Origin of the sequence: uncultured Fluviicola sp. (genome assembly GCF_902168135.1) — a bacterium.
Classification (GTDB): Bacteria; Bacteroidota; Bacteroidia; order Flavobacteriales_D; family Crocinitomicaceae; genus Fluviicola.
This window is the reverse complement of record NZ_CABHOL010000008.1, coordinates 1-57,671: the sequence shown is the minus strand read 5'-3', so window position 1 is coordinate 57,671 and position 57,671 is coordinate 1. Positions and strand designations below refer to the sequence as shown.

55 protein-coding genes, 1 tRNA gene and 1 pseudogene are annotated in these 57,671 nt (G+C 40.9%); 30 read left to right on the top strand and 27 right to left on the bottom strand.

Annotated features, from left to right (window positions below; all coding sequences use genetic code 11):
* Nucleotides 1–216: 216 nt before the first annotated feature.
* From QZT69_RS01370 to QZT69_RS01355, 4 genes are read right to left on the bottom strand one after another with little or no spacing between them, the layout of a single operon-like run.
* On the bottom strand, nt 217–867 hold the full coding sequence (locus QZT69_RS01370) for a response regulator transcription factor (RefSeq protein WP_294669799.1): 651 nt from the start codon (nt 865–867) through the stop codon (nt 217–219).
* Nucleotides 867–1,616, bottom strand: a complete 750-nt coding sequence (locus tag QZT69_RS01365; protein WP_294669796.1) for an ATP-binding protein — start codon at nt 1,614–1,616, stop codon at nt 867–869. The genes QZT69_RS01370 and QZT69_RS01365 overlap by 1 nt, the downstream gene beginning before the upstream one ends.
* Nucleotides 1,617–1,642: 26 nt before the next feature.
* Nucleotides 1,643–2,287: a hypothetical protein gene (locus tag QZT69_RS01360; RefSeq protein ID WP_294669794.1), complete on the bottom strand. Its 645-nt coding sequence runs from the start codon at nt 2,285–2,287 to the stop codon at nt 1,643–1,645.
* A gap of 13 nt (nt 2,288–2,300) precedes the next feature.
* The gene (locus QZT69_RS01355) at nt 2,301–2,804 is read right to left on the bottom strand and encodes a hypothetical protein (RefSeq protein WP_294669792.1); all 504 of its coding nucleotides are present in this window, start codon (nt 2,802–2,804) and stop codon (nt 2,301–2,303) included.
* A gap of 308 nt (nt 2,805–3,112) precedes the next feature.
* Between QZT69_RS01355 and QZT69_RS01350 the strand changes: the two genes are divergently transcribed.
* Both QZT69_RS01350 and QZT69_RS01345 read left to right on the top strand, forming a co-directional pair.
* A complete protein-coding gene (locus QZT69_RS01350) occupies nt 3,113–3,664 on the top strand; it encodes an AidA/PixA family protein (protein ID WP_294669790.1) in 552 nt (183 codons plus the stop codon).
* Nucleotides 3,665–3,818: 154 nt separating this feature from the next.
* Nucleotides 3,819–5,096 carry a hypothetical protein gene (locus QZT69_RS01345; protein ID WP_294669788.1) on the top strand — a complete coding sequence of 426 codons (1,278 nt, stop codon included), beginning with the start codon at nt 3,819–3,821 and terminating at the stop codon, nt 5,094–5,096.
* A 123-nt stretch (nt 5,097–5,219) separates the two neighbouring features.
* On the opposite strand, the gene QZT69_RS01340 is transcribed toward QZT69_RS01345, so the two are convergent.
* The 3 genes from QZT69_RS01340 to QZT69_RS01330 all read right to left on the bottom strand — a co-directional run bounded on the left by QZT69_RS01340 (nt 5,220) and on the right by QZT69_RS01330 (nt 7,093).
* Nucleotides 5,220–5,660 carry a hypothetical protein gene (locus QZT69_RS01340; protein ID WP_294669786.1) on the bottom strand — a complete coding sequence of 147 codons (441 nt, stop codon included), beginning with the start codon at nt 5,658–5,660 and terminating at the stop codon, nt 5,220–5,222.
* 50 nt (nt 5,661–5,710) lie between these two features.
* The gene (locus QZT69_RS01335) at nt 5,711–6,613 is read right to left on the bottom strand and encodes a CPBP family intramembrane glutamic endopeptidase (protein ID WP_294669784.1); all 903 of its coding nucleotides are present in this window, start codon (nt 6,611–6,613) and stop codon (nt 5,711–5,713) included.
* A gap of 407 nt (nt 6,614–7,020) precedes the next feature.
* Nucleotides 7,021–7,093, bottom strand: a tRNA-Lys gene (locus QZT69_RS01330).
* 596 nt (nt 7,094–7,689) lie between these two features.
* Between QZT69_RS01330 and QZT69_RS01325 the strand changes: the two genes are divergently transcribed.
* The 8 genes from QZT69_RS01325 to QZT69_RS01290 all read left to right on the top strand — a co-directional run bounded on the left by QZT69_RS01325 (nt 7,690) and on the right by QZT69_RS01290 (nt 16,078).
* On the top strand, nt 7,690–8,316 hold the full coding sequence (locus QZT69_RS01325) for a class I SAM-dependent methyltransferase (protein WP_294669782.1): 627 nt from the start codon (nt 7,690–7,692) through the stop codon (nt 8,314–8,316).
* Nucleotides 8,317–8,794: 478 nt separating this feature from the next.
* Nucleotides 8,795–9,214, top strand: coding sequence for a hypothetical protein (locus QZT69_RS01320; protein ID WP_294669780.1), 420 nt, complete (start codon nt 8,795–8,797; stop codon nt 9,212–9,214).
* Nucleotides 9,215–9,220: 6 nt separating this feature from the next.
* Complete coding sequence (locus tag QZT69_RS01315) at nt 9,221–10,984, top strand: tetratricopeptide repeat-containing sensor histidine kinase (protein ID WP_294669779.1); 1,764 nt, start codon at nt 9,221–9,223, stop codon at nt 10,982–10,984.
* A complete protein-coding gene (locus tag QZT69_RS01310; protein WP_294669778.1) occupies nt 10,971–11,717 on the top strand; it encodes a LytTR family DNA-binding domain-containing protein in 747 nt (248 codons plus the stop codon). The genes QZT69_RS01315 and QZT69_RS01310 overlap by 14 nt, the downstream gene beginning before the upstream one ends.
* Before the next feature lie 213 nt (nt 11,718–11,930).
* Entirely contained in the window at nt 11,931–12,353 is a 423-nt protein-coding gene (locus QZT69_RS01305) for a hypothetical protein (RefSeq protein ID WP_294669777.1), read from the top strand.
* A gap of 432 nt (nt 12,354–12,785) precedes the next feature.
* Nucleotides 12,786–14,780, top strand: a complete 1,995-nt coding sequence (locus tag QZT69_RS01300; protein ID WP_294669776.1) for a tetratricopeptide repeat-containing sensor histidine kinase — start codon at nt 12,786–12,788, stop codon at nt 14,778–14,780.
* Complete coding sequence (locus QZT69_RS01295; protein WP_294669775.1) at nt 14,777–15,397, top strand: response regulator transcription factor; 621 nt, start codon at nt 14,777–14,779, stop codon at nt 15,395–15,397. Before QZT69_RS01300 ends, QZT69_RS01295 begins: the two co-directional genes overlap by 4 nt.
* 291 nt (nt 15,398–15,688) lie before the next feature.
* Entirely contained in the window at nt 15,689–16,078 is a 390-nt protein-coding gene (locus QZT69_RS01290; protein ID WP_294669774.1) for a hypothetical protein, read from the top strand.
* Nucleotides 16,079–16,151: 73 nt separating this feature from the next.
* Here QZT69_RS01290 and QZT69_RS01285 read toward each other — a convergent pair whose 3' ends face one another.
* Nucleotides 16,152–18,326: a T9SS type A sorting domain-containing protein gene (locus QZT69_RS01285; RefSeq protein ID WP_294669773.1), complete on the bottom strand. Its 2,175-nt coding sequence runs from the start codon at nt 18,324–18,326 to the stop codon at nt 16,152–16,154.
* Between the two features lie 364 nt (nt 18,327–18,690).
* Between QZT69_RS01285 and QZT69_RS01280 the strand changes: the two genes are divergently transcribed.
* From QZT69_RS01280 to QZT69_RS01265, 4 genes are all read left to right on the top strand, one after another.
* Complete coding sequence (locus QZT69_RS01280; RefSeq protein ID WP_294669772.1) at nt 18,691–19,605, top strand: ABC transporter ATP-binding protein; 915 nt, start codon at nt 18,691–18,693, stop codon at nt 19,603–19,605.
* Entirely contained in the window at nt 19,605–20,447 is an 843-nt protein-coding gene (locus tag QZT69_RS01275) for an ABC transporter permease subunit (protein WP_294669771.1), read from the top strand. Before QZT69_RS01280 ends, QZT69_RS01275 begins: the two co-directional genes overlap by 1 nt.
* Nucleotides 20,447–21,172, top strand: a complete 726-nt coding sequence (locus tag QZT69_RS01270) for a hypothetical protein (RefSeq protein WP_294669770.1) — start codon at nt 20,447–20,449, stop codon at nt 21,170–21,172. The genes QZT69_RS01275 and QZT69_RS01270 overlap by 1 nt, the downstream gene beginning before the upstream one ends.
* Before the next feature lie 172 nt (nt 21,173–21,344).
* Nucleotides 21,345–21,983, top strand: a complete 639-nt coding sequence (locus tag QZT69_RS01265) for a hypothetical protein (RefSeq protein WP_294669769.1) — start codon at nt 21,345–21,347, stop codon at nt 21,981–21,983.
* A 54-nt stretch (nt 21,984–22,037) separates the two neighbouring features.
* Here QZT69_RS01265 and QZT69_RS01260 read toward each other — a convergent pair whose 3' ends face one another.
* Nucleotides 22,038–23,786 carry a VWA domain-containing protein gene (locus QZT69_RS01260; RefSeq protein WP_294669768.1) on the bottom strand — a complete coding sequence of 583 codons (1,749 nt, stop codon included), beginning with the start codon at nt 23,784–23,786 and terminating at the stop codon, nt 22,038–22,040.
* Between the two features lie 208 nt (nt 23,787–23,994).
* On the opposite strand from QZT69_RS01260, the gene QZT69_RS01255 reads away from it, so the two are divergent.
* The 6 genes from QZT69_RS01255 to QZT69_RS01230 all read left to right on the top strand — a co-directional run bounded on the left by QZT69_RS01255 (nt 23,995) and on the right by QZT69_RS01230 (nt 28,409).
* Nucleotides 23,995–24,666, top strand: coding sequence for a hemerythrin domain-containing protein (locus tag QZT69_RS01255; protein WP_294669767.1), 672 nt, complete (start codon nt 23,995–23,997; stop codon nt 24,664–24,666).
* Between the two features lie 191 nt (nt 24,667–24,857).
* Nucleotides 24,858–25,706, top strand: a complete 849-nt coding sequence (locus QZT69_RS01250; protein ID WP_294669766.1) for a thioredoxin fold domain-containing protein — start codon at nt 24,858–24,860, stop codon at nt 25,704–25,706.
* A gap of 108 nt (nt 25,707–25,814) precedes the next feature.
* Nucleotides 25,815–26,414, top strand: coding sequence for a hypothetical protein (locus QZT69_RS01245; protein ID WP_294669764.1), 600 nt, complete (start codon nt 25,815–25,817; stop codon nt 26,412–26,414).
* A gap of 313 nt (nt 26,415–26,727) precedes the next feature.
* Nucleotides 26,728–27,165, top strand: a complete 438-nt coding sequence (locus tag QZT69_RS01240; RefSeq protein ID WP_294669762.1) for a peptidase M23 — start codon at nt 26,728–26,730, stop codon at nt 27,163–27,165.
* 253 nt (nt 27,166–27,418) lie between these two features.
* Nucleotides 27,419–27,571 (top strand): lmo0937 family membrane protein, encoded by a 153-nt coding sequence (locus QZT69_RS01235; protein ID WP_294669761.1) that lies wholly within the window; start codon nt 27,419–27,421, stop codon nt 27,569–27,571.
* A gap of 280 nt (nt 27,572–27,851) precedes the next feature.
* Complete coding sequence (locus QZT69_RS01230) at nt 27,852–28,409, top strand: AraC family transcriptional regulator (protein ID WP_294669759.1); 558 nt, start codon at nt 27,852–27,854, stop codon at nt 28,407–28,409.
* A gap of 89 nt (nt 28,410–28,498) precedes the next feature.
* Here QZT69_RS01230 and QZT69_RS01225 read toward each other — a convergent pair whose 3' ends face one another.
* The 11 genes from QZT69_RS01225 to rplS form a co-directional block, all read right to left on the bottom strand.
* Complete coding sequence (locus QZT69_RS01225; protein WP_294669757.1) at nt 28,499–28,795, bottom strand: hypothetical protein; 297 nt, start codon at nt 28,793–28,795, stop codon at nt 28,499–28,501.
* A gap of 113 nt (nt 28,796–28,908) precedes the next feature.
* Entirely contained in the window at nt 28,909–30,270 is a 1,362-nt protein-coding gene (locus tag QZT69_RS01220) for an aldehyde dehydrogenase (protein ID WP_294669755.1), read from the bottom strand.
* Nucleotides 30,271–30,315: 45 nt separating this feature from the next.
* Nucleotides 30,316–30,684, bottom strand: coding sequence for an MlaD family protein (locus tag QZT69_RS01215; protein WP_294669753.1), 369 nt, complete (start codon nt 30,682–30,684; stop codon nt 30,316–30,318).
* Nucleotides 30,685–30,754: 70 nt separating this feature from the next.
* Nucleotides 30,755–31,234 carry an MlaD family protein gene (locus tag QZT69_RS01210; RefSeq protein ID WP_294669751.1) on the bottom strand — a complete coding sequence of 160 codons (480 nt, stop codon included), beginning with the start codon at nt 31,232–31,234 and terminating at the stop codon, nt 30,755–30,757.
* A gap of 31 nt (nt 31,235–31,265) precedes the next feature.
* Nucleotides 31,266–32,201 carry a carbon-nitrogen hydrolase family protein gene (locus QZT69_RS01205; protein ID WP_294669750.1) on the bottom strand — a complete coding sequence of 312 codons (936 nt, stop codon included), beginning with the start codon at nt 32,199–32,201 and terminating at the stop codon, nt 31,266–31,268.
* A complete protein-coding gene (locus QZT69_RS01200) occupies nt 32,192–32,809 on the bottom strand; it encodes a GNAT family N-acetyltransferase (protein ID WP_294669749.1) in 618 nt (205 codons plus the stop codon). Before QZT69_RS01200 ends, QZT69_RS01205 begins: the two co-directional genes overlap by 10 nt.
* Nucleotides 32,785–33,186: a ketosteroid isomerase-related protein gene (locus QZT69_RS01195; RefSeq protein ID WP_294669748.1), complete on the bottom strand. Its 402-nt coding sequence runs from the start codon at nt 33,184–33,186 to the stop codon at nt 32,785–32,787. The genes QZT69_RS01200 and QZT69_RS01195 overlap by 25 nt, the downstream gene beginning before the upstream one ends.
* Nucleotides 33,187–33,268: 82 nt before the next feature.
* Entirely contained in the window at nt 33,269–33,484 is a 216-nt protein-coding gene (locus QZT69_RS01190) for a Kazal-type serine protease inhibitor domain-containing protein (protein ID WP_294669747.1), read from the bottom strand.
* Nucleotides 33,485–33,495: 11 nt separating this feature from the next.
* Entirely contained in the window at nt 33,496–34,395 is a 900-nt protein-coding gene (locus QZT69_RS01185; RefSeq protein WP_294669745.1) for a M28 family peptidase, read from the bottom strand.
* Between the two features lie 158 nt (nt 34,396–34,553).
* Nucleotides 34,554–35,333 (bottom strand): hypothetical protein, encoded by a 780-nt coding sequence (locus QZT69_RS01180; protein ID WP_294669743.1) that lies wholly within the window; start codon nt 35,331–35,333, stop codon nt 34,554–34,556.
* A 128-nt stretch (nt 35,334–35,461) separates the two neighbouring features.
* On the bottom strand, nt 35,462–35,818 hold the full coding sequence (rplS, locus tag QZT69_RS01175) for a 50S ribosomal protein L19 (protein WP_294669741.1): 357 nt from the start codon (nt 35,816–35,818) through the stop codon (nt 35,462–35,464).
* Between the two features lie 185 nt (nt 35,819–36,003).
* Between rplS and QZT69_RS01170 the strand changes: the two genes are divergently transcribed.
* The 9 genes from QZT69_RS01170 (at nt 36,004) to QZT69_RS01130 (ending at nt 50,208) form a co-directional block, all read left to right on the top strand.
* A complete protein-coding gene (locus QZT69_RS01170) occupies nt 36,004–36,441 on the top strand; it encodes a RimK/LysX family protein (RefSeq protein ID WP_294669740.1) in 438 nt (145 codons plus the stop codon).
* A gap of 47 nt (nt 36,442–36,488) precedes the next feature.
* On the top strand, nt 36,489–37,367 hold the full coding sequence (rimK, locus tag QZT69_RS01165) for a 30S ribosomal protein S6--L-glutamate ligase (protein ID WP_294669739.1): 879 nt from the start codon (nt 36,489–36,491) through the stop codon (nt 37,365–37,367).
* Nucleotides 37,368–37,370: 3 nt separating this feature from the next.
* On the top strand, nt 37,371–38,348 hold the full coding sequence (locus tag QZT69_RS01160; protein ID WP_294669737.1) for a succinylglutamate desuccinylase/aspartoacylase family protein: 978 nt from the start codon (nt 37,371–37,373) through the stop codon (nt 38,346–38,348).
* Nucleotides 38,345–38,821 carry an RNA methyltransferase gene (locus tag QZT69_RS01155; RefSeq protein WP_294669735.1) on the top strand — a complete coding sequence of 159 codons (477 nt, stop codon included), beginning with the start codon at nt 38,345–38,347 and terminating at the stop codon, nt 38,819–38,821. Before QZT69_RS01160 ends, QZT69_RS01155 begins: the two co-directional genes overlap by 4 nt.
* A gap of 195 nt (nt 38,822–39,016) precedes the next feature.
* Nucleotides 39,017–42,439: a PKD domain-containing protein gene (locus QZT69_RS01150; RefSeq protein ID WP_294669733.1), complete on the top strand. Its 3,423-nt coding sequence runs from the start codon at nt 39,017–39,019 to the stop codon at nt 42,437–42,439.
* Nucleotide 42,440: 1 nt separating this feature from the next.
* Nucleotides 42,441–43,409 (top strand): PorP/SprF family type IX secretion system membrane protein, encoded by a 969-nt coding sequence (locus tag QZT69_RS01145; protein ID WP_294669731.1) that lies wholly within the window; start codon nt 42,441–42,443, stop codon nt 43,407–43,409.
* Between the two features lie 19 nt (nt 43,410–43,428).
* Nucleotides 43,429–47,115: a PKD domain-containing protein gene (locus QZT69_RS01140; RefSeq protein WP_294669729.1), complete on the top strand. Its 3,687-nt coding sequence runs from the start codon at nt 43,429–43,431 to the stop codon at nt 47,113–47,115.
* A gap of 3 nt (nt 47,116–47,118) precedes the next feature.
* Nucleotides 47,119–48,105 carry a PorP/SprF family type IX secretion system membrane protein gene (locus QZT69_RS01135; protein WP_294669727.1) on the top strand — a complete coding sequence of 329 codons (987 nt, stop codon included), beginning with the start codon at nt 47,119–47,121 and terminating at the stop codon, nt 48,103–48,105.
* 15 nt (nt 48,106–48,120) lie between these two features.
* The gene (locus tag QZT69_RS01130; protein WP_294669725.1) at nt 48,121–50,208 is read left to right on the top strand and encodes an OmpA family protein; all 2,088 of its coding nucleotides are present in this window, start codon (nt 48,121–48,123) and stop codon (nt 50,206–50,208) included.
* 72 nt (nt 50,209–50,280) lie between these two features.
* On the opposite strand, the gene QZT69_RS01125 is transcribed toward QZT69_RS01130, so the two are convergent.
* On the bottom strand, nt 50,281–50,595 hold the full coding sequence (locus tag QZT69_RS01125; protein WP_294669723.1) for a rhodanese-like domain-containing protein: 315 nt from the start codon (nt 50,593–50,595) through the stop codon (nt 50,281–50,283).
* Between the two features lie 117 nt (nt 50,596–50,712).
* Nucleotides 50,713–52,761: an OmpA family protein gene (locus tag QZT69_RS01120; protein ID WP_294669722.1), complete on the bottom strand. Its 2,049-nt coding sequence runs from the start codon at nt 52,759–52,761 to the stop codon at nt 50,713–50,715.
* A gap of 267 nt (nt 52,762–53,028) precedes the next feature.
* On the opposite strand from QZT69_RS01120, the gene QZT69_RS01115 reads away from it, so the two are divergent.
* Nucleotides 53,029–53,520, top strand: coding sequence for a hypothetical protein (locus tag QZT69_RS01115; protein ID WP_294669720.1), 492 nt, complete (start codon nt 53,029–53,031; stop codon nt 53,518–53,520).
* 83 nt (nt 53,521–53,603) lie between these two features.
* Here the strand turns inward: QZT69_RS01115 and QZT69_RS01110 are convergent, their stop codons facing one another.
* From QZT69_RS01110 to abc-f, 5 genes and pseudogenes are all read right to left on the bottom strand, one after another.
* Nucleotides 53,604–54,245 carry an O-methyltransferase gene (locus QZT69_RS01110; protein ID WP_294669718.1) on the bottom strand — a complete coding sequence of 214 codons (642 nt, stop codon included), beginning with the start codon at nt 54,243–54,245 and terminating at the stop codon, nt 53,604–53,606.
* 2 nt (nt 54,246–54,247) lie between these two features.
* Nucleotides 54,248–54,703 (bottom strand): DUF1569 domain-containing protein, encoded by a 456-nt coding sequence (locus QZT69_RS01105; RefSeq protein ID WP_294669716.1) that lies wholly within the window; start codon nt 54,701–54,703, stop codon nt 54,248–54,250.
* A gap of 3 nt (nt 54,704–54,706) precedes the next feature.
* On the bottom strand, nt 54,707–55,561 hold the full coding sequence (locus QZT69_RS01100; protein ID WP_294669714.1) for a hypothetical protein: 855 nt from the start codon (nt 55,559–55,561) through the stop codon (nt 54,707–54,709).
* A 62-nt stretch (nt 55,562–55,623) separates the two neighbouring features.
* Nucleotides 55,624–55,959, bottom strand: a pseudogene (locus QZT69_RS01095) (DUF6150 family protein).
* 80 nt (nt 55,960–56,039) lie between these two features.
* The gene (abc-f, locus tag QZT69_RS01090) at nt 56,040–57,626 is read right to left on the bottom strand and encodes a ribosomal protection-like ABC-F family protein (RefSeq protein ID WP_294669844.1); all 1,587 of its coding nucleotides are present in this window, start codon (nt 57,624–57,626) and stop codon (nt 56,040–56,042) included.
* Between the last annotated feature and the right edge of the window lie 45 nt (nt 57,627–57,671).

The following is a 57,671-nucleotide window of genomic DNA, read 5'->3' as shown; positions in this document are numbered from 1 at the left end:
TCACGGTTGAATGTTTTAGCAGTTCAACATCCGATTCTTTCGAAATTTCGTACCGTATTCCGTAAACAAATGTTAAAGCCTTTGTGGGAACTGGGATAGGGAAGGATAGCAGGGTGTGCCAAAAACGGAAGTTGTTTTCAAAATGAAAAAACGTGTTTTCATTTTGGGAAAGTATGGTTCTGTTTGGAAAACAGTATTCTCAGATCTCTTTAAGATTCAATGGATCCGGTAAATGTTATGCCGAATAGCAAACAATACCAATCCTGCGGTGTTTTTGCAGCCGATTTTAAGTAATAAATTATTTCGGTGACCATTAACGGTGCTTTCGCTAATGAATAATTTTTGGGAGATTTCCAGGCTCGTGTTTTCCTGGCAGATAAGTTCTAGCACTTCTCTTTCCCGGCGCGTAATATCCATTTCTCCAAGTACTACTTTTTGTTTTTTTCCATGCATAAAATGATGCATGGCCTTGATGGTTTGCTCGTTAAAATAATAGTCGTTTGCCACAACCGCCCGAATTGCTTTTTCCACCTCACTGAAGTCAGCATTCTTAGCCAGGTAAGCATTTGCCCCGGCTTCAACCATGGCTTGAATGTATCTTTCTTCTTCGTGTATGGTCAGTATGATATTCCGGATGTCCGGGTGTTTTTCCCGCATGATCTTCATGGTTTCTAATCCGTTTAATACCGGCATATTAATATCAATGAGGGCTGCGTGAATAGTTTCCGGGCAGGCATCGAGCTGTTGAAGCAGATCTTCGCCGTTGTTGCATTCCAATACAACCCTTAAATCAGTTACTGCATTTAACAATGATATAATTCCCTTACGGAAAAGTACCTGGTCTTCTGCTATAGCAATGTTAATCATCATTCTTTTGTTTGATTGGAAGGTAAACTTATTTCGCAATTGAATCCCTGGCCGGGAGAAGAATTAAAATGCACGTTTCCGTCAAGTGCGAGAACACGGCTTTCAATGTTTTTAATACCGATGCCTCTTTTTATTTTTTTGTCGGTTAAATCGACACCAATTCCGTTATCACTATAGTTCAGATGTAAAAGGGTTTTTGAACCGCGGCAACTGATTGATACGGATCCGGCCCTGGCATACTTTAAAGTATTGTTAAGCAATTCCTGGATGATCCGATAGGCGGCTAAGGCTACCATTGGATTCATTTCCTCAGGTACATCTTCGAATTCATAGTGAATTTCAATTCCGGATGCGTTTGAAACAGATTCCGTGTAATTGCTCAGGGTTTGGTCCAGACCGAGTAATTCCAGCTCAAAGGGGATAATGGCATGTGAAATACGCCTAACACTGTTTATGCCGGTTTGAATGAGCAGCTTACTTTGTTGAAGGGTTTCTTTATTTTTTTCAACTTCCGGATTTAATTGTTGAATGGAAAGAGAGAGCGTAGAAAAAATTCCGCCCAGTTCATCATGAACATCCCGCGCAATGCGTAAACGTTCTTCCTCAGCTGATTGGATATTACTGCTCAGTAATTCTTTCCGGTGTTCGGCCTCCATTCGAAACAACTCTTCCTGTTTTTTCAACAGGTTTTTCTGATAACGGATAAAAAATAAAATGGCTCCGCAGGCTATCAGAAAGAATGCAGCCATTGTTATAATTATGCCGTAATAAAAGTCTATTTCCTGCTGTTTTTCCAAAATCCGGTGAATATAAATAGATAAAGAACAATCAATAAAAGTGTATGCAGTGTCCAGATATTCATTAACAAAGGCTGTCCCAGGTAATTGATGTAATTACTGAAAGCGAACAAAATCAGAGACCCTGAGAAATAAATAAAGAAACCTGCATTTAGGTATTTCAAAGCGTTTTGTTCAGGGAAATCAACTTCACTTTCAATGGTCAGTGAACGTATAAACCAATGAACGGAACAGCCGATGAAGATAAAAGCCTCCAATGAGCGGGTGTAAATATTAAAGTTGTGGAGGTTTTCAAGGACAAAGGCATCCAAAACGGAGAACGAAAGGAACAAAATCATTACCAGGTAAAGCCAAAAACGTGGAAGAAACGGTTTGCTCTGGAAAGAATAATATGTGAACAATAATAGGAATTCAAGAAGGGTAAACACGTGCAGCAATGGCAGGTTATTGATGCTTTTTTTCCATAGCAATAAAGATACTGCCTGTGTTACCACCGACAGAACCAGGTACCAGGTAATTATTTTCAATTCCTTGCTTAAGTGATTGTATCGGACAACAGCCAGTACAAAAGGAGCGATAATAATCCAGGGACCATAATTAAATAAAAACGCTTTTAGCTCCATTCAACCTGAAATCCTAGTCTTTCTTGGTTGGACAGGTAGGGGGACAAGGATAACTGAAATCATAAATGGCTGAATAATCTACGATCTTGCCATGTACCTCTTCGGGGATTCTTTCCAACAGTTCACCGGGATTTGCCGCTATTGGATTGTCGGGGTTATCATTGCGTTCAAAATCAAGAAGCGGTTCGATCAATAAGCAAGGAAGCGGTTCTTGCTCTCCCTTTTCATTGATATAGTCCTTTATTCCAAGTCGGCAGGCAAATCCCGATATCGGATAGTTATCTTTTCCGGATTCATTTAGATTGTAAGTCTTTATGCGCTCTGTCAAATGAAGCAGGTCCTCTACCGAAAGGCTGAACGAATTAATTTCAAGCGGTCTATATCCCGGGGGGAATGAGCCTTCAAAATTTTTTGGAACGAGGATGTAATTTTCATTTTGCCAGCGATTAATTCTGGTATCGGCTTCAGGAACAGATATACGGAAATGTTCAGTTGAATCGTGGAGTTGTGGGTTCATAAAATGTGTTTTTAGTATTTGACATCAAATATAAATACTTGTGCTGAATTTATAAGTATAAATAAGTTCTCAAAATAATCATACCTCTAAATCTAAAAACCAGATAAAAATACCTGTTTTTTAAAACCGGTATTTCTGTGTAAAGAATTCCCATCATATTGCTCTTACTTTGTCTTGTTCAGTAAGTGTTGCAACCTTATAGCAGTGGAGCTGGACCACTCAAAAAACAGACTGTTCCTGTTCAGTCAACTCAAACAGGAGGCGGAACCCGAAAAGCCTTATGAGTAAGGAAATTTAAACTACCCATTATGGCACAAATTTTTGTCGCAATTACAGTCGACGCAATTACACTCGCACAAAGTAAACCGGGAGGTTCGTGGAATGCTCCAATTAGCTTGGGAAGCTATAGTTCTTCTGATGTTTACGTAGAAATGATGGCACAGGGAAGTGCTGTTGTAAATGACCAGGGCGGATCAGAATTAACCATTTCTGCTAATGTCGGGGATGAAATTGTCTTCACTATTTCAGCTCCCGGAGCAGGTCAAAATTATTACCCGGTACTTTACAACACAGCATTAAGTAATGCCAACGTAAGAAGTTTAGGTCCGAACACGGCGGAATGGACAAACTACTGCCTCCAATCCGGAGGATCAGGAAGTCAACCGCAATTTGCCAATAAAATTCCTTCCGGGTATCCGAATGCCGGTAACCCGAATACATTTATTTGTGCGCAATGGCTGTTCCAGGTTAACGGAGCAGGATCGACACAATACAACATGTCTTTTGCAGTATTAAATACCCAAACCGGAGCTGTTATTGGCTACTATCTTTGGGATCCGTTCATTAACGTTAATAACTAATTGACCGGAAATACACTGAAGAACCGGCTCTTGCTTTTTGTCAGGGCCGGTTTTACAATAAAACCACTTGAAATAAAAGCTGTTCCTGTTCGGTCAACTCAACAGGAGGCGTAACCCGAAAAGCCATACGAGTAGGACTAAAAAATGATAGCTTATGTCAGCAACTACACTTAATACAATTACTCTAAAAAATGGTACTTCCCTGGATACTTCTAAATATACCGTTTGGGTTGCCGGATTTATCCAGCAGTCAGACGCTTACATGTATCTGAATACGGACGGGAATTTTACAGCAACCACCGGCAATTATATCAATATCAATGATGGATTGACGGTCAATGTACCGGATGTAACAAACCTGGGCAACAACCGCCTGGTGTTCCTGGTTACGGAAATTACAACCACACCTGCGGCGCTTTCACCGACTACCGGATATACAGCCTATCCGTTTAATGCTGCTCCGGGAGTTTGTCCTCCGGGTCCTTACGACATTTTTGAATTTGGCCCCAATGCCCAGTACGATGTATCTGCGGTGGATTCTTTCGGTTTGAATCTTTCCTTTACGGTAGCGAACGATTCCCTGGTCTATGGAGCGATTCCGGCTGTTTCGCGTCCGGAGATTGCAGCAGCTTTTAATACGTTTACCGGTTCAGATCCGCTGGGAAGTGCATTCGCGCAATTATTGTATACCAGTCCGACAGGTACCGGTTATCCTGATTCGATCATGAGTCAGTTTTCTGCCATTGTTTCGCCCAAAGACTGGCTGGCAATTAACACTAGTGCCAGTGGACTAAGCGGTTATTGGACGAACACCATCAATGACTTTTTTACAAAGGGAAATCAACTCAATCTTTACCTGAACGCTGCCACAGTGGGTACCTATTCAGGGACTAGTGACGGAACAAAATTTACACTTAACGGACCAAACAAATTAACGATAATCATTCCGGCAAGTGATTTTGCCGGTGATCAGGGATTCATGCAGGCAGTACGGGGGATCAAAACAGGAGAAAATCAAAATGAATACGATGCTTTCAGCCAAATTGAAGCCGCCATTTTCCAGGCCATTTCACGCGGAGTGTTGTTGGACGGAGTTGTAGGCGAGGGGGGAAGTATTTCTGATGGTTATACCTCTGCGGCATGGACGAACATTCAAAACTGGTACACAAATCACAACAATGCTTACAACCAGAAACCGAGTGTTTATGATGCATACGCCAAGTTTTTCCACTGCGCAAAAAATCACGGAGGAATAATTATGGGACTTAACTCTGCTAAAACTCTGGGAATGGCTTATGGATTCAGCCTGGATGAAAACCCGAATGTAGGAAGCTGGTCGGGAGGAAATAATGTGCCATCCAAAACCAACTACTCTGTGGGATCAGGACAGGATGTAACACTTACCATCGGAAGGTGGATTCCGGCCTCGTAAACTCAGTTGGCTCACATGCTTTACAGCTATTAAAAACAGAAGAAGGCGAATTACGGAAGTAGTTCGCTTTTTTGTTAGCCCAAGAGCGCATTAGGCAGTCTCAATCGGATAGTTGAGTAATGATTATTGTTTTACCCCGGTCATCCCGCCATATTTTTCAGTGATCTTCGAAATTTCTTCCAGGGATCTGCTGATAAAAGATTGATCAGAATAGAATTCAAAGATTAATTCATTGGAGAAATCATTTTGCTCGGAAAATCTCCCTTTGATTGTCACGTGTCCTAGTTTATTGTAACTGATTGTGAATTCCAAAGTTCCTTCATACGAACTAAAAGCGACGGTTCCATCAATTTGCTGATTGGCAATGTTCAACTTTTCTGCAAATTCGTATAATTCCCCGGTACTCGAGTAAAAGCTCTCATTTACCCGAAAATTTCGGGACTTGATTTCCAGATTAACACGAGCATCGTATCCGCCCCAATGACCAGTTTCATCAGGAAATCCAAAAACCTCAAGATATGTCAGTCTGAGATAATCCGATTCCCCTTGTATGGTAAATGTCATCACATTGATTTTACAATTATTCAACTTGTTTTTTAGTTGTGTTATAGTGCTTAGTTCTTTATTTCCAACTCATTTTCTCTTGAGAAGTATTTATTGAAAAAGCCTTTTTTGTTCAAATAAATAATCAGTAATAAAAACCCGGATAGGATAAATACATTTGCGTAATTGTATGACCAATCAGGTATGTTGTATAGTTCAATATTGTAAATTGCTCCTAACTTCCAATTTGTTCCAAAAAATGAAAACTCTACCCAATTCACCCCGCTATGTATACCAATTGGCAACCAAATTGAATTTGAGTAGAAATACAAAAGTGAAAAAATGTATGAAAAAATAAAAAGGCTTAGAAAATATCCGGGACTAAAATCCCTAAGCACAAAATGTCCAAGGCTAAAGATTAATCCCATAACTGTAAATACTATATGCGGATTCATATAATTCTTTAGTTTTTTAATCGGATATGCTCTTGTACATAATTCTTCAATAAAGGAATTCCAAAAAATGAATCCGACCATGAAGTAGAAATAGTAAGCCAAATAAGTTAGAAAGGAAACATCCGTAGGAATGACTTTTACATACTTAACATTCTCAGCGCTTAAGATTAAAACACTATTTTTTAGAGAAACCAAAATCGCACCAACAATAAACCCAATCAAAAGTGTCCTCCAAATTTTACCTTGAAATCCTAATTCGGATAATTTTTTTTGATGTATATATTTTTGTGCAAACCATATTATTCCAATTGAACATAAACCGAACAAAAAAAAGAAAAATACGTTTCCAAAACTAACATCAAAATTTACTCCTGTATGCTCTCGGATATTAATCCCAAATAGTTCCGCAATCCTTATCAGAGGTACGATAATCGCAACTGAAAAGAATACCACAAGTATTACTGTTATTATTTTAATGAATAAATAATTCCTATATACAGTTCTAAATTTTTCTAACATTACTCTTGATTTTAGGTGTTCTCGCGATAGTCTTTGTTATATCATTCCAATACTACACAATTATTCTGAAAACAGGGAGTCTTTAAAAATTTTCACAAGAAATTTAGCTTGAAAGCCAGTTGGATTCGAACCGAGTTGGATCGGTGGAAAATTGAATAAAATCAATGGTTTGCGGGGAGATTAGGCTTATCCTCCCTCTTATTCCCCTCTGACGGAGTCTGACACTCGTCAGAGTCGTCTGACCTCCAAAGGGGGAAACAGAATCTTAGCTTCGAACACGGATCCACACTCAGTTCTCACACTCACTACTGAAAGAAAAAGCTCTGAAAAACAGAGCGAGTGTGAGAGTGAGTATTGAGGGCAAAAAGAAAAAGCGAACTACTTTCGTAATTCGCTTTTTCTTTTTGTGATCCCGCTGGGATTCGAACCCAGGACCCATACATTAAAAGTGTATTGCTCTACCAGCTGAGCTACGGAATCTTCTTATTTTTTCTTCATCACTCATTCGTGATTGCGGGTGCAAAGATAGATATCTTTTGTGTTTATGCAAGGGTTTTAAGCAAAAAAAACGCAAAAAAGTTCACCTTCCTTTCTAACACGCTGAATCTAAGGGGAGAAGTTGGATGATTTTTTTTGTGGTTAAATAGACTAATTGATCAAAAATGATTTTTTGGAACGCTAACCGAATTATCAACATTACTTAATCGTTACATAACAATCTTTACTCGGAACTTGATTACAAAATTTAAATTCGGCAGTGATTGTATCACCTTTTGTAAACCTCATTCTGGTTGGATTTGCCTGTCGATCTATTATTAATGAGTCCGAGTGAACAATGAACATTTATGATTCATAACCTATTAAATCAGGTATTTGTTTTGCCTCTTTTTTATATTCAGATTTACATCCAGCCATAGTTAGAGTCAATACCACTAAAAACTTTCCCCGCATTTTCATAAATCGAAATGTTCTATTTATCAAAGATCGTTTTTGGAACAAGATCTAAAAATTTCGTTCCTTCTTGTCATCCTGAAAAATGAATCCGTAATTTTAGATGCGCTTAAAAACCAAGGAAAATGTCAGATTTAAATAAAAAAGAGCATTGGGAAAATGTTTATTCAAATAAGCAGCTGCATGAAGTGAGCTGGTATCAACCGAAACCGGAAACGTCTTTGTATTTTATTGAAAAAGCCCATTTACCGAAAGATGCTAAGATCTTGGATGTGGGCGGCGGCGATAGTTTTTTGACCGATCACCTGCTGGACATGGGATATACCGACCTGACCGTAGTCGATATTTCGGAACATGCACTGGAGCGTGCACGGAAAAGACTGGGGGCGCGTGCCGATTCGGTGAAATGGATCGCAGCCGATGTCCTGGAAATGGAATTGGATGGAACCTATGATCTGTGGCACGATCGAGCGGTATTTCATTTTGTAACGAACGACAATGATATCAAACGATACATTTCCCAAATGGAACGGTATATCCGAAAAGAAGGTACTCTTGTTCTGGGAACATTTTCGGAAAGCGGTCCCTTAAAATGCAGCGGAATTGAGATCAAACAATATTCCGAAAGCACTTTGGATGAGGTCACGGGTGAGGCCTTTGAAAAAATAGAATGCCTGACGGTTGATCATCCGACTCCTTTTGATACAAAGCAGAATTTTGTGTTTTGCAGCTTTAGAAAATTAAAAGATTAATTGTTTTGAACATTTGAACATGTTGCGCCTTAAAAAAGAAAAAGCCACAATCTGATGGGAGACCATGGCTTTTCTTAACAAAGCAAGAGTTTGCTAGTATAAGTTGTAATCCGGAGGAATTTCGCCGAAGCGAACGCTATAAGTTCCTTCCTGAGTACAAAATTAAAAGTCTTTTATCCGTTGTGGCAGAAAAGATGCTCAATCAGACCGAAAATTGAGTGAACAGCATGAATTTACAGGTCAATGATTTTGTATAGAGACATTAAAAACGGATTTGTTTACTAAAATTTAGATGAATCGATTTTTCAATGGCTTTTAAACAAAAAAATCAACTATTTTTAAGGGATGTTAGATTGAGCCTTTGAATGTGAAGTGAGGAAAAATATTCCGTTATTTTCAGGCAAATAACTTTCTTCTTTGCCTAAAAAAGGGCATATTTGATAACAACAAACTTTTGTCTAACTAAAAAAAGCGTTTTATGGAAACAACCATTCAGACTTACATTGTCCAACCGGTAGCAGCACCGATGTTGCCCGTAGTACCCGCGACACTTGATGATGCCGTAGCTGTGGATGCAGCTTATTCAACTTCCTCGCAGGAATTAAATGTACTGGTAACCTTCAAGCTTCCCGGAAATGTGAATCCCAACCAGGTGACTGTTACTCAATACTACAATGCTTCGGATTCGAGCAAATTGTATTTTTACCTGACATACTATTGCGAATCTCCGGGGAATCTTAAAACATATACAGGCGGATTTAAAGCAAGCCCCTTCGATGCGGCAGGAAGCCCGATCGCTATGGGAGGTATTTTAACGGTTAAAACCATGATGGTGAATTCGTGCGGGCCTAAGTCTTCAAGAGGTATTAGTTCTCAAGTAAGGACCACCGAAGTTTAGAAGCCCATGTTCTTTTCGAATACAGTGATAAACCTGGTAAAAGTGTCTCTTTTCGGGACACTTTTTTTAGTTTCAGCAAATGTTTCTGCCAAGCGGAATAAAAGTAATCAGTTCCTGGATCAAAAGGCACTGTTATTGGCAGGTGAGAGGACCAATTTAAAAGAGTTCTCTAAAACAATTGCTTTTGTACAAGAGGAAAACTGGGATTCAGTTTTAGTAAATACGCAAAAATTATTGCAACGTACCGAAAACCAGAAATTACTCAACTTCATACATTATTACAGGGCAGAGGCATTCCACAAAAAAAATATTTTGAAATATGCTATGCGTGAATTCAACCTGGTTGGAAGTGAATTTGAGTTCTATACAATGGTTCGATTCAACAAGGCCGGAATTTTTCTCTCCTGGGAAAAGTATAACCACGCGTTAAACTTGTTCAAGAGCATTGATACAACGGATCAAAAAGGTATTCGAACTATCCCGATTGACGCATTATTCCATAATATTGGAACCTGTTATTTTCATCTGGGAGATTTTGAAAAAGCCGAAAAATACTTATTGATGGCTATTCAGAAAATTCTGGAAGCTAAGAATGATTCTGCATTGATGGTTTCGTACATGGAATTGGCTGCTGTTTATTATGAGCAATACCAGGACGAAAAGGCCATTGTTTACTTTGAAAAAGCATATTATCTTTCCCAAAAATACGGTTCATTCGAATCGAAACAAAAGACCTCCTTGAACATGGCGGTGGTAGAAGAAAACAGAAAGCGTTACGATAAGGCTTTGTTTTACCGGAAAGAATATGAAGATTGGAGGGATTCCCTCAATGACCAAAACAAAATTTACGAAGTTGCGCAGATCGAGAAAAAACTGGCTCTGACCCATGAGCAGCAACGGGTGAAATTACTGCAAACAGAAAATAAACTGAAGCAGGCACGCCTGAATACTTATTTATTTGCGGCTTTGTTTTTACTTCTTGTAATCATTTTTGGAACTTATTTCTACCGCCAAAGTGTCCTGCGTTCCAGGGTGATCCTTCGCCAAAAGCAGGAACTCGATCTTTTAAATGCAACGAAGGACCAGTTATTCTCCATTGTGAGCCATGATTTGAGGTCATCGGTACATGCACTCAGTGTCAGTAACTCCAAACTGAAAGACAAAGTTCAAAAGCAGGAATATGCCAGTTTGGAAAATCAGCTGGAAGAAAACAGTGTGATTGCAACCAACACCTACAACATGCTCGATAACTTGTTGAATTGGGCGCTTTTACAAACAAATGGCGGTTATTTCAAACAGGAAGAACACCGGTTAAGCATGCTGGTCGATCACGTAGCTTTTAACTTCAAAGGAGTTTTGAACCAAAAAGGGATCACTTTCGAAAATACGATTCCAAAATCGGTCAAAGTATTTGTAGATGCGGAATCGCTGAAGATCGTGCTGCGTAATTTTATGGATAACAGCATCAAATTCTCTGAATCCGGAGCAATGATCAGTGTGAGTGTACAGAGCGAGAATGAGGACGAAGTCTGTTTCCAATGGAAAGATACCGGGAAAGGAATGTCAGAAGAAACACGCCTGAAATTGCTCAGTGATTCGCCTCAATTGACCAAAAAAGACCACGAAAAAACCATCGGTTCAGGTTTGGGAATGAATTTATGTCGCGCAATGCTAGCAAAAAACGCTGGGAAATTAGATATTTGGAGTAGACAAAATGAGGGGACGGTTATGATCGTTACCTTAAAGAAATGTGCTGATGGAAAAAATTAAGGTCCTGATTGTTGAAGATACGGTAGCAGAAAGCGATAAATTGATAGATACATTGACTGAAAGTCAATTTGAAGTAGTAGGAGTGGCGCGCTCCCACCAGGAAGCCCTGCAGCTGTTCTACGCTAATAAAGTAGACATCGTGGTGATTGATATTTTCCTGAACGGTATTCCCGAAGGAATCACATTTGCCGAAACGCTCAACAATGTTCCCGAATCTTCCAGGCCATTTGTTTTTCTCACCAGTTCAACCGACCGAAGTATTTTTGAACGTGCGCGGCTTACCAAACCATACAGTTTCCTGCTAAAACCTTTCAATCCGCTGGAAGTACTTTATGCGCTGGAAATGGCCATTGAGAAGTTTTACGGACAACCCGATATCTTCCAGAGTGATGAAGAGGATACGGTGATCAGCTCCGAATTTTTGTTCATCAAGAAAAAGGACGCACTGAAAAAAGTCGCTGTTTCCGACATTATCAATATCGAAGTGGAAGAGCGTTATTGCTCCATTTTCGTAGGAACTGAGAAATTTGTGATCCAGATTTCACTGACCAAAGTAACGAATCTGCTGGATCCGTCTAAGTTTTACCGTGTACACCGCAATCACATCGTCAATGCGCATGAGATCGAAGAGATCCAGCCTTCTGACAGCTTGTTGGTAATGAGCAATAAACAGCATATCCCTATCAGCGATCACTACAAAGAAGTGCTGAACCAGTTTAAGATCATCAAGTAATTATCAATGATTAATTATCAATGGATCAAATCGGTTTTGATAATTAAATCATTCATCATTGATAATTGAAAAAATTCCATGCTTCATTTTAGGTTTTTCATGACATCGATTCCGGATTTCATGACATTCCAACGAAATCAAATCGGTAAGAATCCTATACTTGTTATAGTCAAAACGCAATAACAATGGGGTTGCAGACTAAAATGAAGAAAAATGGAATTATTACTTACAGATATAAGACTTTCACCACTTCCGGATGCTAAACTGGTTTTGGATGATATTAAAGACCTGGAGGCTTACCTGGAACTGTACTGGCATTTTTCCCGCGGAGAAATCTTGCCGTTCGATTTTCCTCAGAAGCATATGAATAGGTTTCCTGACAGGTCTTATAAACAACTGCTGATGACAGACATAGCCAATAAGATGAATACCATCAATACATACCTTGCTATTCAGAACGAATATTTGAAAAACTATTATGTATTGTACCTGCATTATGCGAACGGGATGGACATTCCTTCTGATTTCCCGGAAGAGATTATCGATCAGTTCCCAAGCAGAACTTATATCCATCAGTTAAAAGGGGCAATGACTGTATTACAGCAGGAAATTAATTCCGAGAGAGCAGCGATGTAAAAAAGATTACCACCGCTATTCACTGAAACACAAACTATAATAGCGCCTAAATGTTAGCTTTCACATGGGAGCAGAGGCAGTAGCGGCCTCTGCTTTTTTTAAGAGATTATTAAAAATTAAAATAACTACAAACGTCCTACCACTTACACTTGCGTAAAAGTTGCATCTTCATGAAAATCATATTGGAATGAAGGTGTAAAACAAAATCCTCCGTTCATTCAGCTGACGGAGGATTTTTCTCTTACGCTATAAGTAGAGTAGCTATTGGTTATTTCGAGTAAGAACTTTCCGGATCACCATTTTTTATAAAAAGATGACGGCACAAATGTCAGTTATTTCCATGGGTTAGGGACTAAGGGGAAACCCTCTATTTTGTGTAGGGCAATCGCGGATATCTTTCAAACTGGTATTTTTAACGTGAAATTTATCCGGATGATTAAAAAAGTAACAAAACTTTTGGGTGCCGCTTCACTGTTACTGCTTGTACTAAGTGCATGCAATGGACCCGATAGTACTGTTATTTATAAAGAAGAGGCAACCCAAAAACTGGACGATACCTGTTTTTGGCTGACCGGGCGGAAGCATTTTCACAATCCCGATTATTACCCTGTTTTCAATACCTATTACAAAAAGCAGATAAAACTTAAACGGTATGACAAAGCTGCTTGTGCACTAGGAGCATTGACAGAAGTAGAAATGTATTTTTCTTTTTTTAAGGAAAGTACACTGAAAGAAGTTAAAACCTTCAAAAAGTATTTTGAAGCAAAACTCCCGTGGGACCAAACACTTTTTGTGGAATCTTACCTTGGAAATTACCATGTCAACCAAAATGAATACCGGGATGCGATCCCATATTTCCTCAGTGTGGTAAAGAATAAGCCTTTTGATTACAATACCAGTGTCGAAGTTGCTCACGGTTACGGAGATTTGGCGTTTTGCTATTTTGCAATGGGGCAGCATGAAAAAGCCATGCAAAATGATTTAAAGGCACTGCAATGGTTTGAAAAAACAAATAATATTACCGGAAAAGGAGGTATTTATGACAACCTGGCACTCGTAAGTCTTTACACACGGAATTACAAAGATGCTGAAGCTTATTTTGATAAAGCAATGGTGTCTTTTAAAGAAGTAAATGACACCGTAAATATGTTCACTTCTTTGTACAATAAGATCATTCTTTACCAGGAAATGGGACATCCGAAAGAATACGAACTAATCAAATCCACTTATCTTCTTTTTAAGAAAAGCAAACTTATAGATGAATCGCTGGAGCTTTCCCTGTCTTCATTCTATATTCAGATCTTGTTGCGTGAAGGCCGGATATCGGAAGCTGAAAAGCTGCTGGATGACATGAAATTGATGGTTGAAAAATTGAAGTCAGCCACCGCCGATATCGAATACCTGATAGCATTAGCGGAGTATGAGATCGGATCTGGCAAGGGAATAACTGATATTCCGCTCATTGAAGAAGCATTGAAAGCCGCAGAAGAACAGGAAGATTATCAGAACCAGGTTGCTTTTGCTGAAGTATTGAAGAGTAATGCTGTCCTGGAAAAGAATTATAAGCAGGCCTATTTTTATTCTGAAAAACTAAAACATGCCGAGAATAAGATCAGTGATCATACAATCATTGCGAAGACCATGGAGCTGGACAAATTGTATGAAACCAAACGCAAAGAGAAGCAGATAGCACTTCAAAAAGAAACGATTTATAACGGGAAGATAACCATTGCTTTGCTGTTTTCTCTCCTGATGGTTCTGCTATTGGTCGTGTTCATTGTTTTTTCGCGCCAGAAACAAAATAAAATCAAAAAGGAGAATAAGCGTGCAAAGATTTACACCAAAAAATTACTGGATAAAACAGAAGAGGAGAGAAGGCGCATTGCCAGTGATCTACATGATAGCGTGAGCCACGAACTACTGAACCTGAAGCATTCAATTGTAGGGAATACGCCCAATTCCGGTGAAAAGATAGATTCAATTATCCGGGACATAAGAAGTATAAGCCGGAACCTGCATCCGGTGATGTTCGAAAAAGTGGGTTTATCAGCAAGTATTAACCAAATGCTCGACCGCGCGCAATCGATCAATCAGTTGATGGTAACTTCCGATATCGTTTACTGCGGATCTTTATCCGTATCGGATGAATTGCAGGTTTACCGGATTATCCAGGAAGCACTTTCCAATATTATCAAATATGCCGAGGCGGTTGCTGCAAAGATCATCATTCGCGAAAGCCAGGAAGATTTGATGATACAGATCAAAGACAATGGAAAAGGATTTAATGTGTCTGAAACACTTTCTAAAAAAGATGCTTTCGGACTTCACAATATCATTCAACGCAGTAAGGCCATCGGAGGTCATGCGAAAATACACTCCGACAAGAACGGGACCATCATCACTATTGACTTAAAGAAAACAACATGACAATCATCATTGCAGACGATCATCCGTTTACCCTTCAGGGAACTCAGAGTTTTGTGGAATCATACGGATACCAGGTTATTGCGACTTGTGCTAACGGTGTTTCGGCCCTGAATATGATCCAGCTCCGCATACCGGATATTGCTATTTTGGATATTAACATGCCCGCGCTTGACGGCCTGGACGTGGCCAAAAAAATACAGGAATTAAGATTGAAGACCAAAGTTATTCTCCTGACAATGCACAATGAGATGACTATTTACAACAAATCCAAAGAATACGGAGTATACGGTTATATCCTGAAAGAGCATGCACAGGTGGAGTTGAAAAACTGTTTGACTGAAGTCGCAAAGGGAAACCAATATGTGAGCAATTCTCTTCTGAATGACCTGGTAAGTGTACGTGAAACAGGAACCAGTGAATTGGATAAGCTCACTTTCTCGGAACGAAAGATCATTGAATTGATCGCTCAGCAAAAAACAAGCAGGCAGATTGCCGAAATGCTTTTCCTGTCAGAAAAAACCATTGAAGGGCATCGTTCCAATATCATTGAAAAACTGGGATTGCCCAAGGAAAAGAACGTCCTTTTGAAATGGGCATTGAAGAACGGTTTGGAGTAAGATCCGTGATGCATTTATTTTCAAATTGAAAAAACTTGTTTTCAATTTGAACATCTTTTCATATGATCTTCAAATACCGGGTATGCACTCGTCTTTCCGAAATAAGAAAATGTAAAGAAGGAAAAAGCTTTTAAAAACAAGGGGTTTTAAGCGGTTTTGACTTCTGATAGCTTTGTTTTTAAATCGATTTAGCATTCGTTGCCATTGGTTGGAATGTAACTTTTTTTGCTTGGTATAGTTGTTGTCTATATGCAATCACCAGGCTGGAACGGTTCATTAAAATTAAAGAGTATGGCACGTTTTATATCATTCAGTTTAGCAGTAGTTGTAGTTAGCAGCATGTTTGCTTTTGCTCAGAAATATGAGCCGGTTCCGATGTGTCTTTTCGTCCAGGAAACTGCTTTTGATCAATCTTTTTCCGGAGAGATTTCCGGATCGAATGATCAGTCGGCTTCCCTGACAATGAATATCCACAATACCTTCAATTCGAATTACCTGACACTTGAAATAATCGGTGGAACGGCAAAAGCACTTCCGTTTGAATTAGTGAATGCGCAGGGAGAAGAAATGTATTCGGGAACAATTAGTGGAACTCAATTGATCGAAACAGAATCGTGGCCTGTCGGAACCTATTATTTCCGATGTGGGTCGAAACGCGAAACTATTTATATCATGAGGTAATATACCAACCTTGAAGTAAGAGCAAAAAAGCCGGCTTGAATGTTCAAACCGGCTTTTTTAATGCGTTTTTATATTATTGAATGCTGATCGCGCGCTGCGTAACAACGTTTTCAGAAATCAATCGAACAAAATAAATTCCTGGCTGTACCTGGATGTCCATTCCCACAGTTGTTTCACCTTTAGCAACTGTTTTTTCGGTAATTTGTTTTCCTTGTGCATCGATAATCACCAATTGAGATTCTTCTGTTAAAGCGGCAAAATTAACCTGGAACGATCCGTTATTCGGTACAGGATAGATTTCCATGGAGGATTCTCCTAATTCTGAAATTCCGGCCGTACAGTCAACAACCGTTACCAAAATGCTGTCCGTAAGTGTACAATTGTAGTCATCTGTTACAGCTAATACTACTTCACCTGTGTTTTGTACCGGGTAAGAATTGAAGTTGTTGTTCACACCATTCCAGGTATAAGAAGTATAACCGTTTCCTCCTGGGATAATGTATAAACCGTCTTCCGAACAAACAGTTGTATCAGCCCCCAGGTCAAGTGTATTGAATGTAAGCGTCAGTTTACTCGGGCAGCCAAAGTTTGCGGAAGTAGCAGTTAATTGCATTTCCATGTCTGTTGCTTCGAAGTAAAGTAATGTTTCCTCATCACCTCCGAAAGTAGATGTACTACCTTCATAATGCGCATAAAAACGATTGTTCGACGGGTGAACAATAAAACTGGCCATATCTGAAAAATCGGTGATGGAAAGAATGCTTGTGTAGGTATCTGTTGTAAAGTTGTAATCTACAATTGAATCATCCTCATCCCGGAAATAAGCATGACGGTCTGTTCCGTCAAATCCCGACATTCCCCAGGAAGCCCAGTTCTCAGAACCATATACGTTCAGGGTGTGTTGGCCCATTGGCGTAACCAATCCGTTCAAAATAGAAATGTGGTAAAAATCATAATTTCCGTATGCAGTTCCAACAATCAATTCATTGTAGCCAGCAAGCATAACTCCCTGATCATTAGTTCCTAATGTAATAGGTTGAGAAAGCATGATTATCTCTGTTCCATAGCTTAAGTCTTCATTGAGTGAGCGTAAAGCATTCATGGTAAATTCATCCGTATTGTCAGAGTTTGGAGTAAATGGCGCTGTTGTATTGTAAAGTGTATACAATTTCAAAGATGCCAGATTCGTAAAGATTCCGTCACGTTTAGGCAGATCAATCCCGTTTTGTAGGTTCAGGTCGAATCGGGCTGTAGCATTATCTCCGACAATGTATACGTAGTTTGAAGTTACCGCTATTCCGCCGCGGTCATCTCCGTTAATTTGCTCGTGATCAATGGTTTGAAAATTGCTGGTGTCTATAGCCGTCAGTTCATATTGGTAAGGAACCGAAACGGTTGCAGTATACAGCTCTGTTGGGTTGGATGTGATGGGAGGTAGCATCATAATGTTTCCGGTTCCAAGTATGTTCAATAAGTTGACATCTGTGGCATACACCTTTACGTTGTTTCCGTTATCGAGTACTGTCCATGCGTTTTCACATACTACTTTCGATTCGTCCGCCGGATTTTCAAGCACAGTGAATTGGGCGTTGTCTTGTGTATAGCATCCGTTAGCTTCGGTAAGCGTATATGTGATGTTATAAATTCCGAAACCACCAGGTAATGTACTCAGATCAAGTGTATTGTTCGTAATTCCCATACCACTGAAAGTACCACCGGTTGGAGATCCAACCAAATTGAACGGGCCTTCGGAATGACAAAAAAGACTATCTGTTAATGAGAAACTTGCTTGTTGAGAAGGAACACCGGTTAAACAATAGTTGTATTCCAGCTCGACGCGTGCTCTGCTGGATGAACAATACGGATATACATTTCCTTGCTTTACCAGCTTGATGACAGCACTTCCGCCGTAAGAATTAATAGTTGAAAAAGGGATTGTAAGCTGCGCCGAGAAAGGAGCACAGGTGCCGGAATTATAGCTGAAAGTACCAAGAAGTACCAATCCGGGGCCAAATACGTTATATGAACCACCATCAAAATATGCTGAACCATCAATAGTCATGACCGCGTCTTGGTAAGCTCCTGCGGGTAATGTATTGAAGGTATAATACATCGTGTCATTGGAATAATTGATGGGGTTGTAATCGTCATTACTCGGTGTGCTCCCGTAACCTGAAAAGGTTTGGGAGTGTCCGGTGAAAGTGGTTAGCAAGCCGAGAAGCAAGCCGCTGAAGTAATTTTTTTTCATGTTTAGATTTTTGACGAAACTAGGCCTTTTGTAGACCGGAATTTCTCCGAGTAATTAAATCAGGGGTAACCCCTGTGCCTGAAAAGTGCTTTGAAATAGTGGCTTTCAGAGGGTTTTGAATGGTGATTTTCAAATGGTCCATTTGATTTTCAGCAAGTTACTGATTCCTGGTTTTTCGTTTAAAAGCCAGCTCAGGGTTTCCCCTTGATCGCAAAGATGGCGTCGGATTTGTTAAGATAATCGGAGAAAGAACAGTGTACCGCTATACAGATACCATTCACCGATTTTTAAAAAAATCAGGTTTAACGAATTCGGATAATGCGTAATTTTAAGTGTCTTTTTGACAACTAATCTGTATCGATTTATGGAACAGCAAACCATTATCAAAGTCCGGAATTTGTCCAAGAAATTCGGGTCCTTCGAAGCAGTCAAAAATGTTTCCTTTACGGTTCATAAAGGAGATGTCTTTGGCTTTTTAGGACCAAACGGAGCCGGCAAAAGTACCACCATCCGCTGTTTATTGTCACTCATTAGTCCGGACAACGGAAGCATCGAACTATTCGATAAGTCCCTGCAAAGAAATCGTTCGGAGATCCTGGCAAACATTGGAAGTATTATTGAAAAGCCGGATTTCTACAAATACCTCTCGGCACAAAAGAACCTGGAAATCTTTGCACGTATTTCCGGGGCCGATGTTTCAAAGAAGGAAATTCATGAAATGCTCGATTTTGTTGGGCTTGGAGATCGCGCGAAACACAAGGTAAAAGGATTTTCCCATGGTATGAAACAGCGTCTGGGCATAGCCCAAACTTTGCTGCACAAACCGGAGCTGATTATTTTGGATGAACCGACGACCGGATTGGACCCACAGGGAATTATTGAAATCCGGAACCTGATCCTGCGGCTGAAGAACGAACAGAACAAAACCATTTTGCTCTCTTCACACCAATTGTCAGAGATTGAATTGATCGCCAACCGCATGGTCATTATCAACCAGGGAAGATCCATCGTGGAAGGTTCAGTGGACGAATTATTGAACAGTGAAGAGACCATGGTACGCATTGAGATCGATTCGGTAGATTCGGCTCTCGAATTGGTCCGATCCAGGTTTAATCCTGCCGAAATAACCCGCACTTCTGCAAAGGAGCTGGAAGTATTGATTTCAAAAAAACGCATTCCGGATCTGACAAAAGAACTGGTATTAGCCGGGTTTACCATTCATGCCGTGGAGCCAAAACGCAAACTGGAAGATTATTTCATTAAAACCATTCAATCCTGATGCTTTTCAAAAATACGTACAACGAGTTCATTAAGATCGTATCAAAACCCCGGAGTTATCTGGGATTAGGAGCTTTAACGGTCTTGATCGGTTTAATCATCTTTGCCATGAAGGCGGATGGAGAATCCATGGTTTCTTTCGTGACGGCCAGTTTCGAACAAACACTTTCGTTCAACGGGAAATTGGTAAACGGAAACCTCATTGCCTTTATCATTTTGCAGATGCTGGTGGTCCACATTCCATTATTGATCGCTTTGGTAACGGGAGATCTCATTTCCGGGGAAGCAGCAATGGGAACAATCCGCATGCTGGCCAGCAAACCCATTTCACGGACTCAGATTGTCCTTTCCAAATTCATCGCCGGGGCCATTTATACGCTGGTTATTACACTTTGGCTGGGAATATTGTCCCTGCTGGTTTCTCACCTGGTATTCGGATCCGGGGATTTAATGGTGTTAAACAGCGACGGACTGGTCATTTTACCCGAAGCTGATATTTTATGGCGTTTCGGACTGGCATTTTGTGTGGCTTATTTGTCCTTGCTCACAGTTGCAACACTTTCGATCTGTTTATCGGCCTTTGCAGAGAATTCCATAGGCCCGATCGTTGCAACCATGGCAATTATCATCATTTTTACCATTATCGGGAGTTTGGATGTTACTGTTTTCGATACTATCAAACCGTATCTGTTTACGACACACATGGCTTCCTGGCGAAGTTTCTTCGAAGATCCCGTACCTTTTGATGACATTATCAATTCTATCGTCATTTTACTCACACATATTGTACTGCTTGTCGGAATTACCTTATTTAAGTTTAACAGAAAAGACATCACATCGTAATGAAAAAAGTCCAAAATCATCGAAAGCAATACTTCCTCTTGTTTGGTTTCCTGTTTGCAGCCTTCGGGGGGGGATTTGCACAAGAACCGGAAAAAGTCATTGATAAGATCAATGCGAAGATCACTTCCGTCAAAGATTATACGGTCAATGCGCACATAGATGCAGACATTCCGATGATCAAGATCATGCCTTCCAATGCCAAGATCTATTTCAAGCAGAAGGATAAAGTGAAAATCGAATCGAAAGGAATTACCATTTTGCCGAAGCAGGGTTTTACGGAATTGAATACATTTTTGTCCGATAAATCCAAATACTCGGCTGTGTTCGGTGATTCACTGAAAATCAATGGTACGGATACACGCCTTATTAATATCATTCCGAATGCAGCCTCCGGAGAAATCGTATTGGCGAAGATTTGGGTCGATCAAAAAAACTCGGTGATCATGCGTTCGCAGGTTACAACGCAAACAAATGGAACGGTAAAAACCGATTTTAAGTACGGATCGCAATTGAGATACGGCCTGCCCAGTGAATTGAAGTTCGAAATCGATGTGAAGAAATTCAAAATGCCTAAAAGCGTTGCTGCAGATATTAATAAAACTTCCACGGATCCAAAAAAGGCTAAGGAGAAAAAGCGTACAAAAGGAACGATTACGATTACTTTGAGCGATTACAAAGTCAATGGCGGATTGAGTGATGCTATTTTTAAGGATAAGAAAAAGTGATAACTTTTGATACAGAACAAGCGTCAGTGCAGTTCTAAAAAGGGGAATTATCAAGATGAAAAACGCTTGACGCCGCAGTCTGGCTTTTAAGGCTACCAGGATGTGTGAATTTCAAAATACTGCCTAAAATAAATAGTGCGCCGGCGCGTTGTAATGCATTAAATTAATCATTATGAACCGTTTCGCCTTTTTAATTGCTCTTTTTAGTACCCTTTCATACGGACAGGAAACCACTGATCGTTTAAGACCCGGAATTCAAATCTCTTCTGTTTTTTCAAGTAGCGAAGCCCATGGGATTAGTCCTGCTCTGACTTTGAATTCTCGCAGGTGGATGCTTTCTGCAGGCCCACGATTTGACTATAAGAGAATGTTTCGTGAAAAATCAACCTTCTATGTGCGCAATAAGCAGCTGATTATCGATGCATCATTCCGTTATTATTTCATGTCTGAAGCGAAGAGAACACGTCTTTTTGCACAGGCAGGAGCAGAGTACGGGTATTCACATATTGCTTATAACTATGATTACATCAGCGGAGAGATGCTTGCATACGGTCCGCAAATCGATTACAATTTCCGCGGAGAATGGGATAGAAAAACGCATTACCTAAGTGTTTACGGAGGTTTTGGGGTTGATGTACGAATCTGGAAACAACTCACTGCTTTTGTAAGTTGTGGCGCAGGAACTTCTTTTTCCCATACCGAATCTGTCCTTTATAATATCGATTCGGAGCAAGTGGAATATACTTCAAAACATAGGCCAAACGCTAAATTCAGCTGGATTGCTTCTACAGGTATTGGCTACCGTTTTTAAGGATAGTAGAGGCGAAAAATTTTTCAACCCTACTAGTTTACTGCATAATTTAAGTCATTCTGTAGCAATCTTCAACAAAGCTTCTTTCAGATCAATCTTGTTCGTGTCGTATAAAATCACTCCCATATCAGTGTAAGTCTTCCGGAAAGCTTTTGTTTCCTTTTTGTTCAAAGGTTTTCCCAGGTAAATAAAGTAAACAGGAATATTGCCGGCTTTGAATTCATTTAAAATAGCCTGGGTTTCGCTGTTTAAGACAAATTCACCATCCGTCAGCAGCAATACCGCATTTACACCTTTTTCCAGTTTGTCGGAAGCCAGGAGTGTTTTCACTGTTTCAAATCCGCGTTGAATGTTTGTTTGACCGAAAGCGTGTATGCGTTCGATTTTTTCGTGGATATGCTTTTTCTGGTTGCAGGGAACAGATTGCAGCAGGATATCTGATTTCCCGGAAAAGGTAACAACTGAAATGCGGTCCACTTCACGTTGTATCCTGACCAGGTTTGTTGCATGCTCCTTCAAATGCGCCAATTTCCCGGATTCGTTCATGGAAGAGGAAGCGTCCAGCAAATAAACCAAATGATGCGGAGCTGCTTTTTGTATCAGCAATTCTTCATTACTGAGATTGGCAGTTACTGAAGCAGAATCCTTCGGAATGGATGGGGGTATTTCTTCCGAATATTCGAATTTATAAATCAATCTCGGAGCCATTAGAAGCACGTTTTGGTTCGTATCGATCTCGGAAGGGGAGAGACAGCAGTCAGAGGTTTTGCGAAACGTTAGTCCGTCGGCAATTGCAATGTAATCGTTGTAATCTTCTACAACTGCGTTGTAACTTCGAACAAACTCATTGTAAGCCTGCTGAGATTTCTTGACGTAAGGTTCCGTTGCGTATTTGGAAGTGGCAAACCAATAAAGCCTGCTCTGCATGGATGTATAAAAAGTACGGTAGCGTGTATGAAGCCAGAATCCACTGCGCAAAACACCATATCCGCGCGTTTTGTAAAGGTAAAGTGAATCGTTTTTCAAACCTGTTGCATTCAACTGCCTGATTTTGGCATCGTATTTCGCATTATTGGAAAGATTTTCGGCATACAATTCTTTTTCCCAGTTTGTTAATGTATTCATCGTCAGGTTCAACTCCTGGAGTCCTTGTTGCAATTCTTTATGAGTTTGGAATGGTGGATAATGGAAATTGCAGTATGCTACCAAAGCATTGTCCAATTCTTTCAACCGGGAATAGCATTCTTTGAAGAAACGTTCATGCGCTCTTAAAATCTTTTTAGCTGTTTGGAATTGAGTGTCAGACCGGTATTTTTTCTCCGAAACATAGTTGATCAGTTCTTCATGAATACTGTATAAGCTATCTGTTGAAGCCAGGTATTTATCAAGTATTGCACCAAATGAAGTGTATTCGCTTTTGGGTTTTGCCTGTATGTTTAAAACTGTTTCACGTGCTTTCAGCCATGGAATGTAATCTGCCTGGTAAGCCGGAATCTGGTTCTCCTTGTTGGGGGTAATCTCTTTAAAGCGAAAGTCCTGCTCAATATCTGTATAGCTTAAAAGTCCGCTGTGTTGTGTTTTGCTGCAGTAGAAATAATTCTCATTTACCCTTTGAGCGCTCATGTGAAGTGCTTTCTGTAGTTGAAGTGCATCGAAATACCAATCCTGGTGACACTGACTGAAGGCATTCATTAATTCGATTACATGATTGAGCTCACGAACTGATTTATTCCGGTTTTGTGCGTTGCAAACAGTAGAAAAAAGGATACAAGCGGTGAAGAGTAAATGTTTTAAAAAGCTCATCAATCGATAATTCAGACGTTAAATTAATGAAAATTCTCAGCCGGGGAAATGAGATTGACTTTAGATGGGATAATTTCAGCCATTCCATATCTAATAACTCCCTGAAAAATAAATACCATTCAAACAGCTTTACCACTTTTAAGGTATTGATGAAGCAGGTTCGTATTCGTACATTTGTTTAAGTTGATTTTTACAATTCATAACTGAAATGAAGGAAGAGCAAAAAACGAAATTGGGTGCAAGTTTGACAGACCGTTTATTGGAAGAACGACTGAATAACATGCCAGTTTTTGATGCTTCCGAAGATGCTTTGAACCGTTTGGTAGATCTTGCCAGGGAGGGTGTTACCGAATTTCCGAAAGAACTGATCCATCAGGTAGAAATTTCGGACATGCTTCAGGCACTAAAAAAATCACACGGAAATTACCTGAATACCAAACTTCCGGAAATTGAACAGTCTATTTACAATCTATACAGTAAACAGGCCGATTCAGACAATGTATTGCTGATGTTGTGCGGTTTCTTTATTTCTTACCAAAAGAAATTGGTTGCTCACATTCAATACGAAGAAGTTTTCCTGTTCCCTTATATTGAATCGTTATTGGAATTCAGGAAATCAGGAACACCAATTGACCGGGAGCGTTTCGGGAATTTTACCTTGAAGCAGTTCTTTGAGAACCATTCCAACCTGGAAGAAGACCTGAATGAAGTACGAAATAAGATCACGGAAAATATAGCAGGTCTGAAGACTCCTTTGGCTTTCCGTATATTTATGACCCAGTTGGAGCATTTTGAAAAAGACCTGGCAATACATGCTGTTTTGGAAGACGATGTGCTTTTACCGCGCCTGGTAGAACTGGAAGTTCATTTGTTGGGATAGTTGAAAAAGTTCAAATGCTTGCGCTAAAGCTTCAGCATAGGCGCAAAGATTCAAAAAAGTTCAAATTCCGGAAAAATCCTGACTCTTGACTCAAATGGTCCTGGCTCTCTCGTTGACATTCCAATTTTCTCTTCCCGATTTGTTTGGCTTGATATTTGTCTTTTCGTAACTTCAACAAAAAATAGGATATAATGAGACTGACATTTCTTGCCATAATAGCGTTAATAAGCGCACATTCTTTTAGCCAGATTACTTTCGAACACGGAACCCTGGATGAAGCATTGAAAAAAGCAAAAGAGGCTAAAAAACCTTTATTCGTAGATGTTTTCGCGGTGTGGTGCGGACCTTGTAAACAGATGGCGGCAACTGCTTTCGTTGATCCTGAAGTGACAGCTTTCTACAATTCCAACTTTATTTCTTTGAAATTAGACGGAGAAAAGAACGATGGTCCTGAAGTGATGCATAAATATGGTATCAGTGCTTATCCTACATTGTTGTATTTCAATGCAAACGGAGAGCTGGTGGCAAAAGTGGTTGGCGGTCAACAGGCAAAACAACTACTTGCAAAAGGAAAAGAAGTTCTGAATCCGGAAGGAAATCCGGTTTTCCTGGCAAACAAGACATACCAGAAGTCTAAAAAGAAACGCGAAGATCTGAAGGCTTTTGTGAAAGTTTTGTCAGATAATGAGCATGATTCTTTGACCAAATATGCGGCAGAGTATTACCAGAAATACCCAAACCTGGATTTAAAAGATCCGGTTGAATTACAGGTGTTTAATAGTGCCGTTCATGATTATAAATCTCCTTTGAGCAAAGAATTCCTGAACAACGAAGAAAACGTGAAAAACCAGGATGCGTATCTGGGTAAGATCAACGATTATTTCATGACAACTTTCCAGCAGGCGAAAGCAGCCAATGATTTTGAGATTATGCAGAACATGGTAGTGGAAATTTATCCTTATCTGCAGAAGTGTGATATTCCCGACCTTCCTTCCCAGGCAGATTACATGGAATATGTGAAAAGCCAGTTTGTCCGCTGATTCGGGTGAGATTTATGTAATAATCAGGGAATTTTTTGTAATGGTAATGCTTTGATATTGAATGACCTTTGTAAGAGAGAAGAAGGTAGTACATTAAATATTAAAGTTATGTCAGAGCAAGAGAGAAACACAGGTTCCGATACGAATCAAAATCGTGATCGCGAGCAGAATCAGAACCAAAATCAGGGATCTGGTCAAAGTCAGTCTACAGGTTCAAATCCGAATACGGGTTTTAACCAAAACCAGGGTAACCCGAGTGCTCAACGTGAGGATTCGCAGACTAAACAAGGTCAGGGAAATCAAAACCAGGGTAATTCGGGAGGCAATCAGTGGAATGAAAGAGGGAATGAACAGGATTCCAACACAGGTACAGGTACCAACATGCATGCAAACCAGGGATCCGGCCAAAATTCAGGTACAGGACAAAACACTGCACCGTTCCAAATTACGGGCAATTGGGGACAGCAATCATCCCGATTAAAGGATAAGTATAGTCAGCTTACAGATTCCGATCTGGATTTTAAACCCGGGCAGGAAGATCAATTGATGAACCAAATCGGTACAAGACTCAACAAGTCGCGTGATGAAGTCACAAATATCCTGAACGAGTTTAATAATCCGAATCACAATCAGCAGAATCCATCCAATAAGAACCAGTCTGATCAAGGCCAGTTTAACGAGGATGAAACTGATCGATTCACGCTGTAATAATTGTTTTTAGATGTGTAAAAAAGCTAAAAGCTACTATTAGTTGATTAATAGTAACTGTTAGGTTCTATCTAGAGAAGGGCGCCGGTCAATTTGACCGGCGCTTTTTTGTGGCTGAGCCCCGTTTCTTAAGTATTCAAACACAAGGCTTTTTTGAAATAAAGGCATAGAGAGAAGTCAAAAGTATCTTTAACAATCCTTAAGGCTTCTGTAAAATATGCAATTAATGAGTCGAATCATGTAATGTTTTAAAAGATTTCAACTCGCATATTTGTTACAGGTGAAAACAAATTCACTGTTAATCTGGATAGTCATGAAAAGAATAATAATCCGCCTGGGATTATCACTTTTGGTAGTCATTCTTGCGAGTTGTACAGATACCGGGTCAAAGAGAGTTGACAGAGCTGCGGATGGGGTACAGGATGCAAAAGAAGATTTGGACCAGGCACAAAGAGAATATGAGGAAGAGGTTGCCGAATACCGGCGTTCCGTTCAGGAAGATATCGATAATAACAGACTTGAAATCGAGCGCCTGAGAGCAGAAAAAATCAATGCTCGTTCGGATGTCATTCAAAGAAGAAATGAACGAATTGAAGCACTGAAAAAGCGCAATAATGAAATGGAAGCTCGTATGCAGGAAATGAAAAATACGAGAAGAGAAAACTGGCAGGAATTTAAAAGAGAGTTCAATAATGATATGGATGAACTCGGACAAGCTTTTAGAGATCTTGGAAAGGACAATGTCAAGTAATACAAATAAGAGTCTGCAACGGCAGACAGTAATAATAGCAAGCCTTTGCACGGTCATTGAAGAATACCATGTTGATAGGTTAAAATTGGTTTTTAGAAAAGGAATCCGCTGTAGAAATGCTGCAGCTCCGGCCTAAGCATACAGCGGACTCCTTTTTTATTTCAACGACCTTATAGATTTCAAAACTAACAGACAAATTTCCGGCCCGCTCCGGCGGACGGGAAAAATTATTCACCAATTAATACAAATGATCATGAGAGCAATATTGAGCACCATAGCAATTATAGTAGTTATCGGTTGGGCCATCGGGTACTTTGGTTACCATACCGGAGGTTTATTTCACTTAATTTTGGTAATTGCACTGATAGCAATAGTTTTGCAGCTGATTCCGGGAAGAAGGGATTAATGATATATGTGAAGTTTAATACAAAACCATTTGGCAATATGTGTTGTTGAATGGTTTTTTTTGGGTTTAAACGGTAGAATGGAAATGTGAAATAATTATAAAACATAACAATGTTATTTTGCTGCACGTTTTTTTCGTTGTATCTTAGATCCATAACACACGCACAACATTATTACTGAATTTATAGCATATTAAAATTTCTAAGGGATTACCAATATTTTTCTGATACCTGAATAACTAAGTGAACAGAGTTAGTTTTTAATTTAAAAATTAAAGTGGGATGAAGTTATTTATTAAATACATGGTAAGTCTTCGTTGTAAGATGATTGTGAAGGAGGAACTTGCAAATCTGGGTTTGCGCCCGAGTAAAGTAGAATTGGGAGTTGTGGAGGTGAAAGATCATGTGTCTGATGAACTTCGTGAAAAAATACGGATAAATTTGTCCAAATGCGGACTGGAACTGTTGGAAGACCGGACTAGTATCCTGATAGAACAAATAAAAGGGGTTGTTATCGAAATGATCCATTACTCGGATGAAGCCCCAAAAGTCAATTATTCTGATTACATCAGTGAAAAACTCAACTACGACTACACATACCTTTCAAATGTGTTTTCTAAAGTAAAAGGAATTACGATTCAGCAATTCATTATCATGAACAAGATTGAGCGCGTAAAAGAGCTTTTGATGTACGATGAAATGAATCTCACAGAGATTTCTTACAAGTTAAATTATAGCAGTGTAGCGCATTTGTCCAATCAATTCAAGAAAATCACCGGGCTTTCTCCGTCTTTCTTCAAACAGACAAGACATGAAAGGAGTAACCTGGAAGCATTCTGATAAGATTCAAAAAAAATTGGGTATTTGAAAAAATCTTACTCAAAAAAACAACAATTAGTCCAATAAGTTCAGCATTCAGAATGTTGAACTTATTGGTTGTCTTCTTCTAAATCAGTGTGATTTTCACCGCCCAGACTGTAATAATTATTTTCTTCATCTTCATTACCGGTATCTTCCTGTTCATCATCCAGTTCTGAGCCGGGGACGTCCAGGTTTTTGTCAATGGAAGATTCATTGAAAGACTTCTTCCTGACAGGGTTTTCAGGGTCAAGGTCCTTTTCTTCTTTATCGGTTCGATAAATATCCTCACTTGCCGGATAAGCCGGATACCCTGGAAATTGTTCCTGATCTTTTCCGTCTTTTTTGCTTGATTTCTTTGTACTCATGACTTTCGTATTGATCAATCAATTTACGAAAATTCCGAACAAGAATTAGTGCAGGTATGAAAGGATTCTCTTATATCATTTACAGATTCAAAACATGCTGGTTTTGAATTTCTCTACAATCCCATCAAGCGCTTGATCCATTTCAGTTTTCCTTCGGAATAGGGTGGATATTTGAGCTTTGTTTCAAACCAGGTTGCTTTTTCCAATACGCTTTTGTAATGAGAAAATGTTTTGAATCCTGCTTCACCATGATAGGATCCCATTCCGCTTTGCCCCACACCGCCAAATGGTAAACGGCTGTTGGAAATATGCATGATAGCTTCGTTGACTGCTCCGCCTCCGAATGAAAGTTCGTTCAGTAATTTGTTTTTTATGGAATTGTCATTAGTGAAGACGTAGCAGGAAAGCGGTTTTTCACGCTTTTTGACCTCTGAAATGGCCTCTTCCAAAGACTCATAAGTGATTACCGGTAGAATTGGGCCGAAAATTTCTTCCTGCATGACCGCATCGTCGAAGGTGACGCGGTGCATTAAAGTCGGCTGGATAATCCGTTCTTCTTCCCGGATTTCTCCACCGAAATAGATTTTCTCTTTATCGATCAGTTTCTTTAGGCGCTCTACATTCCGGTCGTTGATGATTCGGATGTAGTTTCCATTCTCCACGGAGTAGCCTGCTTGTTCGATTTCTGCTTTTGCCAGTTTTAAAAATGCATCTTTCATGCTTTTTGGGAGCATTACATAATCCGGAGCAATGCATGTTTGGCCCGAATTGAGGAATTTAGCCCAAATGAGCCGCTTGACACCCATTTTCAGATTGGCTCCTTCGGTAAAAATGGCAGGGCTTTTTCCTCCGAGTTCCAATGTAACGGGAGTGAGGTGTTTAGCGGCTGCTTGGTATACAATTCTCCCTACATTGGTGCTTCCGGTAAAGAAAATCTTGTCGAAGCGTTGTTCGAGTAATGCGCTTGTTTCATCAACTCCGCCTTCTACAACCCGGAAAAATCCCGGATCAAACGAGTTGTTGATTAACTCTGCTAAGATCCTGCTGGTATTGGAAGGAAGTTCGCTGGGTTTCAGGATAACGGTATTTCCGGCAGCTATGGCCGCAATGGCTGGAGCTAATGACAATTGATAAGGGTAATTCCAGGCGCCAATGATCAGTGAAACTCCCAATGGTTCCGGAATGATGTAACTTTTCGCCGGGAAGTTCACCCAGTTTGTCCGAACGCGTTTTCGTTTCGCCCACTTTTTCAATTTGCGGCAGGCTTCATCAATATCCAGGAAAACAAGCCCGAATTCATTGGTGAAAGTCTCGAAAGGGGATTTGCCGAAATCAGCGTAAATGGCTTCGTTCAAGCGATTTTGGTTCGACAATAACAGACTCTTAAGCTTTTGTAACTGCTCCGTTCTGAAATTCAGGTCCTTCGTTTGATTGGAATTGAAAAATACGCGTTGCTGATCAATGAATGCTTTCATAGTCTTAAGTTAGCAAAATAAGCAGATCATTGAAAACAAAACGCTTTAAAATTGTCTTCTCTGGATATAATTTAAAGTCTCAATTTTTCCAGTGATTCTATCTGACTTAGAGAAGTAGCGGCTGGATTTTCCCTTCGTTACATAAATAGCATTACTCAATAAATCTCTCTCCCGGATAATGAATTTCGAATCGTTTGGTAAACCTTCAATATCCAATAAAATGTGAATGTTTACGGTAATATTCGGTTTGATTACCTGGCCTAAATCAGTTACACAGCCAATTGTTTTACCATTACAAATCACTTTACTTTGTGCAGTGATTCCATGAGAGTTTTCGAAATTAATAACCAACTCTCGGTTCGATTGCCCACATGAATAAAGTAACAATAAAGAGAAAATGAAAAGAAGTCTCATAGAGTTAAGATAGCTAAAAATTGATGATGCAAAAATAAACTTCGTGCGCTTAGTGCACCTGGTGGTTTCTCTATTTCGTTTTCTCATTCACTTCATGCACCTCTTTTTTGATATCGCGCAATTCATGCAGCATGGAATCCTGGGTTTGAGCAGGCTTTTTGAAGCTTTCATCCATCATGTCATTGAATTCCTTACCCCAGTCAATTTCCTTGATGGCTTTACCGTTCACGTGGTCAGAGCTTTTTAAAGCATATTTCGACTTTCCGGGAATAACATAAAGTGCGTTGCTGAAGATACCGTCTTTCGCGATCAGGAATTTGGAATCGCGCGGTAAATGATCGACTTTATCTAAGTGGATATGAACGTCAATTTTATAATCCTTGCTGAACTCGATTTCAGTAACGGTTCCCACATCCTGCTTTTTGATGATCACATAATCGCCTTCGTCCAAACCGTTGATTTCTTCAAACGAAATAACCAGGTCACGCTTGGGATCACTGCAGGAAAACAAAAGAACCGAAAGGGAAAAGATGATGAGGAATTGTTTCATTTTAAAGGTATTTGGAAGTAAAGATAATTGATTAGATTGATTGCGAAACAGATTCCATTTCCTCATTCTGTTTCTGTTTCAAAGAAACGACTTCTACAAAACAAGATTCATCCCGAATTTCCAGCTTTTGACTGTGTTTGAAGTTCAAAACCTGACCGTTCTCGCGTATTTCGGTGTTTTTAGAAAGATCCAGTGTTTCGATCAGCCAGCCGGATTGTTGTGCTTTTTCTTTTGCGAGAATTCCTTCATCGTCGAAATTGCCGTCCGGTGAGGAATAGAAGGCCGTGTAACCGTAATTGATATCGACTGCAGGTGACCACAATGCTTCTCCGATTGTTTGAGAAACACCGGTAAACAGTTGCTGCTCCATGGCTCTTGCCCGGGCGCCAATATGCACGCGCGTAGCGCCTTTCAGTGTTTCCGTGCAGGAAGGCACTAAAATGAACTCAGCACCGGCTTCTGCCAATAAATGACCTCCAATCGGAAACTCGATATCGAAACAAATCTGAACGCCAAATTTCCCGAACCGGGTGTCGAATACCCGCAGAGCTCCGTCGGAACCGGAGATTCCCCAGGATTCATCTTCGAAACGGGTCATAAAATGTTTGTCCTGGTGGGAAAAGGTGTTTTCGGTAAACACAAAGCAGCGATTTACGGTTTTTTCTCCCAAATCAACCGGAAAGCTCGGTGCAACGATGACACAGTGGTATTTCTGAGCAAATTCCCGGAACGATTCGATGAAATAGGGCAGAAGCTCCTGTATTTGATCGATCTGAAGTTTCAAATCATTTCTCACAGCTTCTGAAAACAGAGAAGTTAATTCCATGCTTCCGTATTCGGGAAATACCAGGATTTGAGCGCCTTGAGAACACGCATCTAAAATCCAATTTTCGGTGTGTTTTTTCCAATCTTCCAATGATTGATGGAATGTGATCGGGTATTGTGCCAATGCAATTCTTACTTCCATTCTTTGGTCCAAAAAATCAGTTCTTTCTCAGTTTCCTGTGTTTCGTTCCTGTCGAGCCATGCCATGCGGCAGGAATAATCCTGCTTTTTGTACCCGCGTTTCGTCCAAAAACCATCGTTCGGACGGTAAGCCGCCGGCCGAAGCGGATGGTCCTCCGGTCGGATAACCGAGCAGAAAGCGGTTGTTGTAAATCCGTTTTCCAAAGCATGTTTTTCGCGGACATCAAAAAAAAGATGTCCTATTCCACGCCCCCGGTATGTATCGAGTAAAATACTTTCTCCAAAATAGAAGATTTCGCCGATGTTCATTCCGCTGTCCAAAAATGGCTGCTGTATTTCTTTCGTTTCAGCGATTAAAGGCATTCCAGTGGTTGCGCCTACAAGTTGTTCGCCATCAAATACGCCAAAAGCAATGCTCAACGGATTTTTGGTATAAACCTGCAGGTAGTTTTCTTCGTATTCTTGTGAGCCTTCATACAAATAGGGGAAATCGTAAAAAACGCGGATGCGTAATTGTCCCAATTTCGGGATCAGTTTTGCAATATCCGGCCCAATAACGGATTCGTAATGTAATTGATCCACCTTTATCTGGAAACCAGTTCGATCCATAATTCCAGGTTGTAATACGTGGTTACCCGGCTTATTTTTCCTCCTTTTACTTCTAAAAATGCAGCTGCGGGGAGCACGTATGTTTGTCCGTGTGCCGGAGGTAAACCTTCTTCCGCTTTTTTATATGTTCCGTGAACCACGAATTCAGCTGCAATGCGTCCTTCTGTTTCGGACGAAAAGAGCACCATATCTTTCAATGTTTCGGAATAACTGGTATCCATGTGATGCATGAATTCTGTAAAGAGTTTTTTCCCGATACGGGGCGTTCCCTGGTTGGGCTCGTGTTTGATGTTTTCGTCTACTAAGGACAACATTTTGTCCCAGTTTCGGGCATTGAATGCGTCGTAATACGCTTTTACGATGTGTAAACTTGTCATATTATAAATTCAATAATTATCAATTATCAAGCTTTCGGAATCCGAATCGTAGCTTGATAATTATTCCATTCATAATTGATAATTAATTCGGGCATTCCCCTTTCACATATTTCGTGATTCCATGACACTGCGCAGTGCAGGCGTTGGAATAAGTTTTATTGTTGCATCCGCAAACCGGATCATACTGCATCGTGCAGACACAATCTTCTTTTACTTTTTCTTTACAGTCTTCTGTTTTATTACAGCTTTTAGCCGAAGCGCCAACTGCTAATATCGAAGCGAATATCACTAGTTTCATAATCCGTGAATTTACGCTAAGATACTGAAAAAAATGCCGTCAATGACCTTTGCCATTTTGGAAATATTCAGGGTTCCCATCTCATCTGTTTTCTGGTGGTAATTCTTGTTCCGATAAAAAGCTGTGTCTGTGACCATACAGGCGCTGAATCCCATTTTCCAATAGTTCAAATGATCCGAAAAGTCTATACCGGTTAGTGATTTCGGACCGTTGAATTTCCTGACCGGAAGTTGCGCTAAATGGTTCATGTGTTTGGTGAATTTCCGGGCAGTTTTTCCTTTGCTGAATTTGTTGACAACTGTGATGTAATTTCCGCGCGAACCATAAAATAGTTTCAGGAATCGAATAGGGTAATCCTGGGTGTGTTTCTCCTCTTTGAAATACCCGATCATTTCCAGGCAGATCATCCCGGAAATCTTCGCATGAGATTGTTTGAGCGACTGTGCATGAATGTAAGATCCCATGTATTCCGTCCGGAAAAATGGCGGTTCTTCCAGTGTGTAAGCGACCAATTCGATGTTCTTATGCTGTTTTTGTGTTTTCAACAGACGTGCAATTTCCAGTAAACCTATGATCCCTGAAGCGTTATCATCGGCACCTTCCTGGTTGCCGCACACATCGTAATGCGCTCCGATCACCAAACGTTCATGAATAGTGTCACCGAATCGGGCCACGACATTTCCATAAGTGATTCCGTTCACCAGGTATGTTTGATAAAAAACGGTATCAGCATACTGCCTGAAGTAACTGTAAATGAATGCGGCTGTTTCGTTCAGCTGATCCGGATTTTGGTAATTGCGCGGCTTGGATGTTTTGGTGAGTTCAATCAGCAATTCTTTGATGCGGGTAGTATCTGATTGAGCAGATATGTTTAGGCTGAAAAGGAAAAGAAGCGGGAAAATGATCTTCATGTTTTCGGATTGAGATAAGTTGTACAACCGGAAAGTTAAAATGTTTAATGGAACCGTGAGTTGAAAAGATTGGAAGGTTTGGTATGATTGATTGAATGGTTGCTGAATTCGAGGAGAATGTGTTTGCTGATTCGGAATCAGGAACTCGTAATTCGTAATTATTTTAGTGTGAAATCCACATGATAATGATCATCGTGCAGGCTATCGATCAGATCACTCAGTTTTGTCGCAAAATAAATACCGCTGGCTTTTAGTTTCTTCCCGTATTCGGTCGCAAACAGATTGTCCTTGAGTGCAATTTTTAGAATGACTTTCTCGATCTTTAATCCTTGTTTTTTTGCTTCTTCATTCAAGATCAAAATGTGCCGGGCCATTAGGTTAAAGTCGATTGAATAAGTCGGGTCTTCCGTGTAAATCCCGTTCTCGTCGAAATCCATCAGGTAATGTGGAAGTCCGATGGTGTTGAAATCTGTGCATGAAACTCCGTTTTTCAGGAGCGGCGACATGAAATCAACGCTCAATCCATTCTGATGCGTTCTGTGAGGCCAGATCTTTCCACCGTGTTCATTGGAGCATTCCATCAATCCGAATTCAAAGGCTGGAAGCAGTGTTTCAAATTTTTTGTAGGTAGCCAAAACCGTCCGGTTTACTTTTTCGTGAGTGAAAGCGTGTTTATTCAGGTAGCTTGTAGTATCGAAGTAAATGAAGTTTGGACCTTTGAAGGGAAAAATGCGTCCATTCTTTAAAGTGCCATTGCTGACAGTTCCCGAAGAAATACTCGGAGAAGTATTAGCTTGATAGTGATCGTATAATCCCTGTACGGGATTGGGCTTGATGCTCTTTTCAGGGATTGGCTGAGAAACGGATTTGGTGGATTCGGTTTGACCGGTGCATGATTGAATGACCAACAGCAAAAAAAGAATGGGTATAAATTTCATAGCTGCACATAAACAAAATTGGTGCCGTAATGACATTGTAAAATGAGGGCAATGAAAAATGAGGGCAATGAAAAACCCCGACGTTCGCAGCGCGAAGTCGGGGTCGTATATTGAGAATAATCTTCGACTTAGTGAGAGAAGCTTCTTTTTTCTTTGATACGTGCTGCTTTACCAGTAAGACCACGGAAGTAGAAAATACGTGCACGACGTACAGCTCCACGCTTGTTTACTGTAATTGTATCGATGAAAGGAGATGAAATAGGGAAGATACGCTCTACACCTACGTTTCCTGACATTTTGCGAACTGTAAACGTTTCAGTTGTACCTTGACCACGACGTTGTAAAACAACACCCTGGAATTGCTGAATACGCTCTTTGTTTCCTTCTTTAATTTTGTAAGATACAGTAACTGTATCTCCAGCTCCGAATGCTGGGAATTCTTTCAATTCTACTAGTTCTTTTTGAAGCTCTCTGATAAAATCCATGACTCTAATTTTCTTTCACTATCCCATAATTGGGGGTGCAATATTAGGAATAATTTTTCATTTTAGGATAGTTTGCCCTAACTTTTTTTTATTTGAAGCCATTTTTCTCATCTCAATCGCTTTTTTTCTAATTTCGATTACCGAATAACAAACTTCTTTACAAAGATAGCGAGAATATGGAGGTAGTGGAAAAGAAAATACTCGGGCGCAAGGATTTGGTTTCCTTTCCCGCATTTGAGCTGGAGAATGTACCTGTAAAAATTGATTCGGGAGCTTATTCCAGTTCCATGCATTGTCAGTCGATAGAAGTAGTGGAGTTCGGTGAGAAAGAACAGCTCCGGGTTGTCTTCCTGGATTCCGGGATCTCCGGATACACCGGGAAAGAAGTCATTTTTGACGATTTTAAAACGAAGATCGTGAAAAGTTCCAATGGCATAGCTCAGGAACGCTTTTTTGTTAAAGGAACCGTTCGGTTGTTCGGAAAAACATATGAAACCGTATTTTCGCTGACAGAAAGGACCGGTTTAAGAAACCCGATTTTATTAGGCCGCAGGTTGTTGAACAAACGTTTTTTGATTGATACGTCCAAAACGAACTGTTCCTATAAATACGAGAATAAATAAAGAAATATATTGATCGAAGGAAAGGGATGAGCCTTTCATGAAAAAGAATGAAAATTGCCATTTTATCACGCAATCCGCAGTTGTATTCTACCAGACGTTTGGTTGAAGCCGCTGAAAAACATGGACATGAAGCTCATGTGGTAGATCATTTGCGCTGCAATATCGAAATCGAACAAAAAGGACCGTCTTTGTATTATGGGGCTGAGTATTTGGAAGGTTTTGATGCTGTAATCCCGCGTGTGGGAGCGTCTGTAACATTTTACGGAACTGCGGTTGTTCGTCAGTTCGAAATGATGAATGTTTTTTCCGTGAATAGTTCCCGCGGAATTGTCCATTCACGTGATAAGCTGCGTTGTCTTCAGGTTTTATCAAAGGAAGGTATCGGACTGCCGAAAACCGTCTTCACTAATTATTCCCGAAATGTAGAACACGTGGTTGAATCTGCAGGTGGTGCTCCCGTGGTTTTGAAGTTATTGGAAGGAACGCAGGGGTTGGGGGTTGTTTTGGCAGAAAACCAAAATGCGGCCCAATCTGTTTTGGAAGCATTTAATGGTTTGAAAGCACGGGTAATCGTCCAGGAATTTATCAAAGAGGCCGGAGGAGCGGATATTCGTGCATTCGTTGTGGACGGAGAAGTTGTAGGAGCTATGAAACGCCAGGGTAAAGAGGGAGAATTCCGTTCGAACCTGCATCGTGGTGGAACAGCAACTATCCTCGAGCTGACGGAGGAAGAAAAAAGAACGGCTATTAAAGCAGCTGATGCTGTAGGTTTGGGAGTGGCAGGAGTTGATCTCTTGCAGTCTTCACGCGGACCACTGGTGCTGGAAGTAAATTCCTCTCCGGGGCTGGAAGGCATCGAACGCGCAACAGGGGTTGATATTGCCGGAAAAATCATTGCTTTTATTGAAAAGAGTGTAAAAAAATAAATTATGGCGCGATTCTACATACTTGGAAAGGAAATTCTGCCGGGACAGAGTGTTGAACTTAGCATGGATGTAGCAAAACTGCATACGCACACGCCGGTGCAGGTCCCGGTTTTCGTTGAGCGTTCACTGAAAGACGGACCAATCGTTTTGCTTATGGCAGGAATGCATGGTGACGAGATCAACGGAATGGAAATTATACGCCGGGTGATCCGTAAAAAATGGAACAAACCGATTTCAGGAACGATCATTTGTCTTCCGGTATTCAATATTTTCGGGTATTTGAACCTGAAACGCGAACTTCCTGACGGCAGGGATTTAAACCGAAGTTTTCCGGGTTCTAAAAACGGCTCGCTAGCAAGCCAGTTTGCTTATCAGTTTATGAGCCAGATCGCTCCGAATGTAGATATTGTAATTGACTTTCATACGGGTTCCGCACAGCGCTCTAATATTGCCCAGATTCGCTGCCTGCTCTCTGATCCTGTCAGTATGGAGTTGGCTCAGGTTTTTAATCCGCCGTTTATTGTTCATTCAAATTACATTTCCAAATCGGTTCGCGAGGCCCTGAATAAAATGGGGAAGAAGATCCTCTTGTTCGAGGGTGGCAAAACGAATTCAATTGATGAAACGATTGTTGAAGAGGGATTGCTGGGAATTCAGCGTATCCTAAATTATTTTAACATGAAAAGTTTCAAACTGGAGCAGCCGGAAAAGGAAACAATAATCATCAAATCATCCAAATGGCTGCGGGCACCGCTTTCAGGAGTTTTTCATGCAGTTGCAAAAAACGGGCAGTATGTAGAAAAAGGAGAAGTGATCGGTTATGTAAGCGACCCCTACGGTTCTTCGGAGCGTAAGATCAAATCCAATTCGAAAGGATATATCATTTGTACCAATGAAGCGCCTTTGGTGAATAAGGGAGACGCAATCTTTCATATCGGAAGCGCAATGAACGTTGAAAAATTCAAGTCGTCTGATCTATGAAAACATCGAATATTCAGGGATATTGCGCAATTGGTGTTTTTAATGCCAAGACGGACCATAACATCGGTACCTTGTGGAGATCGGCTTATATTTTAGGCGCGTCTTACATTTTTACTGTTGGGAAACGTTACAAAAAGCAAACTTCTGACGTGACAAGGACCTGGGCACGGATTCCCTATTTTCACTACGACAGCCTGGAAGATTTGTGTGAGAATGTTCCTTACGATTGTCACTTGATTGCGGTTGAATTAACCGAAAATGCTGAATTTTTGCATGATTTTGAGCATCCGAAACGCGCAATTTACCTGTTGGGATCCGAAGACCAGGGACTTCCCGAATCGGTTTTGGCGAAATGCCGGAAAGTGATTAAACTTCCGGGAAATTCTTCGCTCAATGTTGCCGTAACCGGAAGCATCGTCCTGCACGATCGGGCAGCAAAATTAAAACCGGATCTTCCCCCGAATCACCGGTAAATATTAGTTTAAACGTCTAAAATAGTTGTCTTTCGACGAATGGCCCTAAAACGCTGTTAAATTCGTAACTAACTGATTTTTATTTATAAATTTCCGTTTTCACTGTGTGAATGGCATGTTTCGCTTTATTAATTTTAGTTAAAACTGATCTTATAAGCCTTATCTTTGCGATCTCGAAACTGAGATAACTTAATTATGTTCAGATTTATACAACTTTTCCTTCTTGCGTTTGGCCTGGCTACAACTGTAAGTTCTCATGCGCAGAGAGATACCGTTTTTTGGTTTGCTGCTCCGGATGTTTCTGCTGGTATAGGGCAGGATCCCGTCAAGCTCCGTTTTCAATCGTATGACCAGCCGGCAACAATTACTGTTACCCAGCCTGCAAACGGCGCATTTGTTCCGCTTATCCTAACGATGCCTGCTTTCTCAAGCGATAGTATTGATCTCAGCTTGGTTCTGGCTCAGATCGAGAGTCCGGCAGCGAATGTTGTTTCGAATAACGGGATAAAAATCAGTTCTACCGGTTTGATCAATGCGGTTTACGAGGTAATTGCCCCGAATAACAAAGAAAGTTTCAGTCTGAAAGGCGGGAAGGCTTTGGGAATAAATTTCTACACACCTTTCCAAAAGTTTTGGAACAATGAAGTAACAACTCCTGCTACTTATTCGGGAATTGAAATTGTTGCGACATTGAACAATACAACAGTCTTAATTACTCCAAGAACAGCAATTACAGGCCACGCGGCTAATGCTACCTTTTCGGTGGTTTTGAATGCCGGGCAGACATACAGTGCCAGAGATGTTGATGTAAATGCATCTACAAGTCTTGCCGGATCTATTGTTTCAGCCAATAACCCAATAGCCATTACCGTTTTCGACGGGCAGCTGGTTCAGTCAGGCTGCGCAGATATGATCGGAGACCAATTGGTGCCGACTCCTTCCATCGGAACAGACTATGCAATTTATAAGGGAACTTCAACCACTGATCGTATTTACGTTTTGGCAACACAGAACGCCTCAACTATTGAAGTAGCGGGCGTAAGTACAACGACTACACTTATCAATTCTTCCGAAACATTGGAAATCCCTATGACGGATCAGCTGATTTCTATCAAATCCACCAAGCCGGTATATGTGTATCATGTTTCCGGTTTTGGGTGTGAATTAAGTGCGGCGGTTGTTCCGAGTTTGAACTGTAAAGGAAATAACAACATGGCTTTTTCCCGTTCAAGCACAGATTCATTGGGAGTTGTTTTAGTAACCAGAACGGGGTTCGAGGGGGATTTTTTGCTCAACGGAAGTTCCGCTTTGATTACTGCAGGTATGTTCCAAACGGTTCCCGGAACCAGTGGTCAGTATAAAGCAGCACGTATTTTCTTTAATACTGCAGAAGTTCCGGTAAACAGTCATAATATGATCGTGAACCTTGGAGATATCTTCACCATGGCAGTGATTTCAGGAGGAGGAACGAATACAGGTGCGGCTTATGCTTATACCACCGACTTTTATGCAACTGCATTTTCACAGGCAGGAGTGAATGACACGGTTTGTGCGAATGTAAGCTACACTTTAAATGGAAATGTAGGAGGAGGTGCTGTGACCGGTTCATGGTCAAGTAATGGTTATGGATCTTTCCAAAACGGATTGAACTCTGTTCCGAATACTTATATTCCAAGTCCTTTGGATACGCTTATCAGCCCGATCAGGATTATTTTATCGACTACAGGATTTTGTCCGGTTGCAAGAGATACCATGTATCTTGAGATTACTCCGGCACCGCTTGTCAATGCAAATGTCGATCAGTCGGTCTGTGAAAACAACCCGGTTATTGAGCTGGATGGAATTATCGGTGGTGGCGCAGCAACCGGAGTCTGGACTTCGAACGGTTCCGGTACGTTCTTGCCCAATGCAGCAACTTTAAATGCAACTTATGTTCCTTCTGCGACTGATTTGGCCTCCGGAACACTTCAATTTGTACTTACATCTACTAATGCACCTTCCTGTGCTATGGTTTCGGATACGATGATGGTCAATTTTACAAATGCGGCGAATGTGCAGGCAGGTCCCGACACCTTAATTGTATGTGCAAACAATGCGAATGTTTCCTTATCGGGAACTGTTAGCGGCCCGACTACTACCGGAATATGGCTAACCAGCGGAACAGGTATTTTCTCACCGAATAACAGCTCGTTGAATTGTACCTACATCCCGAGTGTTGCTGATACTACGGCAGGTTTTGTATGGCTTTACCTGAGATCAACTTCAAACGGGAACTGTAACCCGGTCGAGGACAGTATCTATATTTCTATCAATGATGCACCTAAAGTAGATGCGGGTCCTAATCAGTTGAAATGTTCGAATGCAACATTGGTTCAGTTGAACGGAAATGTTACCGGTGGTCCTTTCGGAGGTGTTTGGAGCGGAGGTTCCGGAACATTTAGTCCTTCAACCAGTGCATTGAATGCGACATACGTGCCTTCTGCTTCTGAAGTTTCTAACGGAAGTGTTGTACTTACTCTGACATCAACGAACAATGGAACATGTACGGTGGTTTCGGATGCAGTTCAGGTAAATTTTGTAGCACCTCCTTTTGCGAATTTCAGCGGGACAAATGTCTGTGAAGGACTTCCGAATGTCTTCACGGATTTCTCACTTCCCGGCTCGGGAACACTGACAAACTGGGCATGGACATTCCAAACCGGCCAAACATCCGCAAATCAAAATCCAAATTATAATTTTGGGACAGCAGGTTCATACCCGGTAGAATTAATTGTTACCAATTCAAACGGCTGCAAAGACACCGTTTCCATTTCAGTTTCTGTTTTCGACAAGCCGGTTGCGGACTTCAATTCTTCCAACTCCTGTCCGAATAACCAGGTTACTGTTGCATTTACAGATGCTTCTGCAAGTACAGAAACGATTAATTCCTGGTTCTATGATTTCGGTGGACAAGGTTCGGCGGCTATGGCTGATGTCAACCAGCAGTTCGCGAGCGGCGGGACTTATACGATTACACACATTGTTTCAACGGTGAACGGATGCTCCGATACGATCATTGAACCAATTACCATAGATCCGCTTCCGGATGCAGGTTTCTACTACAACTCAAACGGCGGTATGAACATCGGAGCCGTATTTAACTTCATTGACACATCGGATTATGCGGTGAGTTATTCCTGGGATTTCGGAGATGGTTCTACTTCCAATTCAATGGACCCGAGTCATACTTATTATGGGAACGGGAATTATTACATTGTTCTCGAAGTAACTAATGCACTGGGGTGCACAGATAGTGCGATCCGTTTTGTAGCAATTAATACCGTTACAACTGAGATCAACACCTTGATCCCTACTATTATTTCTCCAAACGGAGATAGCGCCAACGATGTTTGGAAACTCGATTTCCTCGAATTGGCCTATCCGAATGCACATATAGAAATTTACAATGAGTGGGGGCAGACCGTTTTTACTTCGGATGGTTATGATACTCCCTGGGATGGAACTTATGACGGTGAGCCTGTTCCTGATGGGAATTACCTGTTTGTCATTCAATTGAATGCAAATGCCGACCCTGATATTTACAAAGGAGTATTAATGGTGTTAAGAAAACGAGATTAAGATGAACAAGAAGAATTTTATTACAACCTTATTTGTGACTCTGTTCTTTGTTTCATATGGACAGCAGCAAAGCTTATTCACGAATGTATTTGCAAATCCACTGCATTATTCTCCGGCTTATGTGGGAAGTACCAACTACCACGAAGTCAGTTTCTACAATAGAAGCCAGTGGGTTGGATTTAAGGATGCTCCGCGCAATTTTTACCTGAATTTCCATGGTTCTTTTAAGAATAAAGCGAAACACGGTTACGGAGTTCAGGTATTGACCGAACAAATGGGATTAGTTGGAAAAACCGGAATTTACGTCAATTATGGGTATCAATTGAAATTTAGCAAGGAATCGAAATGGAAATTGGGATTGGGAATTCGTCCGGGATTCGTTCAGTACCGGGTTCGTTTGTACGATGCGGTTATCGCCGACGAAGGAGATCCGATCTTTACCGGGAACAGTTATTCCGGAAATGCATTTGATGTCAATGCCGGTTTTCGCCTATACAGCGATAAGTTTGAGTTTAGCGGAACACTTGATCATATGATTATGGGGAAAAGCTTTAATTCTTACAACCAGAACTTACAGTTTCACTATACGATACAGAGTTCCTATAAATTCCTGATCAAAAAGAACTGGGAACTAAGACCGGGCATTTTATTCCGTTATACGAAACCGGTTCCTGCCCAACTATCCATTATGGCCCAGCTGGCATATAAGGACAAGTTCTTCGGAGGATTGAATTTCAGAACGAACGATGCTTTGGGGATTTTCCTCGGGGTGAGATTGAAAAACCGGTTGGCTATTACCTACGGGTATGACTACAGTTATACGCAACTGCGAAAATACAGCGCAGGATCGCATGAGATCGGTATCTCATTTGTAATTACGAAAAACAGGCCTTCTTTAGAGGAGGAAGATGATAAATTGAATAATAGTATTCTGGAAGATATCCAAAAGGAAATCGATAAGAATAAATAGTAGGATGAATTTAGAGCTTATGAAATTACGTCGGATAATACTACTGCTAGCTTTGATTTTTACGGTCGGGTCATTCGAAAGTAAAGGTCAGATTGACTCGGTCTTTTGGTTTGCTGCACCCTGGGTAACGCCAAGCCACGCCGGAAATACACCCATTGCGTTGCGTATATCAACATTCAATGCACCAACAACTGTTCGGGTTTATCAGCCTGCCGGAACTTATGATTCTACGTTCCTTGTTCCTGCAAACTCTCTGAGTTCGCTCTTTTTAAGTTCAATTGTGAATACCCTGGAATCAAAACCGGCTAATTCCGTATTGAATTACGGACTTAAAATCGAAGCAGATACTCTAATTACGGTAGTTTATGAGGCGGTTACAGTTGTCAATAATCCCGAAACATACTCGTTGAAAGGACAAAATGCACTGGGAACAGAGTTTGTTTGTCCTTTCCAAAATACCTGGGCAAATGGTAATTATGCACCGATACAACCTAAATCAATGATCTGTATTGTTGCAACTGAGGATAATACGACTGTTTGGATTACTCCCAAAGCAACGGTGGTCGGACATCCTGTAGGGATTACCTATTCAATCGTCTTAAACAAAGGTCAGACCTATACTGTTGAGAATGTTTCCCAGGCAACCAATACTCCTGGGAATAACCTTGGCGGAACCATTGTAGTATCGGATAAACCGATTGCGGTGACTGTTTCGGATGACTCGGTAACTAATTCCGGTGGTGGATGCCGCGATTTGATGGGAGATCAGATTGTTCCGGTAGATGTGGTTGGTACCAATTACATTGTGAACCGTGGAAACATGTTTGCAAACTCCCAGGAAGGAATTTTCATTGTTGCAACTCAAAACTTTACTTCTGTAAGTGTTACAACAAACCTTGGAACATTTTCACAATTATTAAACCAGGGTGATACCTGGAAATATGTACTGACGGCCACTGAAGCCCTTGCTTATGTGGATGCAGACAAGAATGTATACGTGTTGCAGGCAAGCGGCTTCGGATGCGAGGTCGGGGAAGCATTGTTACCTCCGATTAACTGTGCAGGATCCAACCAGGTAAGTTTTACACGTACCAACTCAGAAACTTTTATCTTAAACCTGCTTTGTCCCACAAGTGCAATCAACAATTTTACGCTGAACGGAAGTACAACACTTGTTCCCGGATCTGCTTTTAGCCCTGTTCCCGGAACGGGAGGGTTTTGGAGCGGAGCCCAGATTACGTTCAACACGACAGATATTCCGGTTGGTTCATCGAACTTAATTACAAACTCCAGTGAATACTTTGGAATGGGAGTAATTAACGGTGGAGCAAGTTCGGGATGTTATTACCACTATATGTCTGCTTTCAACAGAAAAGTATACACCAAAGCCGGAAATGATACAACGCTTTGTAACGGAGATCCTTCTGTATTATTGAATGGTTCCGTTGAAGGTGGTGCAACTACAGGTGAGTGGACAGTAATTAATGGAGCAGGTTCTTTTGTCAATGCAACCGATTTAGCGACTTCTTATGTTCCTTCTGCTTCGGATTACACGCAGGGAACTTTGACTTTTGTACTTTCTTCTACCGGAAACTGTGATCCGGTTAGAGATACGATGGTAGTGACATTTATCCAGTCGCCGGAAGCTGATGCCGGAACGGATAATTCTTACTGTAAGAACAACGTAGGAGCAGTTCCGATTAACGGAACGTTTTCCTATTCTGCAGCGGCAACCTGGAGCGGTGGGGATGGAGGTGCTTTCGGCAACATCGGATCGGCATCAACAACTTACACGCCTTCACCGGCTGACCTGGCATCTGACAGTGTTATGCTTTTCTATACCACCACGGGAAGTTTCTTCTCTTGCCCCAATAAACAGGATACCGTAGTCATTTATTTTACAGAAGCTCCATTTATTGATGCCGGCGGAGACCAGCTGGTTTGTTCAAATACAACGAATGTTCCTTTAAATGGAATTATCACCGGAGTTACGACTACCGGTATTTGGTCTGCAGACGGCACCGGAGGTTTTTCACCTTCCCAGTCAAACCTGAATGCAGATTACGTGCTGTCAACAGCTGATATTTCAGACGGTACGGTTATGTTATACCTTGAATCGACCAACAACGGAAACTGTTTGGCTGTAATGGACAGTCTTGAAATACAAATCATCGATTTCCCGGTTGTAACAATTACTTCCATGGATTCGATCTGTTCGAATAATGCAACGTTGAACCTTACAGGAACGGTAACTTCCGGTTTTTCAACGCAATGGACAACTTCCGGTTTCGGTACTATTGCAGATCCTTCCAACCTCAATACATTCTATACAATTTCCCCGGTGGATGTCACAAACGGATTTATCGATGTTATTTTGTCTACAACCGGTATTTGTCCGATCGCACACGATTCTATTCGAGTGACCTTTGTTTCTCCTCCACAGGTAAATGCCGGAACTGATCAAACTTACTGTCAGAACCAAATGGTGCAATTGAACGGAAATATCGTTGGGGCAGATACTACCGGAACCTGGTCTACATTAGGAACAGGAACATTTATTCCGGGACCCGGCTATCTGAACGGATTGTATGATCCTTCAGCGGGTGATGTTGCAGGCGGACCAATCAGTTTGATCCTTACTTCCACATCTAATTTCGGGTGTCCGCCGGATAGAGATACGATCCAGATTACTTTCAACCGGATCCCGACAGCTGATTTCAATTTTACAAATGTATGTCAGGTTAGTAATATGAATTTTGTAGATGCCTCTGTGGCTAATACCGGAACATTGTCTTCCTGGTCCTGGTCTTTTGGGGATAATACCAACTCAATTGCGCAAAATCCGCAGCATGCATATACAAGTCCGGGTAACTTTAATGTGCAGATGATCGTTACTTCCAGCAACGGTTGTACGGATACGGTTATCAAGCCGGTAACCGTTTATCCTTTGCCGAATCCGTCGTTCAATGCTTCGATCGCCTGTGAGTCATACCCGACAAATTTCACGAATACGTCATTCATTCCTTCCGGAACTATAGCGAGCTATTCTTACGATTTCAACGGAATAGGTTCGAGTTCGCAGCCTAATCCTTCGTTTGTATTCCCTTCAAGTGGAATTTACAATGTGAGCCTTACTGCAGTATCTGATTTCGGTTGTACGAATACGGTAATCCAGCAGATTGATGTACATGCAATTCCGACAGCATCATTTACAGCTACGCCAAATCCGGCGCTTGTTGAGCAGGATATTACTTTCACAGACGTAACTTCCGGAAATATTATTTCCTGGCAATGGGATTTCGGGGATGGAGAAGGAGATAATACGGAAATCACAACCCACAGCTATCCGAATGGTGGAGTTTACGTGGTTACATTGACCATTGTGGACAATATCGGTTGTATCGATACGGTTTCCAAAGAAATTTCAATTGCTCTGCTTCCGGTGCTTCCAAGTGGATTTACTCCTAATGGAGACGGGGAGAACGATGTGTTCATTATTCGCGGCGGACCGTTTAGAAATGTAGATTTTAAAGTATATAATAATTGGGGGCAGGTGATTTTTGAATCGAATGACTCCGAAGTGGGATGGGACGGAACATACAAAGGAGAACCGGTTCCTTTGGGTGTTTACACCTGGACTTTTGTGATTGATATGGGAAGTAATTTTGTTGTCAGAGAATCAGGCGACGTAACTTTAATACGCTAAGTCATGAAATTGAGAATTTGTTTTTTTGCCATTTTCTTGAATGGATTGTCTTACGGACAGGATGCACATTTATCAATGTATGATGCTGCACCGTTATTTTTGAATCCGGCTCTTACGGGAGTTATGGAAGGTGATTTCAGAGTGCATGGTCAATACCGTACCCAATGGAAATCCGTGAACTACAAACCATATACTTCGGCTTTGATCAGCTTTGATATGCCGATTAAGAAATGGGGATTTGGAGTTCAAATCAACAACTTCAGGGCCGGAGCCGGTAATTTTAATGTGTTGCAGGGATTGCTCTCTGCAGCTTATTATGTTCCGCTGAATAAGAACAAAACACATATTGTGAACTTCGGTATTCAGGGTGGAGTTACCCAGAAATCCATCGAGTACCAATTATTGTCTTTCAATAATCAATACACACTGAATAATGGTGGAGAGTTTGACCAAACCCTGGTGTCCGGGGAAGATTTTGGTGCTCAGTCCAAGTTTATCCCGATGTTGAATGCGAGTGCTTTGTATTACTATTCGAAATCTCAGGCGCGTTTAAATCCTTTTATCGGTGTTTCCATGTTCAACCTGACTCAGCCCAATGAATCGTTTTTCGGGAGAGAAAGTAAACTTCCCTTGCGGATGTATACACATTTAGGTACGCGTATCAACATTACGGAACTATTCTATGTTATTCCGAAAGTGTTGATCATGCAGCAAAAGAAGTTTCATGAACAAACTTATGCAGTAGAAGCAGGTTATTTCCTGAAAGGAAGCGGCGCATATGTATTGGGAGGAGTTATCTTCCGTGCAAAGGATGCCATGATAGCCACATTGGGTATGAAAAAAGATGCTTACACGCTGAAGCTGGCTTACGATTTCAATATTTCCTCATTGACTTCCACATCCAAGAGCCGCGGAGGGTTTGAAATTTCCTTTACCTATGTACACAAAAAGAAAAAACCAACCGATTACAAAATCTGTCCACGACTATAATACGCATTCGCAACTATGAAATCGAAGATCATATGCTTGTTGTTTTTGGTGATATCCGGCATGTCACTGGCACAATCAAAAAAAATGTATATCTATTTGGGTAATGAGTATTTCAATAAACTGGATTACGCAAATGCCGTTGAGCAATACAAATTGGCCCTGTCTGATTCGGTGGCAAGGTCAACCATGACTTATCCGTACGAGATCCAGGTGAGCAACCAAAAGCTTTCCGGAAAAAAAATAGAAGTGGATACAAGTCTGCGTGTAACAATGGAGGAGTACCTGCATCACCATATCGCATGGTGTTATTTCCGTTTACACGATTACCCGAATGCAGAAAAACACCTGAAAAACACGGTCGATGAAAAAGCATATCCTCACGATAGTTATTATTTGGCTCAGAGCTACATGAATAACAGCAAATATGATGAGGCAATTGCTCAGTTTGAAGATTATATCCGCTCTCCACAGGCCGATATTGAATTGTTACATGCTGCACAAGTTGCAATGACGGGTTGTCACCTGGCAAAGGAAGAGATCGAGAAAACACGTGAGATTAGTGTGAAAATGGCTGATACCAGTGTGTTTAACAAGGGAACAGCAAATTTTGCTACGATGTACTTCGATAAAGACCAAAAGTTAATGTTTACCTCAGCAAGAACCGGAGGAGTTATTTTGAACGAAAAGCAACAATCGGAATACTTGTGTGATTTGTATTGGGTTTCTTTAAATAGTGATGACAGCACCTGGTCGGCACCAACGAATTTCGGGCGTCCTTTGAATAGTGCCCAAAACGATGGAGCTGGATCGTTTAATAATAACAACGTGATCTTCTATACTCGTTGGAGTGAAGAAAAGAAAACCGAGCAAAATATCTACCTGGCGCGAATGATGAACATGAAGTTCTTCGAAGCTTATAAATTGGATACATCGGTGAATTATCCGGGTTATAAAAGTATTCAGCCATATGTTTCCATGGATGGGCGAACATTGTATTTCTCGTCCAACCGCCCGGGAGGATTAGGAGGAATGGATATCTGGAAGATTGCAATTGACTCTGCCGGAAATACGATCGGTCATTGTGAAAACCTTGGATCGTTGATAAATTCCGATCAGGATGAGGTAACGCCATTCTTTCACGAGGTTTCATCCACTTTGTTCTTCTCATCCAACGGACACGGAAGCATGGGAGGACTGGATATCTTCAAAGCACATTACGACCGCGAAACAGAAGCATTTAGCGTTCCTCTTAACCTGGGAATGCCTATCAATTCGGCAAGAGATGATGCTTACATGATGTGGGACTCCCGTTTGTCCAAAGGATTCTTCTCAAGCGACAGAGAGCCGTGTAATGGCGGAAGCTGTTACGATATCTACGAAGTAGTCAATGAACCGATCCGTATCTATCTGAGCGGATATTCTTACAATAAAGACACGGAAGAAATCTTACCGAATGTCAAACTGACTTTCAAAGACGTGCGCGGAGTTTTTCCTTCTTACAACATTGTAACGGATTCAAACGGTTACTATGAGAAGGAATTGACTTATGGGGTGGAGTTGTTTATTAAAGGTCAGAAGATTAACTATTTTGCCGATGCAACGAGTTTAAATACCAATTCCATTACCCAGACAACAAGTATTATCAGGGATTTCTATTTAAAACCGATTCCCCAGGAAGAAATCGAGATCGAAGGAATTGAGTACGATTTTAACTCCGATAAACTAAGACCTGCTTCCCAGGCCGTTTTGGATAAACTATTCGACTTCCTGGAATTGAACAACAACATCGTCGTGGAAATCAATTCACATACCGATGCCCGCGGAAAGGATGCTTACAACCTGGACCTTTCTCAAAGAAGAGCGAAATCATGTGTGGATTACCTCGTTTCCAAAGGAATTGATCCTTCGCGTTTGATTCCGAAAGGATACGGAGAAACCCAGCCGAACCAATTGTACGGACCGGATAAGAAACCAGTTTTGGACGCGGAAGGAAAACCCGTTATGTTGGTTGAAGCATACATCAATACATTTAAGGTGAAAGCTGAACGTGAAGTCTTGCACCAAAAGAACAGAAGAACTTCGTTTAAGGTTATTAATCAATAGAAAAAGTTCAACTGTTCAAGCGTTCAAATTGAATTAGTTGAACCGTTGGAACTTTTGAACCCATTGAACCGGTTAAGGACAATCTTGGTAATTGGTCCAGGAAACACCGTTCTTAAAAACAGTTTCATGTCCTTTCTGCGTGTTCATATACGATGTGGCCTGCAGAGCACTAGCACCGGTCTCACAGACAAAGATCACCGTATCGTATTGCAATAATTCGGTTTTGTGCTTTTCCAGTTCGGGTAAGGGAATATTGATTCCTTGTCCGTGTCCCTGTTTCCAGGTAAGTTCCGGACGAACATCTACAACTATCGTTTTTCCGTTGGTCGATTTTTGATCGCATGCTAAAAGCATAATTGAGATCAGAAGGAATAAAACTATTTTCATCAATCAAACATAAGAAAATTATAAATTATCAATTGGATGAAATTAGCAAGGGGGATCCTGCAATAAACAAAAATCCCCCTTGATAATTAATAATTAAAATCATTGATAATTCATAGATCACATTCCTTGTATCAGGAACTCTGTTCTACGATTTTTCGCTTTATTTTCCGGAGTATCATTTTCAGCTTTTGGTTTTGTTTCTCCATATCCTTTTGCCTCCAGGCGATCATCCTCGATTCCCAATGAGATCAGGTAATTCTTCACACCTTTGGCACGTCGGTCGGAAAGATCTAAGTTCTTTGCATCATCGCCATCACTATCGGTGTGACCCTGGATCATGATCTTAATCGTCGGGTTAGACTTTAAGAAACGCGCAAATTCACGCAAAATGAATTTCGATTTACCGGAAAGAACATCGGAGTTGTAGTCATATAGGATATCGTTGATGGTATAAGCTTCACCCACTTTTAATTCTTTGACTTCCAGTTTGTTGTTCAAACGGTTTTCTTTCTTCGTGATCTCCTCCTTGGTGATCAGTTTGGAGTCAAAAGCGGCTCCCTCTTTTTTCACAGAGACCATGATATCCTGCGGCTTGTCCGTTTTAACAACCACGGCAAATTTTCCATCGTTCCCGTTTACACGCACCTGTTCTACCTTTTCAGAGTTTTCATAAGCAACTTCGATAGTCGCATTTTCGATAGGCTTTCCTGCCGGATCTTTCAAATCTCCTTTAATGATCGTTACGGCTTTCGGTCTTGCTTCCTCATACAGGTCGAAGCCATAGATGTCCCATTTTCCCTGTTGCTGCGAAGAGAAGTAAGCCAGCTTTCCGTCTGTTGAAACGAAAATCCCGACTTCATCTCCCTTGGAGTTGATCGGATATCCGATGTTTTTTGGTTTGCTCCAAACACCATTTTCTTCACGCATGTAGAAAATATCAAGACCTCCAACTCCCTTGCGCTCATCCGAAACAGAGGAGACGAAATACAAAGTTTCACTATCCTGGTGGAGGAACGGACTTTTATCTTTTCCAGCTGTATTGATTTCGTCAAAAGGACGCGGGGCTCCCCAGGTTCCGTCAGCATTTCTTTTAACTACGAAAACATCGTTGTCCTTGGTGGTTCTGCGGTTAGCAGTGTAAAATAAAGTATTCCCGTCTGCCGACATGGACGGTTGTGCTTCCCAGCCATCAGGAGTATTGATCTTCGGTCCTAAATTTACCAGGTCCGTCCATTGATAATCAGAAGGATTCGGTCCTGTTTTTTGATAGGTTGTCGAATAAAGATCACAATTCATGTATGGCTGACCGTTTACTTCTGTTTTCTTGCAGGCACAAATAATCATTTCCTTGTTGTCGACAGAAACAGTTGCTCCACCGTAACTTTGGAAATCGCCCTTGTTGAAAGGTTTGGGGAATGCTTTTCCGCCATCGAATGCAATTGCGTCATCCGTTCTGCTGGAATAGGTGTAAATTTCCTGGATATTGGAAACTACATCTCCCAGGTTTTTCATGTCCTGCTTGCGCGTGTAAAACATCAACAGGTTATCAGGAGAGATCATTGGTAAGTACTCATCGTCTTTATCCGTACTCACATTCGGGATTTTTTTCGGGTTGAACGGTACCTCTTTAGCAAGCATTTCCGATTCTTCTTTTTGGGAAACAAGCAGTTTTTTTACGTCGGCCAGTTGTTTGGTATACTCAGCGCCATAGCGGCTGTTATCATTATTTTTAAAAGCTACGAATTTTTGGAACCAGGCAGTTGCGGACTCTTTGTCATCCTGTGTATAGTTGATAACTCCCAAATAATAGTAGATGTCAGAATGATAATCCGGACACAGTTCTGCTGCTTTTTGGAACAATCCTTCCGCTTTCAGGAAACTGCGGTCGCCGGTTGCCGGATTCGGACTTGTTTCATAAGCTTTTCGTCCCGATTCATAGGCATACATGGCAAATTCATAATAAGGGCCCGCATTTTCAGGTTCCGACTCAATGGCTTTGGCAAAATTCGTTGCGGCCGATTGAAGATCCGCTGAGTTTCTACCGGCATCAATGAGTTTTTGGGTCTTTTTAGAAGGAGCTAAACACGAAGGATCTTCTTCCTGCGCGTAAAAAGAAGTGTTGAAAGCAAGAGAAATTCCTGCAATAAATAAGTAGTTCTTCCACATATGCGTTAAAATACAGTTCGAATAGGCAATAATTATGCCCGATTTACTATATCGTAATTTCGACGAAAAGGTTACTCATTTTCCAAAGAAAGTTCAAGAAAAGTTCAAAAGATAAAATGTTCAATGGCTCAATTTTGAACATTTGAACGTTTTGAACTGCTTGAACGTTTGAACGCTGCGCATTTTTAAATCTTTTTGGCACAATTATTTCTTATGTTTCGTCGCTAAAATGCATACTTTAGTTCTATTAAAAACAAACCCATGAAAATGAAATTGTTCTTTAGCCTTAATCTTTTGATATTTGGTTTTTTACTTCCCGGAAAATTGAATGCCCAGTCAGGCTGCAGCGAGCAAAAAGTAGGACGAAGCTACTTCAGCATCTGTTCCGGTAATATTGTTACGGAGAAAAAGAAGCTCTTTCTGACAACAAAATCACTTGTAAAAAAGATTGACGGTAAAAACACCTATAAAATTGTTCATTACTACGTTTCCAATCGAAAAACTACCGAAACGGACGAAATATTCCTGGAATACAGTAAGTTCCTGAATAACCTGGAAACACACGAGTTTTACATCAACGGAAAAGAATTTACCGGTGTACTGAAAATCGCTCTTCCATTTAAAAATGAAGGTGTCAGCACACTTTATGACGGGTACGATCTTTTAACGGTGGAATTCAAGGAAGGAAGATTTGTTTCAAAAAGCAAAGCAACAGACGTTGAATTGGAGAAAGAAAAAGCAGTTATACGTCCTCAGTAATTATCAATAATCAAGGAATAATTATCAAGAGATTTCTCGTCTTGATAATTGATAATTCCTTCATTGATAATTAGAAAAAAGTTTTACTTTTTTCTCGCGATAAGAATCCCGTCCCGGATCGGAAGTAAAATATTTTCGACCCTCGGATCGTTGTGGATCAATTCATTGAATTCTTTCAATAACTGCGTGTCTTTATCGATTTTTCCTTCTGTTTGAACAACTTTACCTGACCACAAAACATTATCGGAAAAAATATACCCGCCCGGTTTCACTTTGTCAAAAACCAGGTTGTAGTAATTGATGTAGTTCATTTTATCAGCATCAATAAATACCAGGTCGAATTGTTCATTCATCCTTGGAATTTCTTCCATCGCATTGCAAATGCGGTAATCAATTTTGGAAGCATATTCGCTTTCTGCAATATAAGAACGAACAAAATTTTCCAATTGTGCATTGATGTCAAGGGTAATGATCTTCCCGTTTTCAGTCAATCCTTCAGCCATGCAAAAGGCGGAATAACCGGTGTAAGTTCCGATTTCCAGGATACGCTCCGGACGGATCATTTTCGAAAGCAAACTCAATAAACGACCCTGAAAATGTCCGCTCAGCATACGTGGTTGTAAAATATTCACATGCGTGTCGCGGTTCAGTTTTGCCAGCAAGGCAGATTCTGCCGTGGTATGCGCGCAACAGTAATCATCCAGTGCCTGATCAATAAATTCCATATTTATACTCCGAATTGCTGTAAATGATGGTCCAAATGCTTGTACATTCCCAATCCCCATTGTTCCTTGGTGATATTTCCGAAGAATGCATGCGGAAGAGCTGTACATTTTTCCATTCCTCCTTCCTGGAAAGCAATCAAATGATCAATCAATTCCTTTTTTGCTTTTTCAAAATCGGAAGTGGTGGTAATGATAAAATCTTTGTGTGTAGGACTGTTTTTCGGAACCGGCTTGTCATTGTAAAATGATTTTTTCATCATACTTCCAAGGATATAGCTGATAAACATGCGCTTCAATTCCTTTTGTCCGCGTGCCACTTTCATGGTTTCACTGCAATGGTCCAGCATTTGTGTCGCATTCATTTTACCCCAAAGCGGCTTTGCATCAGCTTGTAACTGATTGATTCGATCAATGCTTACATCCAGAGCTTGTTTCGAAAAGAGCGTTTTTCTGATCATAAATTAACCTTTAATGTATTCCCAATCTTTTATTTCATGGAACTTTGCATAATCCGCTTTTGCTTTCGGGTGCCACAAAGTCGATTCGGGGGAAACGCTTGGAATTTCTTCCAAAAGTAAGTCTTTTCTAATATAAATCTGGTTCATTCCCAAATCATTTGCTCCAACAAGCCTGTAACCTTTCTTCTCAGCCAGCTTATTCATTGCAATAACGCTTGCTCCATGGTAAATCGGGTGTTTGCCCGGATACATATAATCAGGATCGTAAGGTACTACGATGTTCTCTAAACCGAATTCCGTATGTGTTTCTATGACAACTACTTTCGGCTGAACCGCCGTCAATGCATCCCAAACCCAGTAATCATTTCCGTCAATATCTATGGAAAGCAATTCAATTTCTCCGGAAAGTCCTGCCTTTGAAACCAATTCATTGATGTTCTCCCGTTTGATAATTGCCCGGACGTATTTTGGTTTCGGATGGTAAGGGGTAGGGATTTTCGAATAGAACTTTTCCCCGCGCCGGATCAGTTTTTCGTCGCCTTCAAAGAATAATCCCGACCAGCCGAAGTGGATTGCCAGGTTACTGCAATTGCTGTTGATCCCGTCATTGGAACCTATTTCTATAAAGGTCTTGCTTCCTTCACCGATCAGAGAAAACAAAAAAAGCAACAGTCCGTCTTCTTCGAATTGGGAAAACACCTTGAATCCTGTCGTATTGAAAGCAGGCAGTTGTTTGTTTTTTTGTGCAAGCTGATAGTGCTGCATCAAAGCACGCTGCTGAATGCCGACAGAAGGGTGTAGTTTATCGCGGTGTATGCGTTTGCTGAAATGGTATTTAACCAGGTTTTTAAGCCACATGCCACGAAGGTAATTGAAAATTAAAAAGTAGGGACGAAAAATTTTTCACCCCTACTTTTATGTTAGTACATCAGCTGTTTCTTACTATTATTCACCCATCCGGCCTGGCTTTCGTAATCCACGAAATAGATTTTCAAATCTGCTTGACTTTCATACTTTACAAAGTAAATGGATTTTTTAGCCTGACTTTCATAATCTACGAAGAACCATTTTCCTTAATTTCCGCTCGCCTGCGAAGAATATGCGACTTTATAGACTTTAAGGTCTGCCTGGGATTCATAGTCCACCACAAAAACTTTCACGTCTGCTTGTGATTCATAATTTACGGAGTAAACTTCCTGGGAAAATGCCTGGCCCGTTCCGAAGAATAAAAGTCCAAATGCTAGTAGTGCTTTCATAATTGTTTTTATAAATAGTTCAAAGTGCTCAAAGCGTTCAAAAATAGCTTAATAGTTTGAACCATTGAACCTTTTTGAACTTACAAATTGATCCTGTGATCAATTTGTATTTGTTCGAGAAAAATTTCATCGTGCGAGACTACAAGGATTGTGCCGTGATACTGATTGATCGCTGCTGTGAGGATTTCACTGTTTTGGATATCGAGGTTATTCGTTGGTTCGTCCAATATCAGCATATCAGGGGCAATTGTTGAAATCGTCAGGCAGCACAGAAGCAACCGCATCCGTTCTCCGCCGCTCAGGCTACTACACGATTTATCCCAGGCTTCTTTGCCGAAAAGGAAACGGTTCAGGCGAATTTTGATTTCATGTTCCTGCAAAGAAATGGTGTTGAATTCTTGTGCCTGTTCATAAACTGTTTTTGAAGGATCGATCAATGAATAATCCTGGTCGATATAGACAATAACGCTTTCTGTTCGGTGAATGCTCCCGCTTTCGGGCTGAATTTCTCCCAAAATGACTTTCAGAAGGCTTGTTTTCCCGGAACCATTTGATCCATGAATTGAAATGCGTTCACCGCTGTTGATTTGAATACTTAAAGGTTTTTTCCACAATTTGGTTTTTCCGTAATGAAGATTCAATCCATCGGCTTTGAATAGTACTTTCCCTTTGTGAAGACCGGATTCCTCGAAACCAAACTGCATCTGATCCAGTCCTGAAAATTTGGATCTGACTTGCTGGAGATCGCCTGAAAGCCCTTCAATCTTATCGGAATGCATACTTTTTACCCTGGCCGTGCTGTTTTCAGCGTTGTTCCGCATGGTATTCATCATGATACGGGCGACGCCGGCTTTGTCTTGTTTCTTTTTTCCGCGGGAATCCAGCTTCTGCTGACGTTCCAGGGTTTCGCGTTCTTTTTCTTTGGCTCGTTTTAAACTTTTTTCCGCGTGCTGTAATTCGCTCTGAAGGGCTTCTTGTTCAATGGCTTTCTGTTCGGTGTAGAATTCATAATTACCGCCATAAGTCCTGATTCCGGATTGTGACAGTTCGTACATGGTGTCCAGCAACTGAAGCAGTTTTCGGTCGTGACTCACAACAAGAAGGGTCGAGGAGCTATTCCGGATAAAGTCATACAGCAATGATCTGCCTGACAGGTCTAAATGATTAGTCGGCTCGTCCATCAGGATTAATCCCGGTTGATGGATCGATATTCCAGCCAGGAAAACCTTCGTTTTTTGTCCACCGCTGAGGGATTCCAGTTTTTGCTCCAAATCCAGTTCTTGCAGCTGCCATTGTTGCAGTGCAGATTCACAGCGCTCTTCTATGGCCCAGTCGTCGTTGAGTATTTCCAGGTTTTCTTCGGAAACATTTCCCAGCAGGATTTGGTTGAGCGCTCTCAGTTTCTCGGCGATCTGTAATGCTTCCGCGATCGTAAGTTCATTGTATTGCCCGAATTGCTGGGGTACATAATACGGTTCCGACTCAACAGACAATTGCCCGGAAGTCGGTTGGAGTTTCCCTGCAATTAATTTTAAGAGGGTAGATTTGCCGGACCCATTGTTTCCAATGATGGCAGTTTTGTGATGAGTTTGGACAGCCAGGTTGAGATTTTCAAACAACCGGTCCTTATTGGGATGTTGATATGATAAATGTTGAAGAAGAACCATGATTTCTTTCTGTAAGATGAACAAATCGGGTAAACAGCTCTTGGC

Excerpts from the sequence above, each read along its gene's own strand:
- QZT69_RS01370 (WP_294669799.1), bottom strand. The coding sequence starts at position 867 with ATGATTAACATTGCTATAGCAGAAGACCAGGTACTTTTCCGTAAGGGA.
- QZT69_RS01365 (WP_294669796.1), bottom strand. The coding sequence starts at position 1,616 with ATGGCTGCATTCTTTCTGATAGCCTGCGGAGCCATTTTATTTTTTATC.
- QZT69_RS01360 (WP_294669794.1), bottom strand. The coding sequence starts at position 2,287 with ATGGAGCTAAAAGCGTTTTTATTTAATTATGGTCCCTGGATTATTATC.
- QZT69_RS01355 (WP_294669792.1), bottom strand. The coding sequence starts at position 2,804 with ATGAACCCACAACTCCACGATTCAACTGAACATTTCCGTATATCTGTT.
- QZT69_RS01350 (WP_294669790.1), top strand. The coding sequence starts at position 3,113 with ATGGCACAAATTTTTGTCGCAATTACAGTCGACGCAATTACACTCGCA.
- QZT69_RS01345 (WP_294669788.1), top strand. The coding sequence starts at position 3,819 with ATGTCAGCAACTACACTTAATACAATTACTCTAAAAAATGGTACTTCC.
- QZT69_RS01340 (WP_294669786.1), bottom strand. The coding sequence starts at position 5,660 with ATGACATTTACCATACAAGGGGAATCGGATTATCTCAGACTGACATAT.
- QZT69_RS01335 (WP_294669784.1), bottom strand. The coding sequence starts at position 6,613 with ATGTTAGAAAAATTTAGAACTGTATATAGGAATTATTTATTCATTAAA.
- QZT69_RS01325 (WP_294669782.1), top strand. The coding sequence starts at position 7,690 with ATGTCAGATTTAAATAAAAAAGAGCATTGGGAAAATGTTTATTCAAAT.
- QZT69_RS01320 (WP_294669780.1), top strand. The coding sequence starts at position 8,795 with ATGGAAACAACCATTCAGACTTACATTGTCCAACCGGTAGCAGCACCG.
- QZT69_RS01315 (WP_294669779.1), top strand. The coding sequence starts at position 9,221 with ATGTTCTTTTCGAATACAGTGATAAACCTGGTAAAAGTGTCTCTTTTC.
- QZT69_RS01310 (WP_294669778.1), top strand. The coding sequence starts at position 10,971 with ATGGAAAAAATTAAGGTCCTGATTGTTGAAGATACGGTAGCAGAAAGC.
- QZT69_RS01305 (WP_294669777.1), top strand. The coding sequence starts at position 11,931 with ATGGAATTATTACTTACAGATATAAGACTTTCACCACTTCCGGATGCT.
- QZT69_RS01300 (WP_294669776.1), top strand. The coding sequence starts at position 12,786 with ATGATTAAAAAAGTAACAAAACTTTTGGGTGCCGCTTCACTGTTACTG.
- QZT69_RS01295 (WP_294669775.1), top strand. The coding sequence starts at position 14,777 with ATGACAATCATCATTGCAGACGATCATCCGTTTACCCTTCAGGGAACT.
- QZT69_RS01290 (WP_294669774.1), top strand. The coding sequence starts at position 15,689 with ATGGCACGTTTTATATCATTCAGTTTAGCAGTAGTTGTAGTTAGCAGC.
- QZT69_RS01285 (WP_294669773.1), bottom strand. The coding sequence starts at position 18,326 with ATGAAAAAAAATTACTTCAGCGGCTTGCTTCTCGGCTTGCTAACCACT.
- QZT69_RS01280 (WP_294669772.1), top strand. The coding sequence starts at position 18,691 with ATGGAACAGCAAACCATTATCAAAGTCCGGAATTTGTCCAAGAAATTC.
- QZT69_RS01275 (WP_294669771.1), top strand. The coding sequence starts at position 19,605 with ATGCTTTTCAAAAATACGTACAACGAGTTCATTAAGATCGTATCAAAA.
- QZT69_RS01270 (WP_294669770.1), top strand. The coding sequence starts at position 20,447 with ATGAAAAAAGTCCAAAATCATCGAAAGCAATACTTCCTCTTGTTTGGT.
- QZT69_RS01265 (WP_294669769.1), top strand. The coding sequence starts at position 21,345 with ATGAACCGTTTCGCCTTTTTAATTGCTCTTTTTAGTACCCTTTCATAC.
- QZT69_RS01260 (WP_294669768.1), bottom strand. The coding sequence starts at position 23,786 with ATGAGCTTTTTAAAACATTTACTCTTCACCGCTTGTATCCTTTTTTCT.
- QZT69_RS01255 (WP_294669767.1), top strand. The coding sequence starts at position 23,995 with ATGAAGGAAGAGCAAAAAACGAAATTGGGTGCAAGTTTGACAGACCGT.
- QZT69_RS01250 (WP_294669766.1), top strand. The coding sequence starts at position 24,858 with ATGAGACTGACATTTCTTGCCATAATAGCGTTAATAAGCGCACATTCT.
- QZT69_RS01245 (WP_294669764.1), top strand. The coding sequence starts at position 25,815 with ATGTCAGAGCAAGAGAGAAACACAGGTTCCGATACGAATCAAAATCGT.
- QZT69_RS01240 (WP_294669762.1), top strand. The coding sequence starts at position 26,728 with ATGAAAAGAATAATAATCCGCCTGGGATTATCACTTTTGGTAGTCATT.
- QZT69_RS01235 (WP_294669761.1), top strand. The coding sequence starts at position 27,419 with ATGAGAGCAATATTGAGCACCATAGCAATTATAGTAGTTATCGGTTGG.
- QZT69_RS01230 (WP_294669759.1), top strand. The coding sequence starts at position 27,852 with ATGAAGTTATTTATTAAATACATGGTAAGTCTTCGTTGTAAGATGATT.
- QZT69_RS01225 (WP_294669757.1), bottom strand. The coding sequence starts at position 28,795 with ATGAGTACAAAGAAATCAAGCAAAAAAGACGGAAAAGATCAGGAACAA.
- QZT69_RS01220 (WP_294669755.1), bottom strand. The coding sequence starts at position 30,270 with ATGAAAGCATTCATTGATCAGCAACGCGTATTTTTCAATTCCAATCAA.
- QZT69_RS01215 (WP_294669753.1), bottom strand. The coding sequence starts at position 30,684 with ATGAGACTTCTTTTCATTTTCTCTTTATTGTTACTTTATTCATGTGGG.
- QZT69_RS01210 (WP_294669751.1), bottom strand. The coding sequence starts at position 31,234 with ATGAAACAATTCCTCATCATCTTTTCCCTTTCGGTTCTTTTGTTTTCC.
- QZT69_RS01205 (WP_294669750.1), bottom strand. The coding sequence starts at position 32,201 with ATGGAAGTAAGAATTGCATTGGCACAATACCCGATCACATTCCATCAA.
- QZT69_RS01200 (WP_294669749.1), bottom strand. The coding sequence starts at position 32,809 with ATGGATCGAACTGGTTTCCAGATAAAGGTGGATCAATTACATTACGAA.
- QZT69_RS01195 (WP_294669748.1), bottom strand. The coding sequence starts at position 33,186 with ATGACAAGTTTACACATCGTAAAAGCGTATTACGACGCATTCAATGCC.
- QZT69_RS01190 (WP_294669747.1), bottom strand. The coding sequence starts at position 33,484 with ATGAAACTAGTGATATTCGCTTCGATATTAGCAGTTGGCGCTTCGGCT.
- QZT69_RS01185 (WP_294669745.1), bottom strand. The coding sequence starts at position 34,395 with ATGAAGATCATTTTCCCGCTTCTTTTCCTTTTCAGCCTAAACATATCT.
- QZT69_RS01180 (WP_294669743.1), bottom strand. The coding sequence starts at position 35,333 with ATGAAATTTATACCCATTCTTTTTTTGCTGTTGGTCATTCAATCATGC.
- rplS (WP_294669741.1), bottom strand. The coding sequence starts at position 35,818 with ATGGATTTTATCAGAGAGCTTCAAAAAGAACTAGTAGAATTGAAAGAA.
- rimK (WP_294669739.1), top strand. The coding sequence starts at position 36,489 with ATGAAAATTGCCATTTTATCACGCAATCCGCAGTTGTATTCTACCAGA.
- QZT69_RS01160 (WP_294669737.1), top strand. The coding sequence starts at position 37,371 with ATGGCGCGATTCTACATACTTGGAAAGGAAATTCTGCCGGGACAGAGT.
- QZT69_RS01155 (WP_294669735.1), top strand. The coding sequence starts at position 38,345 with ATGAAAACATCGAATATTCAGGGATATTGCGCAATTGGTGTTTTTAAT.
- QZT69_RS01150 (WP_294669733.1), top strand. The coding sequence starts at position 39,017 with ATGTTCAGATTTATACAACTTTTCCTTCTTGCGTTTGGCCTGGCTACA.
- QZT69_RS01145 (WP_294669731.1), top strand. The coding sequence starts at position 42,441 with ATGAACAAGAAGAATTTTATTACAACCTTATTTGTGACTCTGTTCTTT.
- QZT69_RS01140 (WP_294669729.1), top strand. The coding sequence starts at position 43,429 with ATGAAATTACGTCGGATAATACTACTGCTAGCTTTGATTTTTACGGTC.
- QZT69_RS01135 (WP_294669727.1), top strand. The coding sequence starts at position 47,119 with ATGAAATTGAGAATTTGTTTTTTTGCCATTTTCTTGAATGGATTGTCT.
- QZT69_RS01130 (WP_294669725.1), top strand. The coding sequence starts at position 48,121 with ATGAAATCGAAGATCATATGCTTGTTGTTTTTGGTGATATCCGGCATG.
- QZT69_RS01125 (WP_294669723.1), bottom strand. The coding sequence starts at position 50,595 with ATGAAAATAGTTTTATTCCTTCTGATCTCAATTATGCTTTTAGCATGC.
- QZT69_RS01120 (WP_294669722.1), bottom strand. The coding sequence starts at position 52,761 with ATGTGGAAGAACTACTTATTTATTGCAGGAATTTCTCTTGCTTTCAAC.
- QZT69_RS01115 (WP_294669720.1), top strand. The coding sequence starts at position 53,029 with ATGAAATTGTTCTTTAGCCTTAATCTTTTGATATTTGGTTTTTTACTT.
- QZT69_RS01110 (WP_294669718.1), bottom strand. The coding sequence starts at position 54,245 with ATGGAATTTATTGATCAGGCACTGGATGATTACTGTTGCGCGCATACC.
- QZT69_RS01105 (WP_294669716.1), bottom strand. The coding sequence starts at position 54,703 with ATGATCAGAAAAACGCTCTTTTCGAAACAAGCTCTGGATGTAAGCATT.
- QZT69_RS01100 (WP_294669714.1), bottom strand. The coding sequence starts at position 55,561 with ATGTGGCTTAAAAACCTGGTTAAATACCATTTCAGCAAACGCATACAC.
- abc-f (WP_294669844.1), bottom strand. The coding sequence starts at position 57,626 with ATGGTTCTTCTTCAACATTTATCATATCAACATCCCAATAAGGACCGG.